This is a genomic window from Streptomyces sp. NPDC003456 (genome assembly GCF_042878735.1).
Taxonomy (GTDB): domain Bacteria; phylum Actinomycetota; class Actinomycetes; order Streptomycetales; family Streptomycetaceae; genus Streptomyces.
Genome location: NZ_JBIAOK010000001.1, coordinates 173,015 through 228,538 on the forward strand (window position 1 = coordinate 173,015; position 55,524 = coordinate 228,538).

Annotated in this window: 53 protein-coding genes (2 of these 53 only partly in view); 23 read left to right on the forward strand and 30 right to left on the reverse strand. The window is 73.4% G+C overall.

The window, feature by feature from the left end:
• The 9 genes in view from ACFYWG_RS00420 to ACFYWG_RS00460 are tightly spaced (at most 34 nt apart) and all read left to right on the forward strand, a layout consistent with a single transcriptional unit that may run on beyond the window.
• Positions 1–642, forward strand: partial view of an AMP-binding protein gene (locus ACFYWG_RS00420; protein ID WP_389198239.1) — the end only. 876 nt of this gene lie to the left of the window's left edge; only the last 642 of its 1,518 coding nucleotides appear in the window; its start codon lies beyond the left edge, outside the window; its stop codon occupies positions 640–642.
• Position 643: 1 nt separating this feature from the next.
• Positions 644–907 (forward strand): acyl carrier protein, encoded by a 264-nt coding sequence (locus ACFYWG_RS00425; protein WP_389198241.1) that lies wholly within the window; start codon positions 644–646, stop codon positions 905–907.
• Positions 908–909: 2 nt separating this feature from the next.
• On the forward strand, positions 910–1,953 hold the full coding sequence (locus tag ACFYWG_RS00430; RefSeq protein WP_389198243.1) for an anthranilate phosphoribosyltransferase: 1,044 nt from the start codon (positions 910–912) through the stop codon (positions 1,951–1,953).
• Complete coding sequence (gene trpA, locus ACFYWG_RS00435; RefSeq protein WP_389198245.1) at positions 1,946–2,938, forward strand: tryptophan synthase subunit alpha; 993 nt, start codon at positions 1,946–1,948, stop codon at positions 2,936–2,938. The genes ACFYWG_RS00430 and trpA overlap by 8 nt, the downstream gene beginning before the upstream one ends.
• A complete protein-coding gene (locus ACFYWG_RS00440) occupies positions 2,935–3,309 on the forward strand; it encodes an ectoine synthase (RefSeq protein WP_389198247.1) in 375 nt (124 codons plus the stop codon). The genes trpA and ACFYWG_RS00440 overlap by 4 nt, the downstream gene beginning before the upstream one ends.
• On the forward strand, positions 3,309–4,448 hold the full coding sequence (locus ACFYWG_RS00445) for an acyl-CoA dehydrogenase family protein (protein ID WP_389198249.1): 1,140 nt from the start codon (positions 3,309–3,311) through the stop codon (positions 4,446–4,448). Before ACFYWG_RS00440 ends, ACFYWG_RS00445 begins: the two co-directional genes overlap by 1 nt.
• Positions 4,449–4,482: 34 nt before the next feature.
• Entirely contained in the window at positions 4,483–5,142 is a 660-nt protein-coding gene (locus tag ACFYWG_RS00450; protein ID WP_389198251.1) for a transglutaminase family protein, read from the forward strand.
• Complete coding sequence (locus ACFYWG_RS00455) at positions 5,142–5,879, forward strand: N-(5'-phosphoribosyl)anthranilate isomerase (protein WP_389198253.1); 738 nt, start codon at positions 5,142–5,144, stop codon at positions 5,877–5,879. The genes ACFYWG_RS00450 and ACFYWG_RS00455 overlap by 1 nt, the downstream gene beginning before the upstream one ends.
• Positions 5,876–6,601, forward strand: a complete 726-nt coding sequence (locus ACFYWG_RS00460; protein WP_389198255.1) for an indole-3-glycerol-phosphate synthase — start codon at positions 5,876–5,878, stop codon at positions 6,599–6,601. The genes ACFYWG_RS00455 and ACFYWG_RS00460 overlap by 4 nt, the downstream gene beginning before the upstream one ends.
• Positions 6,602–6,662: 61 nt before the next feature.
• Here the strand turns inward: ACFYWG_RS00460 and ACFYWG_RS00465 are convergent, their stop codons facing one another.
• Entirely contained in the window at positions 6,663–7,289 is a 627-nt protein-coding gene (locus ACFYWG_RS00465) for a DUF2269 domain-containing protein (RefSeq protein WP_389198257.1), read from the reverse strand.
• Between the two features lie 161 nt (positions 7,290–7,450).
• Here ACFYWG_RS00465 and ACFYWG_RS00470 point away from each other — a divergent pair, with 161 nt between their 5' ends.
• The 4 genes from ACFYWG_RS00470 to ACFYWG_RS00485 all read left to right on the forward strand — a co-directional run bounded on the left by ACFYWG_RS00470 (position 7,451) and on the right by ACFYWG_RS00485 (position 10,779).
• Positions 7,451–8,311 (forward strand): NAD(P)H-binding protein, encoded by an 861-nt coding sequence (locus tag ACFYWG_RS00470; RefSeq protein ID WP_389198259.1) that lies wholly within the window; start codon positions 7,451–7,453, stop codon positions 8,309–8,311.
• Positions 8,308–9,345, forward strand: a complete 1,038-nt coding sequence (locus ACFYWG_RS00475) for an alcohol dehydrogenase catalytic domain-containing protein (RefSeq protein WP_389198261.1) — start codon at positions 8,308–8,310, stop codon at positions 9,343–9,345. The genes ACFYWG_RS00470 and ACFYWG_RS00475 overlap by 4 nt, the downstream gene beginning before the upstream one ends.
• 76 nt (positions 9,346–9,421) lie before the next feature.
• Positions 9,422–9,865 carry an ester cyclase gene (locus ACFYWG_RS00480; RefSeq protein ID WP_389198263.1) on the forward strand — a complete coding sequence of 148 codons (444 nt, stop codon included), beginning with the start codon at positions 9,422–9,424 and terminating at the stop codon, positions 9,863–9,865.
• Entirely contained in the window at positions 9,862–10,779 is a 918-nt protein-coding gene (locus tag ACFYWG_RS00485) for an MBL fold metallo-hydrolase (protein ID WP_389198266.1), read from the forward strand. The genes ACFYWG_RS00480 and ACFYWG_RS00485 overlap by 4 nt, the downstream gene beginning before the upstream one ends.
• Before the next feature lie 72 nt (positions 10,780–10,851).
• On the opposite strand, the gene ACFYWG_RS00490 is transcribed toward ACFYWG_RS00485, so the two are convergent.
• From ACFYWG_RS00490 to ACFYWG_RS00500, 3 genes are read right to left on the reverse strand one after another with little or no spacing between them, the layout of a single operon-like run.
• Entirely contained in the window at positions 10,852–11,730 is an 879-nt protein-coding gene (locus ACFYWG_RS00490; protein ID WP_389198268.1) for an NmrA/HSCARG family protein, read from the reverse strand.
• A 14-nt stretch (positions 11,731–11,744) separates the two neighbouring features.
• Positions 11,745–12,584, reverse strand: coding sequence for an SDR family oxidoreductase (locus tag ACFYWG_RS00495; RefSeq protein ID WP_389198270.1), 840 nt, complete (start codon positions 12,582–12,584; stop codon positions 11,745–11,747).
• 3 nt (positions 12,585–12,587) lie between these two features.
• On the reverse strand, positions 12,588–13,022 hold the full coding sequence (locus ACFYWG_RS00500; RefSeq protein ID WP_389198272.1) for a SnoaL/DnrD family polyketide biosynthesis methyl ester cyclase: 435 nt from the start codon (positions 13,020–13,022) through the stop codon (positions 12,588–12,590).
• A gap of 185 nt (positions 13,023–13,207) precedes the next feature.
• Between ACFYWG_RS00500 and ACFYWG_RS00505 the strand changes: the two genes are divergently transcribed.
• Positions 13,208–14,074: a class I SAM-dependent methyltransferase gene (locus ACFYWG_RS00505; RefSeq protein WP_389198274.1), complete on the forward strand. Its 867-nt coding sequence runs from the start codon at positions 13,208–13,210 to the stop codon at positions 14,072–14,074.
• A gap of 189 nt (positions 14,075–14,263) precedes the next feature.
• Here the strand turns inward: ACFYWG_RS00505 and ACFYWG_RS00510 are convergent, their stop codons facing one another.
• The 3 genes from ACFYWG_RS00510 to ACFYWG_RS00520 form a co-directional block, all read right to left on the reverse strand.
• Complete coding sequence (locus ACFYWG_RS00510) at positions 14,264–15,019, reverse strand: SDR family NAD(P)-dependent oxidoreductase (RefSeq protein WP_389198276.1); 756 nt, start codon at positions 15,017–15,019, stop codon at positions 14,264–14,266.
• 7 nt (positions 15,020–15,026) lie between these two features.
• On the reverse strand, positions 15,027–16,103 hold the full coding sequence (locus ACFYWG_RS00515; protein ID WP_389198278.1) for a serine hydrolase domain-containing protein: 1,077 nt from the start codon (positions 16,101–16,103) through the stop codon (positions 15,027–15,029).
• 144 nt (positions 16,104–16,247) lie between these two features.
• A complete protein-coding gene (locus ACFYWG_RS00520) occupies positions 16,248–16,697 on the reverse strand; it encodes a nuclear transport factor 2 family protein (protein ID WP_389198280.1) in 450 nt (149 codons plus the stop codon).
• Between the two features lie 190 nt (positions 16,698–16,887).
• Here ACFYWG_RS00520 and fabG point away from each other — a divergent pair, with 190 nt between their 5' ends.
• Positions 16,888–17,673 carry a 3-oxoacyl-ACP reductase FabG gene (gene fabG / locus ACFYWG_RS00525; protein ID WP_389198282.1) on the forward strand — a complete coding sequence of 262 codons (786 nt, stop codon included), beginning with the start codon at positions 16,888–16,890 and terminating at the stop codon, positions 17,671–17,673.
• 53 nt (positions 17,674–17,726) lie between these two features.
• A complete protein-coding gene (locus ACFYWG_RS00530) occupies positions 17,727–18,683 on the forward strand; it encodes an aromatase/cyclase (RefSeq protein WP_389198284.1) in 957 nt (318 codons plus the stop codon).
• A gap of 48 nt (positions 18,684–18,731) precedes the next feature.
• Here ACFYWG_RS00530 and ACFYWG_RS00535 read toward each other — a convergent pair whose 3' ends face one another.
• The 7 genes from ACFYWG_RS00535 to ACFYWG_RS00565 all read right to left on the reverse strand — a co-directional run bounded on the left by ACFYWG_RS00535 (position 18,732) and on the right by ACFYWG_RS00565 (position 25,911).
• Positions 18,732–19,610, reverse strand: coding sequence for a 4'-phosphopantetheinyl transferase family protein (locus ACFYWG_RS00535; RefSeq protein WP_389198286.1), 879 nt, complete (start codon positions 19,608–19,610; stop codon positions 18,732–18,734).
• Complete coding sequence (locus ACFYWG_RS00540) at positions 19,607–21,442, reverse strand: beta-ketoacyl synthase N-terminal-like domain-containing protein (protein ID WP_389198288.1); 1,836 nt, start codon at positions 21,440–21,442, stop codon at positions 19,607–19,609. The genes ACFYWG_RS00535 and ACFYWG_RS00540 overlap by 4 nt, the downstream gene beginning before the upstream one ends.
• A 13-nt stretch (positions 21,443–21,455) precedes the next feature.
• Positions 21,456–22,196: a phosphopantetheine-binding protein gene (locus tag ACFYWG_RS00545; RefSeq protein WP_389198290.1), complete on the reverse strand. Its 741-nt coding sequence runs from the start codon at positions 22,194–22,196 to the stop codon at positions 21,456–21,458.
• A gap of 103 nt (positions 22,197–22,299) precedes the next feature.
• Complete coding sequence (locus ACFYWG_RS00550) at positions 22,300–23,127, reverse strand: BTAD domain-containing putative transcriptional regulator (protein WP_389198292.1); 828 nt, start codon at positions 23,125–23,127, stop codon at positions 22,300–22,302.
• A gap of 204 nt (positions 23,128–23,331) precedes the next feature.
• Positions 23,332–23,949, reverse strand: a complete 618-nt coding sequence (locus ACFYWG_RS00555) for a ScbR family autoregulator-binding transcription factor (protein WP_389198293.1) — start codon at positions 23,947–23,949, stop codon at positions 23,332–23,334.
• Positions 23,950–24,024: 75 nt separating this feature from the next.
• Positions 24,025–25,611: an acyl-CoA carboxylase subunit beta gene (locus tag ACFYWG_RS00560; protein WP_389198295.1), complete on the reverse strand. Its 1,587-nt coding sequence runs from the start codon at positions 25,609–25,611 to the stop codon at positions 24,025–24,027.
• A 111-nt stretch (positions 25,612–25,722) separates the two neighbouring features.
• On the reverse strand, positions 25,723–25,911 hold the full coding sequence (locus ACFYWG_RS00565) for an acyl-CoA carboxylase epsilon subunit (protein ID WP_389198297.1): 189 nt from the start codon (positions 25,909–25,911) through the stop codon (positions 25,723–25,725).
• Between the two features lie 358 nt (positions 25,912–26,269).
• Here ACFYWG_RS00565 and ACFYWG_RS00570 point away from each other — a divergent pair, with 358 nt between their 5' ends.
• The gene (locus tag ACFYWG_RS00570; RefSeq protein WP_389198299.1) at positions 26,270–27,265 is read left to right on the forward strand and encodes a ScbA/BarX family gamma-butyrolactone biosynthesis protein; all 996 of its coding nucleotides are present in this window, start codon (positions 26,270–26,272) and stop codon (positions 27,263–27,265) included.
• Between the two features lie 60 nt (positions 27,266–27,325).
• Here the strand turns inward: ACFYWG_RS00570 and ACFYWG_RS00575 are convergent, their stop codons facing one another.
• Entirely contained in the window at positions 27,326–28,180 is an 855-nt protein-coding gene (locus ACFYWG_RS00575; RefSeq protein WP_389198301.1) for an NAD(P)H-binding protein, read from the reverse strand.
• A 150-nt stretch (positions 28,181–28,330) separates the two neighbouring features.
• On the opposite strand from ACFYWG_RS00575, the gene ACFYWG_RS00580 reads away from it, so the two are divergent.
• Entirely contained in the window at positions 28,331–28,999 is a 669-nt protein-coding gene (locus ACFYWG_RS00580; protein WP_389198303.1) for a ScbR family autoregulator-binding transcription factor, read from the forward strand.
• On the opposite strand, the gene ACFYWG_RS00585 is transcribed toward ACFYWG_RS00580, so the two are convergent.
• From ACFYWG_RS00585 to ACFYWG_RS00595, 3 genes are all read right to left on the reverse strand, one after another.
• Positions 28,992–30,530, reverse strand: coding sequence for an FAD-dependent monooxygenase (locus ACFYWG_RS00585; RefSeq protein ID WP_389198306.1), 1,539 nt, complete (start codon positions 30,528–30,530; stop codon positions 28,992–28,994). The two genes, ACFYWG_RS00580 and ACFYWG_RS00585, sit on opposite strands and share 8 nt — an antisense overlap.
• 292 nt (positions 30,531–30,822) lie before the next feature.
• Positions 30,823–31,581 (reverse strand): HAD family hydrolase, encoded by a 759-nt coding sequence (locus ACFYWG_RS00590; protein WP_389198308.1) that lies wholly within the window; start codon positions 31,579–31,581, stop codon positions 30,823–30,825.
• Positions 31,571–32,851, reverse strand: a complete 1,281-nt coding sequence (locus ACFYWG_RS00595) for an acyl-CoA dehydrogenase family protein (protein ID WP_385415555.1) — start codon at positions 32,849–32,851, stop codon at positions 31,571–31,573. The genes ACFYWG_RS00590 and ACFYWG_RS00595 overlap by 11 nt, the downstream gene beginning before the upstream one ends.
• Positions 32,852–32,949: 98 nt before the next feature.
• Between ACFYWG_RS00595 and ACFYWG_RS00600 the strand changes: the two genes are divergently transcribed.
• Positions 32,950–33,543 carry a TetR family transcriptional regulator gene (locus ACFYWG_RS00600; RefSeq protein ID WP_385415558.1) on the forward strand — a complete coding sequence of 198 codons (594 nt, stop codon included), beginning with the start codon at positions 32,950–32,952 and terminating at the stop codon, positions 33,541–33,543.
• 40 nt (positions 33,544–33,583) lie between these two features.
• On the opposite strand, the gene ACFYWG_RS00605 is transcribed toward ACFYWG_RS00600, so the two are convergent.
• Positions 33,584–34,549 (reverse strand): ScbA/BarX family gamma-butyrolactone biosynthesis protein, encoded by a 966-nt coding sequence (locus ACFYWG_RS00605; protein ID WP_389198311.1) that lies wholly within the window; start codon positions 34,547–34,549, stop codon positions 33,584–33,586.
• Positions 34,550–34,884: 335 nt separating this feature from the next.
• Here ACFYWG_RS00605 and ACFYWG_RS00610 point away from each other — a divergent pair, with 335 nt between their 5' ends.
• Positions 34,885–35,544 (forward strand): ScbR family autoregulator-binding transcription factor, encoded by a 660-nt coding sequence (locus ACFYWG_RS00610; RefSeq protein WP_376328320.1) that lies wholly within the window; start codon positions 34,885–34,887, stop codon positions 35,542–35,544.
• A gap of 39 nt (positions 35,545–35,583) precedes the next feature.
• Here ACFYWG_RS00610 and ACFYWG_RS00615 read toward each other — a convergent pair whose 3' ends face one another.
• The 11 genes from ACFYWG_RS00615 to ACFYWG_RS00665 form a co-directional block, all read right to left on the reverse strand.
• A complete protein-coding gene (locus ACFYWG_RS00615) occupies positions 35,584–37,137 on the reverse strand; it encodes an MmgE/PrpD family protein (RefSeq protein WP_385415563.1) in 1,554 nt (517 codons plus the stop codon).
• Positions 37,138–37,267: 130 nt separating this feature from the next.
• Entirely contained in the window at positions 37,268–37,636 is a 369-nt protein-coding gene (locus ACFYWG_RS00620) for a nuclear transport factor 2 family protein (RefSeq protein ID WP_030854128.1), read from the reverse strand.
• A 92-nt stretch (positions 37,637–37,728) separates the two neighbouring features.
• Positions 37,729–38,682 (reverse strand): diacylglycerol/lipid kinase family protein, encoded by a 954-nt coding sequence (locus tag ACFYWG_RS00625; protein ID WP_383508558.1) that lies wholly within the window; start codon positions 38,680–38,682, stop codon positions 37,729–37,731.
• Positions 38,683–38,828: 146 nt separating this feature from the next.
• Complete coding sequence (locus tag ACFYWG_RS00630; protein ID WP_383508561.1) at positions 38,829–39,659, reverse strand: alpha/beta fold hydrolase; 831 nt, start codon at positions 39,657–39,659, stop codon at positions 38,829–38,831.
• Between the two features lie 29 nt (positions 39,660–39,688).
• Entirely contained in the window at positions 39,689–41,161 is a 1,473-nt protein-coding gene (locus tag ACFYWG_RS00635) for an MFS transporter (RefSeq protein WP_383508564.1), read from the reverse strand.
• A gap of 60 nt (positions 41,162–41,221) precedes the next feature.
• Positions 41,222–42,475 carry a cytochrome P450 gene (locus tag ACFYWG_RS00640; RefSeq protein ID WP_385415568.1) on the reverse strand — a complete coding sequence of 418 codons (1,254 nt, stop codon included), beginning with the start codon at positions 42,473–42,475 and terminating at the stop codon, positions 41,222–41,224.
• Positions 42,476–42,775: 300 nt separating this feature from the next.
• Positions 42,776–43,543 carry a thioesterase II family protein gene (locus ACFYWG_RS00645; RefSeq protein ID WP_376328484.1) on the reverse strand — a complete coding sequence of 256 codons (768 nt, stop codon included), beginning with the start codon at positions 43,541–43,543 and terminating at the stop codon, positions 42,776–42,778.
• A gap of 53 nt (positions 43,544–43,596) precedes the next feature.
• Positions 43,597–44,601, reverse strand: a complete 1,005-nt coding sequence (locus ACFYWG_RS00650; protein WP_383508570.1) for an LLM class flavin-dependent oxidoreductase — start codon at positions 44,599–44,601, stop codon at positions 43,597–43,599.
• 38 nt (positions 44,602–44,639) lie between these two features.
• The gene (locus tag ACFYWG_RS00655; RefSeq protein ID WP_389198316.1) at positions 44,640–46,256 is read right to left on the reverse strand and encodes a fatty acid--CoA ligase; all 1,617 of its coding nucleotides are present in this window, start codon (positions 46,254–46,256) and stop codon (positions 44,640–44,642) included.
• Positions 46,257–46,274: 18 nt separating this feature from the next.
• The gene (locus tag ACFYWG_RS00660; protein WP_389198318.1) at positions 46,275–51,986 is read right to left on the reverse strand and encodes an SDR family NAD(P)-dependent oxidoreductase; all 5,712 of its coding nucleotides are present in this window, start codon (positions 51,984–51,986) and stop codon (positions 46,275–46,277) included.
• Between the two features lie 11 nt (positions 51,987–51,997).
• A complete protein-coding gene (locus tag ACFYWG_RS00665; RefSeq protein WP_376328343.1) occupies positions 51,998–52,312 on the reverse strand; it encodes an acyl carrier protein in 315 nt (104 codons plus the stop codon).
• Positions 52,313–52,462: 150 nt separating this feature from the next.
• On the opposite strand from ACFYWG_RS00665, the gene ACFYWG_RS00670 reads away from it, so the two are divergent.
• The 3 genes from ACFYWG_RS00670 to ACFYWG_RS00680 form a co-directional block, all read left to right on the forward strand.
• The gene (locus ACFYWG_RS00670; protein WP_376328346.1) at positions 52,463–54,094 is read left to right on the forward strand and encodes an aldehyde dehydrogenase family protein; all 1,632 of its coding nucleotides are present in this window, start codon (positions 52,463–52,465) and stop codon (positions 54,092–54,094) included.
• A 45-nt stretch (positions 54,095–54,139) separates the two neighbouring features.
• Positions 54,140–55,279, forward strand: coding sequence for an acyl-CoA dehydrogenase family protein (locus ACFYWG_RS00675; protein WP_383508578.1), 1,140 nt, complete (start codon positions 54,140–54,142; stop codon positions 55,277–55,279).
• A gap of 103 nt (positions 55,280–55,382) precedes the next feature.
• Positions 55,383–55,524 carry the start of an aspartate aminotransferase family protein gene (locus ACFYWG_RS00680; RefSeq protein ID WP_383508581.1) on the forward strand. The gene runs 1,160 nt beyond the window's last position, so 142 of the gene's 1,302 nt are visible here — the first part of the coding sequence; the start codon lies at positions 55,383–55,385; the stop codon falls past the right edge of the window.

The following is a 55,524-nucleotide window of genomic DNA, read 5'->3' on the forward strand; positions in this document are numbered from 1 at the left end:
GGGTGCACCGAGACCAACGACAGCTTCGTGCACGAGGTGTCCGCCGAGGAGGCCGCGGGCGGCGGCCCGTTGCCGCTGGGCCGGCCGCTGCCGGGCGTCGACGCGCTCGTCGTCACGGCCGGCGGGGTCCCGCTGGACGGCCCCGGCACCGGTGAACTGCTCGTCTCCACACCGTTCCAGACGCCCGGCTACCTGGGAGCCGCGGCCGCCGCGCAGGTCTTCGTGCCGCATCCCGCGCACGACGACGGCCGGCGCTACTTCCGCACCGGCGACCTGGTCCGCCGGCGGGCGGACGGCTCCCTCTTCCTCGAGGGACGCACGGACTTCCAGGTCAAGACACGCGGGGTGCGGGTCAACGCCCAGGAGGTGGAGCAGGTCCTGCTCGGCCACGGCGAGGTCACCGAGGCCGCCGTCCTGGCCCTGCCCGACCCGGTGGCCGGACGGCTGCTCCACGCGGTCGTCCGGCGTGCGCCGGGGTCGGCCCTCAACAGCCTGACGCTGCGCGGGCACCTCGCCCGCCGGCTGCCCCGGGCGGCCGTCCCCTCCAGCCTGCGGATCGTCGACGCTCCGCTGCCCAGGACCTCCACCGGCAAGGTCGACCGCGACCGGGTCGCTTCTGCCCACTTCACCAAGGAGAACTGACATGCAGTACACCCAGGCCGTCAAGGAGTTCATCGTCGGGGAGTTCCTGCCGGACGTGCGCGCGGACGAGCTGGCCGACGACCTCGACCTCATGGCGGGCGGTGTCATCGACAGTCTCGGGCTGCTCAAGGTGATCGCCTGGCTGGAGGACCGCCACGGGGTCGACACGGACGCGGTCGACCTCGACCCGGAGGCCTTCACCTCCGTCGCGGCGATCGCCGCGTTCCTCGCGGACGCGCCGCGCGAGCACGCGGGGGCCGCGTAGCCATGCACGAGGCCGTCGTCTCGCTCATCGGCCGGGACCGTCCCGTGGAGCTCCCGGTGTGGCGGTCCTTCTGGGACGACCTGCACACCGGTGACCTGCGCCGCGGCGAGGCCACGGCACTGCTCGCCTCCCTGTCCACCCGGATGCCCGAGCGGGCCACGCTGGTCGCGCTCCTGGACTCGCTGGCCGAGCGCCGGCCGGCCCGCCCGGCGGACGCGTTCGCCGGCGCGGTCAACATCGTCGGCACCGGTGGAGGGCCGCGTACGTTCAACATCTCCACGGCGGCCGCCTTCGTGGCCGCGGCGATGGGCGTCAGGGTCGTCAAGACCGGCTCCCGGGCCTGGACCAGCGGCTGCGGCTCCCTCGACCTGCTCCAGGAACTCGGCATCGAGCCGGCCACGTCGTACGAGCACGCCCAAGAGGCCCTCCGGCGCCACGGCATCGCCTTCGCCGGGACCTTCGTGTACCCGGCGGAGATCGCGCTGCTCGCCCGGGCCGTCGTACCGCTGGACCTGCGCCGGCTGGGGCCGGTCGTCAACACGCTCGGCCCGTTCCTGGCCGACGTGCCGGTGCGCGCCCAGGTGACCGGGGTGTCCCGCCCCGAGGCGCTGCGGATGCTGCGGCACGCGGCCGAGCACGTCTCCCGCGCCACGGGCCGTACGGTGTGGCTGGCCGACAACGACGCCGGCGCCGACGAACTGCTCGCCTTCACCGTCAACCGGGTGCTGGCGTACGAGTCGGGCGGCGAGGAGGAGTTCACGCTCTCTCCCGGGGCGCTGGGACTGGGTGCCGGCCGCATGGCGGACCTGGCCCCGGCAAAGGCCGGGGTGCGGGGTGCCGCGGACCTCTTCACGGACGTGCTGTCGGGGCGCGGCGGCCCGGCGGCGACGCAGACCGTCTGCCTCAACGCCGCCGGGCTCGCCGTCGCGGGCCGGCTCACCGGCGACTGGCACGAGGCGCTGCGCGCCGCGCACGCCACGCTGCACGACGGCTCGGCGCTCGCGCTGGTCGACCGGCTGCGCACGCGGGAGGCGGCCCATGCCTGAAGGTCCCCTGACCGTCTCCCCCGGACCGGCGCACGTGCCCACTCCCCCGCCCCTGTCGGGACTGGCCCCGGCCGCGGTGCCGGGCGTGGCGGCGCTGTGCCTGGCCTCCTGCCGCGACGGGGCCGACGCGTCCCCGCCGTCCGCCGCGCCGGCCCCGCGTTCGGGGTTCTTCGCCCGACGGCGGCCCGGGCGGCCGGGGCTGGCGGTGTTCGTCAACGCCGGCGACCCGCCGCTCGCACGGCTGCCGGAACTCGCCGCGATGCTCGACGACAGCGACGTCGACTGCCTCGAACTGGCCGTGCCGTTCCCCGACTCGGTCACCGACGGTCCGGTGATCCGCCGCTCCGCGGACCGGGCGCTGGCCGGCGGGGTGACCTGCGAGGCCGTGCTCGCCGCGGTGGCGGCCGTCCGGCCCGGGCTGCGCCGGCTGCGGATCGCCCTCCTCGCGGACTGGAGCCACACCGTCCGGGACCGTGACCTGGGCGACTTCGCGCGCGCCGTCGCCGGCGCCGGCTGTGACGGACTGCTGCTGCACGGACTGCCGCCCCGGCTGCGGACCGCCCACCACGAGGCCGCCCGCCTGGCCGGGCTGCCGCTGGTCACCACCTGCTACGCCGTGTCCGGCCCGGCCACCGTGGCCGAAGCCGCCGCACGCGCCTCCGCCTACCTGTACCTGGTCGCCCACTACGGCCGCAGCGGCACCACCGCCGCACCGGACCGCGACCGGCTCGCCAGGACCCTCGCCACGCTGCGCGCCACCACCCGCGCGCCGGTCGCCGTCGGCTTCGGCATCCGTACCCGGGCCGACATCGCCGCGCTGGAGGAGCTGGGCGCGGACGCCGCCGTCGTCGGCAGTGCCGGCGTGGCCCGCATCGAACAGGCCCTGACCCGACGGCGTGACCCCGTGGAGGAGTTCGCCTCCTTCGTGGCGGAACTGCGCCGCCCGATCGCCCCGAACCGCACCGACGAAGGATGGGACAGATGATCGTTCGCAGGCTCGACAGCGTCCGTTGCGTCGACTGGGGCAACGGCCTCAGCCGCCGTTTCCTCACCGAGTCGGACGGCCTGGGCTACACCGTCACCGACACCATCGTGCGGGCCGGCACCAAGTCACGGCTGGAGTACCGCCGTCACCTGGAGGCCTGCTACTGCATCGAGGGGAGCGGAGAGATCGTCGACATGAGCGGCAACTCCCACCCCATCACCCCGGGCACCCTCTACGCCCTCGACCAGCACGACGCGCACTGGCTGGTCGCCGACCCGGACCAGGACCTGCGCCTGGTGTGCATGTTCACCCCGGCGCTGCGCGGCGACGAGAGCCACAACCTCGACGCGTCCGGCTTCTCCCAGTACTGATGATCACCTGGACCGACGACCAGCGGCGTCTGCGCGAGGCTCTGGCTCCGCTGCTGGACAAGCTCAACGACGGGCACCTCGAGCGTGACGCCGACGCCGCCTTCCCCCGTGCGCAGTGGGACCTGCTGCGCACGACGGGGATCCTCGGCCTGCCCTTCGAGGAGCAGTGGGGCGGCCTCGGTCAGGACCTGCTGACCACGATGTACGTCCTGGAAGGCCTGGGCCGGGGCTGCCGCGACGCGGGGCTGAACTTCTCCGTCTGCAGCCACCTGGTCAGCACCGGGGTGCCCCTGCACCGTTTCGGCTCGCGGGAGCTGAAGGAGCGCTACCTGCCCGGGCTGTGCTCCGGCGACCTGATCGGGGCCCACGCCATCAGCGAACCCGACAGCGGTTCGGACGCGCTGGCGATGCGGACCCGGGCCGAACGGGACGGTGACCACTTCGTCCTCACCGGGGGCAAGGCCTTCGTCAGCAACGGCCCCGTCGCCGACGTGATCACCGTCTACGCCCGCACCAGCGACCGTCCCGGACCGCTGAGCGTCACCGCGTTCCTCGTGGACCGCGACACGCCGGGCCTGTCCGTGGGACGGCCGGTCGCGAAGATGGGGCTGCGCACCTCTCCGCTGTGCGAGCTGTACCTCGACCAGTGCCGGGTCCCGGCCGCGCAGGTCGTCGGCCGGCCCGGCGGCGGCTTCCTGGTCCTGGACCATGTGATGCGCTGGGAGATCCTGTGCTCCTTCGTCATCAACGCCGGGGAGATGCGCGACCGCGTCGAGCGGTGCGCGGAGTACGCCCGCACCCGTACCCAGTTCGGGCAGCCCATCGGCTCCTACCAGGCGGTGTCCCACAAGATCGTGGACATGGAGATCGGGGTGGAGAGCGCCCGGCACTGGCTGTACGCGGCCGCCCGCAAGATGGCCGCCGGGGAGAACGTCACCCGCGACATCGCGATCGCCAAACTCGTCACCAGCGAGGCCAACGTCGCCTCCGCGCTCGCCGCCGTGCAGATCTTCGGCGGCAACGGCTACATGGCCGAGTACGGCATCGAGAAGGAGCTGCGCAACGCGGTGGCCGGGACCATCTACTCGGGCACCTCCGAGATCCAGCGCAACCGCCTCGCCTCGCTGCTCGGCCTCTGAGCCCCGACACCCGACGGAAGCGGAACACACCATCATGACCGCCCTGGCAGCAACCGAGTTCATCGACCATCACAGCCCCGAGGTGCGGGAGTTCGTCCACCGGGCCCTGCCGGCCACCGCGGCCACCCCGACCGAGCGGGCGGTGGCCCTCTACTACGCCGTACGGGACGGCATCCGCTACGAGGTCTACGGCGCCGACCTCTCCCGCGAGGGCCTGCGCGCCGGCAGCGTCGTGCGCGCCGGCTCCGGGATGTGCCTGCACAAGTCGGTGCTGTACACGGCCGCGCTGCGCTCCCTCGGCATCCCGGCCCGCCTGGTCCTGACCGACGTGCGCAACCATCTCGCGTCCGATCGGCTCAAGCGGCTGCTGGGCGGGGACGTGTTCCACCAGCACGGCCTGACCGCGCTCCGGCTGGACGGCCGGTGGGTGAGGGCCACCCCGGTCTTCAACAAGACCCTGTGCCGTCTGTACCGGATGGCACCCCTCGACTTCGACGGCACCGCCGACAGTCTCCACCACCCCTTCGACCTGAAGGGCCGGCGCCAGATGGAGTTCCTGCGCGAGCACGGCGAGTTCGACGACTTCCCCTACGACTTCGTGATCGCCGGCCTGCGGGCCGCGCATCCCCGGCTGTTCGCGGGCGAGGCGGCACGGTTCGCGGAAGGCTCGCTCGAGCGCGAGGCGGCGGCCTAGTGCTGGTCAAGTTCTGCGGGGCCACGACCGGCGCCGAGGTGCGGGGCGTCGCCGCGGCGGGCGCGGACCTCGTCGGACTGTGGCACGGCGTCCCGGGCGGGCCTGCCGACCTGTCCGCGCGGCGGCTGGCGGAGCTGGCGGCCGAGGCGCGGGCCACGGGACGGCTGGAGGCCGTACTGGTCACCTTCGGCTCCGACGCCGGGGCGCTGGCCCCGCTCACCGGCGGTGCCGGGCCGTCGTGGGTCCAGCTGCACGGGTACCAGCCGCCGGCCACGGTGCGTGCGCTGCGCGCGCTCGTCCCGGACGACGTACGCATCGTCAAGGTCCTGCACGTGCGGGGCGGGCGCTGTGTGGAGGCGCCGTTGATCGGCGCGTACGAACGGGCCGGCACGGACTGCTTCCTCCTCGACGCGGTCACCGCCGGCGGACGGGTCGGCAGCACCGCGGTGAGCCTGGACGCCGACACGGTGACGGCGCTGGCCGACCGCATGGCGCGTCCCTTCCTGCTCGCGGGCGGCCTGCGCGCGGACAACCGGGACCGGTTCGCCGCAGCCGTCGCCCATCCCCGTTTCCTCGGCATCGACGTGGACTCCGCCGCGCGGGGCGGGGACGGGCTGCTCGACCCGGCCGGTGCGGCGGCCGTCACCCGTGCCTGGAGGCCGTGCGTGACACACGGCGGAGCGCCGGACGCACCGTCCGGGACGGTGCCGGCGACAGTGCCGGGAGGGACGCCGTGAGCGCAGACTTCGCCGGGGCGCTGCGATCTGCGGCGCGTCCTGTGGTCATGGAGGTCAAGCGGCGGTCCGCGGACGGCACCGACCTGCTGGGCCCGCGCACGGTGGCCGAGGTCGTCGCCCGGTACGAGGAGGCCGGGGCGCCGTGCGTCTCGGTGGTCACGGGCCGCTGGTTCGGCGGGAGCGAGGAGCTGCTGGGCGAGGTCGCCGCGCTCACCTCCCTGCCGCTGCTGCGCAAGGACTTCATCACCAGCCGGCGGCAGCTGGAGCGCAGCCGTCGACTCGGCGCCCACGCGGTCCTGCTGACCGTGAAGCTGTTGCCCGCCGACGTCCTGGCACGGCTGGTGGACCATGCGCTCGGCCTGGGGCTGACCCCGTTCGTGGAGATCGCCGACGCGGCGGAGGCGGCCTGCGTCCCGCGGGCGCAGGAGTGCGTGGTCGCCGTCAACAACAAGGACATCGCCACCCGTGAGCGGTCGCCCGGCGACCTCGGCCGCAGCAGCGCTCTGCTGGCCCCCGTCCTGGGCACCGGCACCCGCTGCGCGGTCAGCGCCAGCGGTATCGCCGACCCCGCCGACGCGGCACGGCTGCTCGACTGCGGATTCCAGGGCCTGCTCATCGGTACCGGGCTGCTGCGCGCGCCGAGCCCGGAGCAGTGGTGTGCGGCCCTGGACGCCGCACGCGGGTGTCCCCCGTCCGGCCCGGGTGTCACGCGGTCCGCGTGAGCGGACCCCGACGGGCCCGGCCCCCTGTCGGGGCCGGGCCCGTCGGGGTCCGGGCGGGCGGTCAGGCGCGGCGGGTGCGCGCCGTGGCACGGCGGCCTCGCGCCGTGCGGCCCCACGGCTTGTACACGGAGATCACCGCCGCGGCCGTGAGCAGGGCGAACAGCAGCGGCACACTCCACACCAGGAAGTCCGCCGGCCAGCCGGGGCGCGGCGGGGCGCCGCCCGCCTCCGCGGTGTTCTCGGTGGCCTCCATGACGATCGGGTGGATGACGAACCACGCGAAGATCGTCATGAAGAGGGTGATGACCCACTTGGCGACGATCCACCAGTGCAGCAGCAGTCCCCACGCCGTGCCGCAGGACAGCAGGATGCCGGAGAGGGCCGCGGTGATGCTGAACACCGTGACGGCGGTGTCGTCGAACACGTACATCGCGTAGTACACGCCCTTGGCGACCGCCGCGTCGTCCGTGGTGTACCCCATGAGGGCCAGGACGGCCATGGACAGCGACAGGCCGACCCAGCCGACGGAGGTGACGACGTGGATCGCCAGGGTGAGTCTGCGCGCGCGGCGGCTGAGTTCGAATCGCTTGTTCTTCTTCCGGTCCTTCCCGGCCGTCTGCTTGCTGGTGTTCCCGGGCGCGGTCGTGCCCTCGGTGTGCCGGCGCTCGGCGCTCTGGGGAGCGGACAAAACGCAGCCTCGCCTTCGTCCTCGGAGGAGTTGGTCGAACCGATGCTTCCGTGTGCCGCTCGAGGCGGGCTGGAGGCGGTCCACCGCCTCTCCGGGCATCCTCCAGCGCTGTTCCCGACGCTGGGCAGCATGCAACCGGCCAACGAACTCGTGGAGCAGGCGTGACAGTTCTGGTGACAGGCGCAACAGGATCGGTCGGCCGTCATGTGGTCGAGGGGCTCGTGGCCGCGGGTGTTCCGGTGCGCGCGCTGACGCGCACTCCGGCCACCGCCGGCCTGCCGAAGGCCGTCGAGGTCTTCGAGGGTGACCTCACCCGCCCCGAGACGCTGCGCGCGGCGCTGCACGGCGTGGACGGTCTCTATCTCTTCCCGGTCCCGGAGACGGCCCGCGAGGTCGTCGCCGCGGCCAAGGACGCCGGCGTGCGCCGTGTCGTCGTCCTGTCGTCCTCCTCCGTGCTGGACGAGTCCGGCGACAACCACAGCGGTGAGTACCACCGTGCCGTGGAGCGGGCCGTGGAGGAGTCCGGTCTCGCCTGGACGTTCGTCCGTCCCGACGAGTTCGCCACGAACGTCCTGTGGAAGTGGGGGCACGCGATCCGCACCGAGGGTGTGGTGCGCGCCCCCTACGGCGACGCCCCGCGCGTCCTCGTGCACGAGGCGGACGTGGCCGCCGTGGCGGTGGCCGCGCTGCTGGAGGACGGTCACACGGGCCAGGCGTACGTGCTGACCGGCCCCGAGGCGATCACCCAGGCCGACCAGGTTCGGGCGATCGCCCGGGCGCTGGGGCAGGAGATCGGGTTCGAGGAGATCACCGCCGACGAGGCACGGGTGCTGATGGGCCGGGCGATGCCGGCGCCGGTCGTGGAGATGGTGCTCGGCTATCTGGCCGACGCCCTCGTCCACCCGCCCGCGGTCGTGGACACCGTCGAGCGCGTCACGGGCGTGCCCGCCCGGACCTTCGCCCGGTGGGCCGTCGACCACGCCGGCGACTTCGCGGCCGCACCCGAGGAGCGGGCCGCGTGAGCGCCGAAGCGGGCACCGCGCTGGACAGTGCCACGGTCAGCATGACGGGCAGCGGCGAGCCCGAGGAGCGGTTGGTCACCGTCCGCGAGGCGGTCCCCTCCGCGGGCCGCGGCAAGGTCGTGGTGCGTGTCGAGGCGGCGGGCGTGTCCTTCGCCGAGGTGCAGATGCTCCGGCACCTGCACCCCTTCCCGCCGCGCTTCCCGTTCGTGCCCGGCTACGACCTGGTGGGACGGATCACCGAGATCGGCGAGGGCGTCACCGGCTGGCGGGTGGGCGACCGCATCGCCGCCATGCCCCGCTACGGGGCCTGGGCCCAGTACGTGGAGACACCGGCCGCGCACCTGGCACCGGTGCCCGAGGAACTGGACGCCGCCGAGGCCGTCGCGCTGGTCACCAACGGGGTGACCGCCTGTCAGATGCTGGACCGGCTGACCGCCCTGGCGCCGGGCGACACCGTCCTGGTGCACGGGGCGAGCGGTGGCGTGGGCTCGCTGCTCACCCAGCTCGCGGTGCACCGGGGGCTGCGGGTCATCGGCACGGCGTCGCCGGCCAAGCACGCGGCGGTGCGCGCGCTGGGCGCCGAGCCCCTCGACTACCGCGCCCCCGACCTGCGGTCGGCGGTGCTCCGGCTGGCGCCGGGGGGCGTGCGCGCGGTCTTCGACCACATCGGCGGCCGTGGCCTGGACGACGGCTGGGCGATGCTCGCCGAGGGAGGCACGCTGGTGTCCTTCGACTCGTCCGTCGCCGGATACCGCCCGGGGCAGTGGTTCCGCCCGCACGTCCCGGCGCTGCTGCGTACGGGCCGGCGCTTCGTGGCCCGCCTGCTGGGGCTGACCGGCGGTCGCCGGATGACGATGTACTACGTCAAGCCGGGCCCCGCCTTCAACGCCGCCCTGGACACGCTGTACGGGCTGCTGGCCGAGGGCGTGCTGAAACCGGGCATCGCGCAGCGGCACCCGCTGGACGGGGCGGCCGTCGCCCTGCGGCAGCTGCTCGACGGGAGCTCCGTCGGCAAGCACGTCCTCGTCCCCTGACCCCTGCCCCCGTGGAACCCGCCGATCGCCTCCTGCCCGGGCGGATCCTCTCCCGACCACCAAGAAGGAAGTCATCATGTCCACCACGCTGACCGAGCGGTCCGTCCAGGAGCGCAACAAGGAGATCGCACTCGACTGCGCCGCCGCCTGGAACCGCTGGGAGCTGGACGGCATCATCAGGCACTGGTCCCCGGACATCCGGCACTTCTCCGAGGACCGCGAGGTCGACACCCAGCAGATGATCGGCGCGATGCGGGGCGGCCTGGCCGCCTTCCCCGACCTCCACCTGGACGTGCGCAGTGCCGTCTCCGAGGGCGACCGCGTGATCCTGCGCATCACCGTGACGGCCACCCACCTGGGCGAGTTCCTCGGCAAGGCCCCGACGGGCCGGAAGGTCACCTGGTTCATGCTGGAGGAGCTGCGCTTCGACGACGCGGGCCGGATCATCGAGCACTACGACGTCTTCAACTACCTGCCCATGCTCAAGGAGCTGGAGTTCGTCCCCGCGGACGTGCTGTGAGCACCGGCACGTCCACGACCGGAGCGGCCGAGGTCGCCGACGGGGTGTACGCCTTCGTGCAGCCTGACGGCGGCTGGTGCCTGAACAACGCGGGCCTGGTCGTCGGTGACGCGGGCGCCGGCGTGCTCGTCGACACCGCGGCGACCGAGGCGCGGGCGCGGCGGCTGCGCGCCGAGGTGCTGCGCCGTACGCCGACGCCGCCGCGCACACTGGTCAACACGCACTTCCACGGCGACCACACGTTCGGCAACCACCTCTTCCCGGAGGCCGTGGTCGTCGCGCACGAACGCACGCGTTCCGACATGGCCGCCGCGGGGCTGCACCTGACGTCGCTGTGGCCGGACGTGTGCTGGGGCGACATCGAACTGGCGCTTCCCGAGGTCACCTTCCGCGACTCCCTGACCCTGCACGCCGACGGTGTGCGGGTGGAGCTGCTGCATCTCGGCCCGGCCGCGCACACCACCAGCGACACTGTGGTGTGGCTGCCCGAGCAGCGGGTGCTGTTCACCGGTGACCTGGTGATGTCCGGGGTCACGCCGTTCTGCGTGATGGGGTCGGTCAGCGGCTCCCTGGCCGCCCTGGAGCGCATGCGCCGGCTGGAGCCGCTGGTGGTCGTGCCCGGTCACGGCCCGGTCGGCGGCCCCGAGGCGCTCGACGCCGACGCGGCCTACTTCCGCTGGCTGCGGGAGCTGGCACGGCAGGGCGTGGCCGAGGGGATGACCCCGCTGGAGCTGGCCCGCGCCACCGGCCCCGGCCCCTTCGCGGACCTGCTGGACGCCGAGCGGCTGGTGCCGAACCTGCACCGGGCCTACGCGGAGGAGCAGGGGGCCACCCCGGGGCAGGCGCTGGACGTTCCGGCGCTGTTCCGGGAGATGACCGCGTACCACGGCGGACTGCCGGTCTGCCGGGCCTAGGAGACGCACGGGTGAGGGGCGGAAACCGCTGTCGCAGCGGTTTCCGCCCCTCACCCGTGGGGGGTCGGACGGTCACACGTCGATGCTCTTCAGGAACGTCGCGAACGTCTGCAGCCCCGGGTGCTCGGCACGCAGCGCGGCGATGTCCGCGCGGTAGCCGTGCTCCTGGAACCACTCGAACATCAGGGCGATCTCGGGGGCGTTGGGGATGTACGGGTCGGCCGCCACCGCGTCGAGCGGCAGCTCCTCGAACCTGGCCGGCAGCCCGCTGCGGGCCGCGAACGCCCCGGCGACCTCCGCGGCCGTCAGCTCGTCGCCCGCCAGCTCGACCGCCCGGCCCAGGTACTCCTGCGGCCGGTCGAAAGCCTGTGCCGCGAAGTAGCCGATGTCGTCCACGGCGATGAACTGCACCCGCGTGTCCGGCTTCAGGGCCAGCCGCACCACCAGCGTCCCCTCGACGTTCTGCGGGCCGTGGGCGGCGAAGTTGTCCATGAAGAACGCCGGGCGCAGCACCGTCGTCGGCACGCCCAGTTCCTTCAGGTACCGCTCGATGTGCCGCTTGGAGTCGAAGTGCGGGACGCCGCTGTGCCGTTCGGCCCCGCCCACCGAGCTGTACACGACGTGGGCGACCCCGGCGGCCTTCGCCGCCCGGGCCACCGCCCGGCCCTGCCGGACCTCGCCGCCCAGGCCGAGCGGCGTCATGAAGTTCTGCACGGAGAAGACCCCGTGCACCCCCTGCATGGCCGCCCGCAGCGACGCCTCGTCGTTCAAGTCCCCGGTGATCAGCCGCGCGCCGAGCGCGGCGAGCGCACGGGCCCCCTGCGACTGCGGGTCGCGCACCAGCGCGGCCGTGTCCCGGCCGCGCCGCAGCAGTTCCCGCGCGGTGGCGCCGCCCTGCAGACCGGTCGCCCCGATCACCAGGATCGGGCCGTTCCCGTCGGTCGTCGTCATGTCGTACGCCTTTCTCAGCCGAACAGCGCGGCGTTGGCAGCCGCCCAGGCCCGGTAGGGACGGGGGTCGCGGCCGGTGAGGTCCTTCACGGCCGTGGTGGGCGTGGCCCAGGGCACCTCGGGGCTGTGCAGCGCGGCCACGTTGGTGACGGCCGCCGGGCGGTCGCCGGTGATGCCCGCGAAGACGTTCACGACCTCCTCCTGCGGCGCGACGGAGAAGCTCAGTTCCCGGCCGAGGACGTCACCGAGGATGCGGGCCTGCTCCTCGGAGGTGAGGACCTCGCCGCCGGTCAGGAGGTAGGCCTTGCCGCGGTGGCCGTCCCGCGTGAGGGCGGCGACGGCGCAGGAGGCGATGTCGTACTCGTCGATGGGCGCGCCGGGGTTGTTGCCGATCCAGCAGCGCACCGAGTCGCTCTCGCGGACGGTCCTGATCCACCACGAGGTGTTGGCGTGGAAGGGGCCGGGTCGCAGGAAGGTGGTGGCGGCACCGGACGCGGTGATCGCCTCCTCCCCCGCCCGGTGTTCCTCGGCGATGCCGTGGGGCAGCGGGTGCAGGACACCGGCCGACGACAGGAACACGATGTGCTCGACCTGCGCTTCGGCGGCGGCCTCGGCGACGTTGCGGGCCTCCCCCGCGACGTCGCCGGAGAGCACCACCAGCGCCGCGGTGACGCCGGCGAAGGCGCTCTTCAGGGACCAGGGGTCGGCCGGGCTGCCGGCCACCACCTCGACCCCCTCGGGCAGCCCGGCCTCCTCGGGCTTGCGGCTCAGGGCCCTGACCTCGAGGCCGAGGCCGACGAGTTGCTCGATGGCCTCGCGGCCGACCTTCCCGGTCGCTCCGGTGACGAGGATCATGGGTCAGGCCCTCCACCCCTGCGGCTCGGGCCACGGCGAGCCGAGCTGGCGGTAGGTGCCCTGGTAGTCGGGCCAGTCCCGGTGATCGCGGATCTTGCCGTCGACGAAGCGGATGAGGTGGATCTGCTCGCCGGAGAAGCGGCGACCGGTCGGCGCCATGCCGACCAGGTCCCCCACGTGGCGCCCGTACAGGACGAGATTCGCCCGCACCCAGTCCCCGCGCTCCTCCAACTGCACCTCCTCCAGATGCGCCTCCTCGGAGAACGTCATACGCAGCCATTTGACGGCCATCGCGAAGGAATCGGGACCGCGCAGGTCCATGTGTTCCATCGTCGCCGGGTTGAGGTATTCCGGATGAATGTACTCCGCGACGTCCTCGGTATTTCCGGTGTTGTATGCCTCGATCATCCGGCGTACGGAATCAATCTGACTACTCATCGAATCCCCTCCACGGCGGCCCCCAAGGGCGGCGGCTACTGTCATGATTCTGAATGCCGCACGCGGGCCGGGCAAGGGAAGTATTTCCGGCTCCCTTTTCCCTCCAGGCGGACGAGCGGTCACCGTCCACCGATTCTCGATGAATTCTCCAGCTGCGTGCGTGGCGGGAACCTCAGCATGGGCGCATGGACACGGACACAGCGACCTACAAGACCGAAGTCACCGCCGCCTTCAACGGGGCCGCGGCGACCTACGACCGGCTGGGGGTGGAGTTCTTCACACCGATGGGCGGGCGGCTGGTGGAGTTCGCCGCCCCGCGCCCCGGCCAGCGGCTTCTGGACGTCGGCTGCGGCCTGGGCGCCACCCTGCTGCCGGCGGCGCGGCTGGTGGGCCCGGAGGGCAGTGCGCTCGGCATCGACATCGCCGAGGCGATGATCGAGGAGGCCGCCGGCGAGGCGGCGCGGCAGGACATCGGCAACGTCGAACTGCGGGTGATGGACGGCGAGCACCCGGATCTGCCCGTCCGCTCCTTCGACCTGGTGCTCGGCAGCTACAGCGTGATCTTCCTGCCGGACGCGCGGGCCGCGCTCGCCCGCTATGCGGGACTGCTGCGCGACGGCGGCCGCATCGCCTTCACCAGCCCGGTGTTCACCCGGGACACCTTCCCCTTCCTGCCGCCGCTGTTCACCGACCTGATCCCGATGTCCCTGCTGCGTCACCTGCCGCCCGCCTGGCACCCGGAGCAGCTGCACCGGCAGCTGCACTCCTGGCTGGAGGACCCGGCGGACCTGACGGCCGCGCTGCGCACGGCCGGTTTCGAGAACGTCCGTGTCGTGGACGAGCCGGTGGACATGACGGCCCGCTCCGGGCAGGCGTGGGTCGACTGGTCGCACACGCAGGGCATGCGCCTGCTGTGGCAGCATCTGCCGGCCGACGAGGCGGCCTCCTTGCGGGCCCGCCTCGTCCCGGCGCTGGACGCCCTGCGTGGCGACGACGGCCTGGTGCACATCGACGTCCCGGTCCGTTACGTCACCGCCGAGGTCGCCCGCTAGTCGAGGACGCCGAGGCCGGCACGCACCTCGCCGGCTCCGGCGCCCGGCGCCGGGACCGGGCCGGCCGCACGCGTCGGGCGCGCCCCTCGCCGGGCCGTGCCCCACGCGGACGACGGGGGCACCACCGCGTTGCGCGGTGGTGCCCCCGTCGTCCGTCGGGGCCGTTCGTCCCCGCCGACGGCCTCGGTGTCACGTCACGGACAGCGCCCCGTCGACGGCGAGGACCGTCCCGTTGGCGTAGGCGGCCTCCGGCCGTGTCAGCTGCACGATCCACCAGGCGATGTCCTCCGGCCGGCCGACCCTGCCTGCCGGAATCCGCTGCGCCATCTGCCCGAGGAACGCCTCGTACGCCTCCGGCGGCATGCCCGCGCGCACCCCGACGCCGGTGTCGACGACGCCCGGCGCGATCCCGACGGACCGGATGCCGCGCGGGGCGAGTTCCACGGCCCAGGTGCGGGTGAGGAAGTCGAGGGCGACCTTGGCCATGCCGTACACGGAGTTCTCCGGCCACGCCCTGCGGCCGAGCGAGCCCGCCGAGCTGACGTTGACCACGACTCCGCCGGTGGCCTCCAGCGCGTCCAGCGCCCGCTGCGTCAGGAACACCGGGGCGATCAGGTTGGTGCCGAGCTGGGCGCGGACCGACGCACGGTCGAGGCCGTCCAGCGAGGCGAATCCGGTGACGGCCGCGTTGTTCACCAGGACATCGAGGCGACCAAATTCCCGCAGCGCCGTCGTGACGATCAGCTCCGGCGCCTCCTGGTCGTGAATGTCCGCCGCCAGGACACGAATGCGCTCATGTCCGTCCGCGCTTTCCTTGAGTGTCGACTCGCTGCGCCCGACGACGAGAACATGCGCTCCGCTCTCGGCGAATGCCCGGGCGGTCGCCGCACCGATTCCCGTGCCACCGCCCGTGACGATGACGGCCTTTTCCACCGCGTTCGTCATCGCGGCCTCACGAGCACAGCGCGATGTTGACACCGCGGATGACGGCCTGCTCGGCCTCCGGACCGAAGTCCTTGTCGCCGATCGTGAACGACAGCTGCACCCGGGCGCTCAGGTCGCGGGTGGTGGCCGCGAAGGTGGCGTAGCCGGGGATGCCGGCACCGTGGCCCCACAGGTCGAGGTCGTCGTCGTTCTCGAGCTTCATGATGCCCAGGCCGTAGCCGATGCCCATCGGCAGGTTCTCGATCATCTCGGGCGGCAGCGGGGTGGTCATCTCGGTGAACTCCGGCTCGTTCAGCAGCTTGCCGCTGAACAGCGCGGTGAAGAAGGTGTCCAGGTCGGCGGTGGTGGAGATGATCTCGCCCGCGCAGCCGGCCTCGGAGGGGTTCATGAGCGTCACGTCGACGGGCTCGCCGCCGATCTGCATGTAACCGCGGGCGTGCGGCCCCGGGATGTTCGGGTCGTCGCCCGGCAGCACGGTCTCCGTGAGCCCCAGCGGCTCCAGGACGCGCTCGGTGATCTCCTCGCGGTACGAGCGGCCGGTCACCTTCTTGATGAGCAGGCCGATGACGAAGTAGTTGGAGTTGCAGTACGCGAACTTGGTGCCGGGCTCGAACTCCAGCGGCTTGGCGGCCGCGATGGCGATCAGGTCCTCGGGCTCGTAGTGCTTGTAGCGGTCACGCAGGAAGCGGTCGCCCGGCTTCTGGAACGAGTCCATGTAGTTGTACAGCCCGCTGGTGTGCTGCATCAGGTTGCGGATGGTGATCTTCTCGCCGTCGGGCAGCAGGCCCGGCAGGTAGCTCTCGACACTGCGGTCGAGGTCGATCCTGCCCTCGGCGGCCAGCTGCAGCACCACGACGGCCACGAACGGCTTGGTGATGCAGGAGATACGGAAACGGCCGTCGGGCGGGACGGGGCGGTCGGTGCCCAGTTCCGCGATGCCGGACGTCACCACGAAGGACTCCTCCCCCCGGGCGACCCGGAACTGGACGCCTGCGGCCCCGGCCGCGACGAGCCGGTCAGCGGCGCCCTGGACGGCCTGCTGGAGAGCCGAGACCCCCGGTCGGGCGATCGTCGTCTGCGTCATGTCGGGAAACCCCCATGGGATGGCAGTCGGTTGGTGCGGCGGTGTGCGGGGAGGTGCGGCGGTGTCGCGCCCGTCCCCGCGTACGGATGGGCAGAGGCTGACCCGCCCGGGTGGAGAGGCGGCCGGGCGGCGGTGGAGTCGCGCTCAGGCGAGGTCGTCGCGCGTGACCGTGCGGGCGGACACCCGCAGCTCACCGTCCTGGCGCAGCAGGACGTCGTCGCACACGCACACGCGGTGCACCCGGGACTCGCCCCCGACCTGCGAGGCGTACACGATCGCGTAGGAGCGGACGGCGACGGCCCCGTCGCTTCGCGGCCGGACGTCGAGCATGCCGATGAAGTGGCGGTGGCGCTGCCCGGCCGCGGCGAGCTCGGCCGCGGCCCGGGTGGTCGCCGCGACGAGCCCGGCCCGGCCGCGCACCGGCTCGGGCAGGGTGGGCACCGCGAACGTCGCGTCCTCGGTGAACGTGTGCGCCCACTGCTCGGCCTCGCCGAGATCGAGCAGCTGCATCTGGTGCGCGTAGAACTGCTGGACCTCCGCGTGCAACAGGGCGGACCACGTGGTGGTCTGCCCGAGCTCGGGTGCGATCGTCATGGCGTCTCCGTTCGGTCGATGCGGCCGCCCGTCACCCTGCACGGACCTGGTCGCACGCGATTGGAGAACGCCTCGAACCGCCGTCGGCGCGGCCCGCGGCGGCGTCCGGAGCGGGATCGAGCGGCCTTCCGTCCGACCTCTAGCGGCACGGGACACGGTCGAAGTCACCACGGCGACTGGAAGGAAACCGATGACGACAACGACGAAGCCCGTCGCCCTCGTTACGGGCGGGACGAGCGGGATCGGCCTGGAGGTGGTCCGGGAGCTGGGCCGGCGCGGCCACCGTGTCTTCCTGTGCTCCAGGAACGAGCAGCAGGTCAAGCAGACGGTCCAGGACCTGCGCGAGGAGGGTCTGGAGGTCGACGGCATCGCCGCGGACGTCCGCTCCCGCGACTCGGTCGCCCAGCTGGTCGCCGCCGCCGTCGAGACCTACGGCCCCATCAGCGTCCTGGTCAACAACGCCGGCCGCAGCGGCGGCGGCCCGACCGCCGGCCTCACGGACGAGCTGTGGCACGACGTCATCGACACCAACCTCACCAGCGTCTTCCTCGTCACCCGCGAGGTCCTCAACAACGGCGGCCTGACCGGTGCCCCGCACGGCCGCGTCATCAGCATCGCCTCCACCGCCGGCAAGCAGGGAGTCCTGCTCGGCGCCCCCTACAGCGCCTCCAAGCACGGCGTCGTCGGCTTCACCAAGGCCCTCGGCAAGGAGCTGGCCCCGGCCGGGATCACCGTCAACGCCGTCTGCCCCGGCTACGTCGAGACGCCCATGGCCCAGCGGGTGCGCCAGGGCTACGCCGCCGCCTGGGAGACCACCGAGGAGCAGGTCCAGGAGCAGTTCGAGGCGAAGATCCCCCTCGGCCGCTACTCCACCCCCCAGGAGGTCGCCGGACTCGTCGGCTACCTCGCCTCCGAGACCGCCGCCTCCATCACCGCGCAGGCCCTCAACGTCTGCGGCGGACTCGGCAACTTCTGACCGCGGGTCCATCGTCCCGGGTACGGGCCACCACCAGAGAAGGGACACTTGAGGTGTCGGCTGAACAGGTGCACCGCACATCGCACGACGTGGAGATCGCCGCGCCCGCGGCGGTCGTCCACGGGTTGATCTCGGACACGGTGCAGTGGCCGCTGTTCTTCCCGCCGAACGTGCATGTGGAACGGCTGGAGTTCGACGGCACGAACGAGCGGCTGCGCATGTGGGCGACCGCCAACGGCCAGGTCAAGTCCTGGACCTCGCGCCGCCGGCTGGACCCGGCCGGGCGGCGTATCGACTTCCGCCAGGAGGTCCCGGCCGCCCCGCTGACGGGTATGGGCGGCGCGTGGATCGTCGAACAGCGGGCGGAGAACGCGTGCCGGCTGGTTCTGCTGCACGACTTCACGGTGGACGGCAACCGCAGCGAGCACGTCGAGTGGGCCACTCGGGCGACGGACACCAACAGCCGGGCCGAGCTGGGCCGCATCAAGGACCTGGCGGAGCAGTGGGCCCGGCTCGATCAGCTCGTGCTGTCCTTCGAGGACAGTGTGCGGGTCGAGGCCCCGGCCGAACCGGTCTACGACTTCCTCTACCGGGTCGCGGACTGGCCCCGGCTCGTCCCGCACGTCGTCCGGCTGGACCTGACCGAGGACACTCCCGGCGTGCAGGTCATGGCCATGGACACCCGCACCGCGGACGGGGCCACCCACACCACCGAGTCCATTCGCGTCTGCTTCCCCGAGGAGGGCCGCATCGTCTACAAGCAGACCGCCACGCCGGCGCTGATGCAGGCCCACACGGGCCGCTGGACCGTCGTGCCGGACGGGTCGGGTGTCACGGTCACCTCCCAGCACAGCGTCATCCTGCGGGAAGAGGCGATCAAGCCCGTCCTGGGCGAGGACGCCACCGTGGAGCAGGCCCGCCGCTACGTACGCCAGGCGCTCGGCCGCAACTCCACCGCCACCCTCAACCTGGCCAAGCAGCACGCGGAATCGGCTCTGCCGGTCGTGTGACCGGGCGGTGTCCACCCGGGGGGCCCGCTCGGTGCGCCGGTCACCCCGTCACCCCGGTGAGGCCTGCGGCAGACGCGGTCGCCCGGCCGGCGCGTCGTCGAACCGCCGGGCGGGCACCGGCAGGGGCAGCAGCCTCGGAGCGGCCCGGCCCCAGGGGAACCCGTGGTGCAGGTGCAGCACGGGCGAGGCGTCGGTGTCGGGGTCGGAGTCGGCCAGCACGGCCACCGCGGCCAGGACATCGGGCACCGGTTCCAGTTCCAGGAAGCGCCACCGCAGCTCACCGTCGTCCCCGGGCGGCCGGAAGGCGGTCACGCCGCGGTCGTCGGCCAGGCTGAAGGAGAACGAGTCGAAGGGCAGGCCGAGGCCCAGCCCCCGCGCCTTGGAGTAGGCCTCCTTCAGCGTCCACAGCCGCAGCACCCGGCGGTCCCGGGCCCGGCCCGGCGCGGCCCGGGCCACCCACCGCTGCTCGTCCTCGGCGAAGGACGCCACGATGGCGTCGAAGCCCTGGTCGCCGCGGTCGAGTCGCTCCACGTCCACCCCGATCCGGTGCCGGCGCACCACGCCGAGAAGGTTGTGGCCGTTGGAGTGCGAGAGGTTGAAGTCCAGTTCCCGACCGCCGCGTGGCAGCCCCAGGGGCGGTTTCTGCAGGAACGGCCTGCCGCGCGAGGAACGCCAGATCACCGCCTCCGCCTCCGGCACCCCGCTCTCCAGTGCCAGCACCCGCCGCACGAGTGCGTGCGCGACGAGGTACTGGCGCCGGTCGCGCTCGAAGAGGAACCGGCCCGCGATCTCCCGCTCGTGCTCGTCCAGCCAGTGCGCGGCCAGGGTCGCGGCGATGCCCGGGGCGAGCTCGTCGTTGGGGCAGAACCACAGCTTCACCGGCTCCGGCAGGTCCCGGGGGTACCGCGGCGGGGCCTGACCGGTCATCCGGCCCGTCCCGGTTCGCCCGGGGCGCTCACGGGGGGCACCGGGTCCAGCCACAGCGGCCGGCGCAGGAACGCGGACGGCGGCAAGGACGCCACCGCTCCCCCGGCCGGCCGGGGCTCCAGCGCGGCCCAGTCGACGTCGAGCCCGGACAGCCACAGCCGGGTGAGCTGTTGGAGACGTCCACCGCGCCACAGCGCGGCCAGGTAGTCGCGGGTCTCCGGCACGGCGCCCAGGGCCAGCGGATCGGCACCGCGCCCGCGCAGGTCGGCGTACCGCACGTCACCGCCGCCGGCCCGCGTTGCCGAGAACCGGCGCAACGCGGCCTCCAGCCGGGGCAGGTCGGTGACGAGCAGCGCGATCCTGCAAGGCAGGACGGCTCGGCCGGTGCGCAGGGCCCGGGCCACGTCGGCGAGCACCGGCTCGCTCCCGTCGCCGGCCCGGCCGGTTCCCGCGCCGCGGGAGAGCCGGTCGGCCAGCCGAGTGGCGGTGGCGGCGAGGTGGTCGGGGGTGGGGGCCGACAGCAGGACCAGTTCCTCGCGGTCGCTCGCGGGATCGCGCTCGAGGGCGTCGCCGCCCGCTGCCGCGAGTGGCGGGCGGGGCGCGACGTCCTCCTCGACGACGGCGCGAGCGGTGAAGCCGCCGCCGGACACCTCGACCGTCGCGGTACGGGGCCGTTCGCACCCCTGTGCGTCGCGCGGGCGGGGCCACGGCTCGGCGACCGCCCCGTCGCGCGCGGGCGCGAGGCAGCCCTGCCCGAGCTGGAGCACGGCGGCGGTGAGCGCCGCGACCCCGGTGGCCGCCCCGGCGTCGCCGATGCGGCGCACGGTCGCCTCCCGGGTCTCGTGCAGGCCCGCGGCGGGTGCGTCCGCGACCGGGCGCCGCGGGGTGAAGCCGGCCGAGGTGGCCCGGATGACGGCGTGCACCCGGTCCCCGTCCGCGCGGGCCCGGCGCAGCGGTTTGACGATCAGTACGCCCGCCCCTTCCCCGGCCGCGGGGCGCGCCCGGGAGGGGTGCAGCAGCAGCTCGACGCCGCCGACGACGGCGGCGGCGCACTCGCCGCGGCGCAGTGCCTCGACGGCGAGGTGCAGCGCGGTGAGGGCCGAGCACTCGGCGGTGTCGACGGCCTGGCCGGGGCCGCTCAGGTCGAGGATCGCGGCCAGTCTGCCGGGCAGGCTCCAGTGCCCGCTCCTCGGCATCGCGGGCCCGCCCCGGCCGAACGTCTCGGCGGCGAGCAGGGCGTAGTCGCAGGCGCCGGCGCCGACGAAGACGCCGACCGCACGGGGTGTGCCGTCCGGGCCGGCCAGGGCGTCGAGCCGGGTCCCGGTGCAGCCGGCGTCCTCCAGCGCTTCCCAGGCGGTCTCGAGGAACAGCCGCTCCTGCGGGTCCATCAGGGCGCCCTCGGCGGGGGCGAGTCCGAAGAACTCCGCGTCGAACTCGGCGACACCGTCCAGGAAGTGCCCGCGCTGCCCCGGGGCGAGCGGCGAGGCGCCGGGCCGGTCGGCGGGCGGTTCCGAGGAGGAGGTGTCGCGGCCCTCGCGGAGGTTGTCCCAGTGGGCGTCCAGGTCGGGTGCCAGGGGGTAGCGCCCGGCGAGGCCGATGACGGCGTAGCCGTCGTCCCCCTCGGGGGTGCCGACGCAGTCCGCGGGTGCGGGCCCAAAGGCAGGCTCGGACGCGGGCCCGGAGGCGGCCCGGGCGGTGGGCAGGGGCGCGGGGTCCGGTGCGGTGGGCGCCGCGGCCTGCGGGGGCCGCACCTGCCGTGTCAACAGGCGGGTGGCCGTCTCGCGATCGAGGCTTCCGGCCTTGAACCGGGTGAGTATCTCGCGTTCGTCCATCGTCTCCGGCCGTTCAGCTGTGCGGGGGCAGCAGGCCGAGCGCCTCGTCGACGGAGATCCGGTCGTCGCGCAGCGCGTCGAGGAGGGCACCGAGGTCGGCCGGCCGGGCCGGCGGGCCGGGAGGCGGGGCCTGCACCGGGGCGGCGGGGGGTGCGGTCGGTACGGCGGTGGCCGCGATGTGGGCTGCCATCGCCTCGAGGCTGGCGTGGTCGTGGAGCGCGGCGGGCCGCTCGCGCAGGCCGTAGACGCCGTTGATCGCGGCCACGAACTCCGCGCCCAGGATGGAGTCCACTCCGAGGAGGTGGAAGGCGGCCGTGGTGTCGATGTCCCACGGGTCGCAGCACACGATGCGGGCGAGTTCCTCGCACAGCACGTCGAGAACGGCGGGCGCGGTGAGCGCGCGGGCGGACACCGGTGCGCGCGGGGACTCCGGCGCACGGGGTGCCCACAGGCCGACCGGTGTCCCGCTGCGCGGGCCCCGCTCCCGCGCCACGTGCCGGGCGAAAGCCAGGGGCGTGGGGTGGTCGAAGAGGGCGTCGGCCCGGACCGCCGTCGCGTGGCGGGCGTTGACGGTGGCGACGAACTCGACGGTCAGCAGGGAGTCGAGCCCCAGCGAGCGGAACGTCCGCTCGGGGTCGATCTTCTCCGGCTTCAGCCGCAGCACGGCGGCGAGCACGGCCACGAGATCGGTCAGCAGGTCGGCGGGCGGCGCGGTGGATGCCGCCGTGGTGAGCGAGGGGCGGTCGGGAAGCATGAGGGGACTCCGGTGAGGGTCCGTCCCTGCCGTCCGGCGACGGACGCAGAGACGTGCGGAAGGGGGCGGGCGGACGGCACGCACCCCCGTGGCTGATGGTTCGTCAGCCGATGCGGGTGAGACGCTCGTTGTTCCCGGCGGGCGCGCCGAGGGCCTCGGGCCCGGAGACCAGGATGGACCGCTGCATCCGGCGCAGCCCGGCGGAGGGCTCCAGGCCCAGTTCCCGGACGAGGGCGGTGCGCAGCCGCTGGTAGACGTCGAGGGCCTCACTGCGGCGGCCGGAGCGGTGCAGCGCCAGCATGAACTGGCCGTGCAGGGTCTCGTGGGTGCGGTAGCGGCTGACCAGGACGGTCAGTTCACCGAGCAGCTCGCGGTGCCGGCCGAGCCGCAGGTCGGCCTCGATGCGCTGGTCGAGCGCGCACAGTCGGGTCTCCTCCAGCCTCCGGGTCTCCATGTCGAGCTGCGCGCCGGTGTGCACGTCGGCGAGGGCGGAGCCGGTCCACAGGGAGAGGGCGTCCCGCAGCTGCCGGGCCGCGCCCGCGAAGTCGCCGGCGTCCATGGCGCGGTACCCCGTACCGGCCAGCCGCTCGAACTCCCGTACGTCGCTGGCGCCGTGCGAGGTGTTGAGCAGGTAGCCGCCCGGCGAGGTGACGAGCACGTCCTTGGCGGTGCGCGCCGGGGCGTCCTGCGGATCGCGCTCGATGGCCGCCGAGATGAGCTCCCGGAGCTGGAGCACGTAGGTCTGGAGGGTGGTGCGCGCGCTGCGTGGCGGCTTCTGCCCCCAGAGCTCCTCGGTCAGCGTGGCGACGGGAACCATCTGGTCCGCGTGCAGGGCGAGCAGTGCCAGCACCTGACGCGGCTTCGGTGCCGTCGGGGTCACCGAAACCCCGTTCTCCCTGACGTCCAGTGCGCCCAGTACGGCGATGTCCATGGCGTCTCCCCCTGCCCTCGCTACCGGCTTGGCCTCAAGTAAAAAACAGGACGGGCGGTTTGTCAATACCAAACCATCCGCGCTGTTTTTTCCCCACAGTCTCACTCAAGAGCCCCTGGTACCGGCACTTCTGCGCGTCAGGACAGGGAGAACCGCGCATCGAAGCAGGGTGATCGAGAGCCGTCACCCCGCAAGGAGAGCCTGCTAAAGAACCGCACGGTCTGTTTCGGGGGGTCTTCGCGGACCGCCCCCCGTGAGCCGGGGCAGCAGCAGGCCCCAGAACCGCGTGACCCGCTCTTCCGACAGCCACGCCTTGTCCGTGCTGCCGAGCACCTCGAAGCCGACCGTGGCGGCCACGACGGCGGTCGCGGCGTCCTGCGCCGACACCTCGTCGGCGAGCCAGCCGCCTTCGTCGGCCCGCAGCAGCACCTCCTCGACCCAGTGCTGCCACTCCCGCCGGATCGCGGGCCCCTCGCCCCGTCCCGGACCGTCGGGCAGCTCGAAGGCCGCCCGTACGACGGCGTCCTCACCGATCCTGGTCATCAGCCGGTGCGTGGCGTCCACCAGGGACCCCAGCGGATCCCCCGCACGCTCCCCGGCGTCCCGCACGATCCGGCGCACGATCTCCAGCGCTTCCGCCACGATGGCCTGCGTCAGCGCCTGCTTGTTCTCGAAGTGGAAGTGCAACGCGCCGTTGCTCACCCCGGCCCGCCGGCTGATCGTCGTGAGCGAGGCGCGGGCGAAGCCCTCCTGCGCGAACACTTCGGCTCCGGCACGGATCAGAGCCCGGCGCGTCAGGGCCGCGCGCTCCTGCTTGACCATCAGTCGTCTCCTGGTCCGGGCAGCGGTCCCGGCGCTCCCGGGCGGAGACGCCTGCCGTGTCCCGTCGTTCGTCGGTTACATCGGCGGGTTGCCGTGCTTGCGGGAGGGCAGGTCGGCGTGCTTGGTCCGCAGCATCGCCAGGGCGCGGACGAGGACCTCCCGGGTGTCCGCGGGGTCGATGACGTCGTCGACCAGGCCGCGTTCGGCCGCGTAGTAGGGGTGCATCAGCTCGGCCTTGTACTCCTTGACCAGGCGCGCCCGCACCGCCTCGGGGTCGTCCGCCTCGGCGATCTGCCGGCGGAAGACGACGTTGGCCGCGCCCTCGGCGCCCATCACCGCGATCTCGTTGGTCGGCCAGGCGTACGTCAGGTCGGCGCCGATGGACTGGCTGTCCATGACGATGTACGCGCCTCCGTACGCCTTGCGCAGGATCAGCGAGACACGGGGCACGGTCGCGGTGCAGTACGCGTACAGCAACTTGGCGCCGTGCCGGATGATGCCGCCGTGCTCCTGGCCGACACCGGGCAGGAAGCCCGGCACGTCCACCAGCGTCACCAGCGGGACGTTGAAGCTGTCGCACCACTGCACGAACCGCGCGGCCTTCTCGGACGCCTCGATGTCCAGCACCCCGGCCAGCGCCTGCGGCTGGTTGGCCACGATGCCGACGACCTGCCCGTCCAGCCGCGCCAGCGCGCAGACGACGTTCCGCGCCCAGCGCTCGTGGACCTCCAGGTACTCGCCGTCGTCGACGATCTCCTCGATCACCCTCGCCATGTCGTACGGCCGGCTGCCGTCGGCCGGCACCAGGTCAAGCAGCGCCTCGCAACGCCGGTCGGCGGGGTCGGGGCAGCTCGCCCGCGGCGGGGTCTCCCGGTTGTTCTGCGGCAGCATCGACAGCAGGTACCGCACCTCGGCGAGGCAGGTCTCCTCGTCGTCGTACGCGAAGTGCGCCACCCCGGACGTCTCGGCGTGCACGGCCGCACCGCCCAGACCGTTCTGGGTGATCTCCTCCCCCGTCACCGCCTTCACCACGTCCGGACCCGTGATGAACATCTGCGAGGTGTCCCGCACCATGAACACGAAGTCCGTCAGGGCGGGCGAGTACGCCGCGCCACCCGCACACGGGCCCAGCATCACGCTGATCTGCGGAATCACCCCGGACGCCGTGGAGTTGCGCCGGAAGATCCCGCCGTAGCCGGCCAGCGCCGACACGCCCTCCTGGATACGGGCGCCCGCCCCGTCGTTCAGCGACACCAGCGGCGCGCCGGCCGCGATGGCCATGTCCATGATCTTGTGGATCTTCGTCGCGTGCGCCTCCCCCAGGGCCCCGCCGAAGATCCGGAAGTCATGGGCGTAGACGAACACGGTCCGGCCCTCCACCGTCCCCCAGCCGGTGATCACACCGTCGGTGTACGGCTTCTTCGCCTCCAGCCCGAACCCGGTCGCCCGGTGCCGCCGCAGCTGCTCCACCTCCCGGAACGAGCCCGGGTCCAGGATCAGCCCGATCCGCTCCCGCGCCGTCAGCTTGCCCCTGGCGTGCTGCGCCGCCGTCGCCTTCTCGCCCGGCCCGGCCAGCGCCCGCTCACGGATCTCCCGCAGCTCGGCCGCGCACCCGCGGGCGCCGGCCGCCCCGCTCGGCACGGGGGCAGTCGTCATCGCCATGTCTGGTCCCTCCTGGGACAGGCCGAAGCGACCCCGCCCGGTCCCTGGCAATAGTAACAAACCGAATGTGCGGTTTCTTAGAGGCCGTGAGAATTCTCCGGCCGGCGCGACTCAGTGCCAGCTGCCAGGTGCCACATAGCCCGCCGGCCCGTCCCACCAGGCAGGGGGGCCGGCCGGGCGCTCGCCGCCCGCCTTCGGGCCGCTCCCGCGCAGCGCGATCAACACCGCCGCCAGGGCCGCCAGTTCTTCCTCGCTCGCATGACCGCGCTCCACCCGAAGCAGCGCCTCCGCCCGCTCCATCCGATCGCCCCCTTCCAGGGTCCGAGGAAAGGGTGGGCCGGGCCGCTCAAGAACGGCTCCGGACCCGCTTGAGGCCGGCCCCTTCGGCCGTCCGCGCGCAGCCCGTCCGGCCGGAAAACACACGGTGCAGAGCGGCGAAGGCACGGCACGTCCCGCCACCCCGGATGAAAGCCGCAGGCCGCAGGTCTTTCCCGTCGGCGGGAGGGCGGACGCGCGCCCGGAAGGACGGGCCGATCGGGAGGGGCGGGCAGCCGGAATGCCTCCTACCGCTAGAAACTAAACCGGATGGTATGTATCTTCACTGGCCTGAGCGGCCCTGCACATCTCTGACACACACTGCGGCCCAGGGGGAACAGATATGTCTGCCAGCACGTTCCGCGTGGCACAACCGATGTCCGGCATGCGGCCCGCCGAGGAGCACGACACGGCGCCGGCGCGCTTCTTCGTCGTCCCGCGCTTCCCGTCTCTGACCACGACCGTTCCCAAGGAACTGGTGCACCGCGCCAGCGTCTCCGAGGTCATGCTCACCGACTGGGCGCGCGTCGACGACGAGCACTACACGATCGCCGCCCAGTGGCCGCGCGGACACAGCTTCTTCACCACCGTGGACGGCTGCCACGACCCGCTGATCGCCGCCGAGACCATCCGGCAGGCCGGAATCCTGCTGGCACACGCGGAGTTCGGCGTCCCTCTGGGTCACCACTTCCTGGTGAGCGACCTCAGCGTCCACGTCGAGCCGCAGCACGTCCGCGTCGACTGGACCCCCGCCGTGCTCGAACTCCAGGTGACCTGTTCGGAGGTGAAGCTGCGCGGCAAGGAACTGCTGGGGTTCCGCATCTCGGTGGAGATCCACCGCGACGGCGTGCTCGCCGCGACCGGTGGCGGCTCGCTCACCTGCATCACACCCCGGGTCTACCGGCGGCTGCGCGCCGGCCGCCTTGCCGCGGACGGCATGCCGCAGGTCATCCCGCTCAGCGCGCCGGAGGCCCCGCAGATCGTCGGGCGCACCTCGCCCACCGACGTCGTCCTGTCCCCGATCGGCGAACCCGACCGCTGGCAGCTGCGCGTGGACACCCGCCACCCCGTGCTGTTCGACCACATGGTCGACCACGTGCCCGGCATGGTGCTGATGGAGGCGGCCCGCCAGGCCACGAACGCGACCCTCGGCCACGCCTCCCTGCCCCTGGACGTCGTCAGCGAGTTCAAGCGGTACGTCGAACTGGACGCCCCCTGTCTCGTCGAGGCGCGGCGCCTGCCCGCGTCGGCGGGCAAGGAGTCCGTGCTGGTGAGCGCTCATCAGGACGACGCGCTCGTGTTCCGCTGCACGGTCTCCCTGCCCTCGGCCACGGACTGACCGCAGACGGACGAGCACGGCCCGGCGGCACCCGGACGGCATCGGCCCCCGATCACCCGATCACCCGGTGACCGGGGCGAAGGCCTCCAGGTGGTCCCGGGCCCACTGGCGGAACACACCCGCCGGACGCCCGGTCAGTGCGGGCACCGCCGTGTCCACCCGGACCTTGGCGCCCGCGCGCTGCCGCTCCGCGCTGGCCAGCAGCGCCTCGACGACCGGCTCCGGATAGCGCCGGCCCAGGCCGGCCCGCGCCTCCTCCCGGCTCAGTTCCTCGAACCCGAGCGGAACGCCGAGGAGCCGGCCCAGCTGCCGGGTCTGCTCCACCGGGGTGATCGCCTCGGGGCCGGTCAGGGTGTAGGCGCGTCCGCCGTGCCCCTCCTCGGTCAGCACCCGCACGGCGGCCCGGGCGATGTCCCGGGGATCCACCACGGCGTTGGCGGCCGTCCCGTTCAGCGCGCGCACGACACCCTCGGAGCGGACGGACGCCGCCCAGGACAGCGAGTTGGACATGAACGCCCGCGGCCGCAGCAGGGTCCACTCCAGACCGGAGCCCCGCAGCGCCTCCTCGCTGGCCCGCTGCCACCGGGTGATCAGGTCGTCGGCCCGGTCGTCGAGCACGGCCGCCGCGGACAGCTTGACCACACGCTGCACGCCGGCGCCGCCCGCCGCCCGCAGGAAACGCTCGTCGTCCCGGCCCCCGACCGCGGTGGTGACGAGGAACGCCGTGCGCACCCCGGCCAGCGCCCGGTCCAGTGACCCGGCGTCCTCGAAGTCCCCGGCGACCGCCTCCACGCCGGGCCGGGCCCCGGTGACGCGCCCCGGGTCGCGCGCCATCACCCGCACCTTCACCCCGTCGGGGAGCTGCCGCAGCAGCGCCCGCCCCACCATCCCCGTGCCCCCCGTCACCAGAATCACCGCTGGCCCCCTCGTCGTGACGTCTGCTGCCCCGGATTCTGTCCAATCTCATGGCGCCCAGGGGCTGCACGAAGCCGCACCATCTGTAATATACATACTGCGCGGTTTTTTATTGGGGGTCTCCGGGCTCATCGAATGAAGGAGGCCGAAGTGGCTAAGCAGGACCGGGCGATCCGCACGCGGCAGACCATCCTGTCGGCGGCGGCGAGGGTCTTCGAGGAACGCGGCTACCAGGCGGCGACGATCAGCGAGATCATCTCCCTGGCCGGGGTCACCAAGGGAGCGCTGTACTTCCACTTCCCCTCCAAGGAGCACCTGGCCGAGGGAGTGCTGACCGAGCAGGACCACAACCTGCCCATCCCCGACCGTGCCTCCAAGGTGCAGCAGCTCGTGGACACGGTGGTGCTGCACGCCCACCGCCTCCAGACCGACCCCATGGTGCGCGCCGGCGTCCGCCTCACCCTCGATCAGCAGGCCCAGGGCCTGGACCGCAGCGGCCCCTTCGTGCGCTGGAGCGAGATCGGCAGCGAGCTGCTGGGCAAGGCTCAGGCCCAGGGCGAGTTGCTGGACCATGTCGCGACCGCCGAGACCGCCGACGTCCTGGTGGGGTCCTTCGCCGGCATACAGGCCATGTCCCAGGCGATGTGCGAGTACCAGGACCTGCCCGGGCGGGTCAGTTCCCTGCTGCGGCACATCCTGCCCAGCATCGTCGTCCCCTCCGTCCTGGCCTCGGTGGACATCACCGAGGACCGGGGCGCGAGGGTCCATGCCGAGCTGCTGGAGCGTGCCGCCCGGTACGAAGCGGCAGCCGTCAGCTGAGAGCCGGTGCGAGCACGTCTCCTCCCGCTCCGCGGGCGGTCGTGGTCCCGCCCGCACCGAAGTACGCCGTGAGGGCGGCGTCCAGCGCACCGCCGCCGGCCGCCCAGGCGATGTAGCCGTCGGGCCGCACCAGCAGCGCCTCGCAGGGCAGTCCGGCAGCCGGCTCGGCGTGCACCACCCGCAGCAGCCCGGCCCAGCCGCGGGCCTGTCCGGCGTAGGCACGGTCGCCCGAGGCGCCCAGGAGCAGCAGGAGCGGCCGGCCCGGCACCAGCAGGTCGATCACGTCCGTCCGGCCCTGCCGGGTGGTCAGAGCGACGTTGTGCAGAAACCTTCCTTCCCACGGTGAGGCGTCCGCGGCCCGCTTGGGCAGCACCGTGTCCTGGGCACTGACCATGGACGCCAGTACGCCGCCCTCCCCCTCCCCGCCCAGCAGTTCGCCGAACAAGGCGCGCAGCGGGTCGAGTTCGGGAGTGGGACGCATCAGCGCGAGTTGGGCCCTCGTATGGTCGATGACGCGCTGCCCGGCGGGCCGGCGTTCCCGGTCGTAGCTGTCCAGCAGCCCCTCCCCCGCCCGTCCCCGCACCGCGAACGCCAGCTTCCAGCCGAGGTCGACGGCGTCCAGCAACCCCGTGCTCAGGCCCTGCCCGCCGATCGGGAAGTGCACGTGCGCCGCGTCACCCGCCAGCAGGACGCGTCCCCGGCGGTAGGACCGGGCCAGCCGGGCGAAGTCGCTGAATCTGCTGAGCCACGTCGGAGCCCGCATCGGCACGTCCCGCCCGACGATCCGCGACACCTCGTCGCGCAGCTCGTGCAAGGTCGGCGGCCGGTGCCGTGCGCCGTGCGCAGCCGCGCAGTTCAGCGTCCGCAGACGGGTACCGCCACCGGGGAGGTGCTTGGCGACGACCCAGCCGCGCGGAGTACGGCACCACCCCTGCTCCAGTGCCCCCTCCTCCTCCAGCAGGACGTCACCCGCCAGCGCCGACACCGTCGCCGGGTACGTCCGGGAGTCGAACCCGGCCTGCTCGCGCACGACGCTGCGGGCACCGTCCGCCCCCACCAGGTACTGGGCCGAGCACGTCACCGGACCGTCCGGGCCGTCGGCCCTGACCCGCACCCCGTCCGGCCCCTGCCACACCTCGGTCACCCGGTGGCCGCGCACGATCAGCGCCCCCGCCGCCCGGGCACGCTCCTCGAAGTGGCGCTCCAGCTCCTCCTGCGTCCGCTTGAGGACGGGCTCCGGTTCGGCCGCGGGCGCCGAGATGCCGAGTCCCGCAATTCCCGCGAAGTGGAACGGACTGGTCGCCCGCCCCGCCTCACCCCCGGAGCGCGACAGCCCGCCCAGAAAGCCGCGCCGGACCAGGCACTGGACCGTCCGGGCGTGCAGGGTGGTCGCCTTGGGCCGCCGGGACACGGCGCTCTCCGCTTCCACGACCACGGTGGCCACCCCGTATCCGGCCAGCTCGCAGGCGAGCACCATCCCCACCGGCCCGCCGCCGGCGATCACCACCTGTGCCTGTATGCCGTCCGCCATCTCGGATCCCCCCCTGTCGCACCCCGGACCGGCGCCCGGGAGTGACGCATCGGAACTCGCTCAGCTGTACGGGTGCCGGGAAATATACCGGGTGTCCGGTTCTTTGCAATGCCTGTGAAGCGCCGAGAGGGTGCTTCCGCGTCCGGCGGCCCGCACTACCGAGCGAGTCCTGGTCCGCACACAAGGTCACCGACCTGGCCGGTCCGGGAAGCGTACGTGGAATGTGCGTGCCGCGTACGCGTTGTGGACGGTTGTGGCGGTCGGGGCGATCACGGTCGGCCCGGTGCTGCGGTCATCGGCCTCCGGCGGTGCCGGCCGTGTGCGGGTGGACGGTGGCGTGGGTGCCGTCCGGGGCCACCATCACCGCGTGGCCCACGCTGTGCAGCATGGGCAGATCGGTGGGGTGGTCGCCGTAGGCCCAGCAGTCGGCGGGGTCGATGTCGGGGTGGCGGGCCAGGAGGCGGCGTACCAGGGTGCGCTTGCCCTCGCCGATGGCCGGGGGGCCGATCAGCTCGCCGGTGAGCCGTGGACCGCAGCGCTGGAGTGCCGCGCCGAGGGTGAACTGTGCGCCGACCGCCTCGGCGATGGCAGCCAGCACGGGTGGGAAGGTGCCGGAGACCAGGGCGACCGACGCGCCCTCGGCCCGGTGCCGGCGCAGCGCGGCCAGGGTGGTGGGGAGGTAGAAGCCGTCGGCCCGGCTGCGCTCCTCGTACCACTGGCGGGCCGCGGTCTCGGCCTGCGCGGCCGGGCAGCCCCGGAAGGCCCGGTGGAAACGGCGGTTGGCCTCCGCCCGGGGCAGGCCGGCCAGTGCGCCGAGCAGTTCGTCCGCCCGGTGTGCTCCGGCGGCGCCGTGCACCTGCGTGAAGTGGTGGCGCAGGAAGTCGGGGCCGCTCTTTATGCCGATCAGTGTTTCGTCCACGTCGAAGAAGACCAGGCGGCGAGGGCTCTGCTCGGGGCGTACCCGGGCGGGAGGCCGGGAGGGTGCGGGGAGGGAGGGCGGCGTCGCGGGGCGCGGGGAGCGGGTGCGTGCGCTTCGGGTGTCAGTGGGCACCGGCGGCCACCTCTGCCGGTGCGGAGCGCGTGGTGAAGCGGGGCGCGGCGGTCGCCGGCAGTGCGACGGTGGTGAGGGCCGCGCCTGCCGGTTCGGGCGTCTGTGCGGGGCGGTCGGCGAAGTCGGCGAACACCGAGTCGGCGTACAGGGCCGCGGCGGTGTCCCGGCGCACGGCCTGGTGCGCGGCCAGGGCGTGGACGTCGCGCCAGGTGCGCTCCAGCGGCCCGGGGCCGCACGCGTGGTGTCCGGCCGCGCGGAAGAGCCGTTCGACGGCGGTGAGCAGGTGCTGTGCGGCGGCTGCCGCGATGCGGCGGTTGCGGGCCACGTCCCGTTCCGCGCGGGTGCCGGAGTCGGCCCGCAGCGCCGCGTCGGCGAGCAGGAGTCCGGCGGCCTCGATGTCGTCGGCAGACTGCGCCAGCGTCAACTGGAGCGTGGCGCGTTCGGAGGGCCGGCCGGCTCCTCTGCGTGCGGCCCACGCGGTCCATTCCCGCAGGGCGTGGCGGGCTGCTCCGAGGGCGGGTGCGCACAGCAGCAGTCCGGTGCCCAGGTGTGCCGGGGCGGTGTGGCAGCGTGACCGTCCGGGCCCGGGGGTGCCGGCCAGCACGTCCGCCAGGGAGCAGGTGCGGTGGTCGGGGACCGTCACCGGGCTGTCGAGGACGGCGGTGTGGCTGGCGGTGCCGCGCATTCCGGTGCTGCGCCACGTCTGTTGTACGTGGATGTCGGCGGCAGGGACGGCGAAGAGCCGGGCCCGGCCGCCGGGTAAGCCCGGTCGGTCCGGTTCGGGGGCGGCGAGCAGCAGCCAGTCCGCGTCCAGGACCCCGCTGACGCAGTCCCAGGCGCCGTGGAGCAGCCAGCCTCCGGTGCAGCGGGTGGCGGAGCCGGAAGGGCGCAGGGCGGCGGCGATGCGCACGTCGGGCGATCGGCCCCACAGGTCGAGCTGTCCGTCCAGGGGCAGGTGGGCGGCGTATCTGCCGTGACTCGCCCACAGGGCGGCGCACCACGCGGCGGACGCACAGCCCTCGCCGACGGCCGCGATCTGGGTGAGGAGGTCGCTGAAGGTCCCTTCGGTGCCGTGCCAGACCTCGGGTACGAAGTGCCGGGCGAAGCCGGCGCGGGTCATCAACGCGATGGTCTGCGCGGACAGCCGGCCGGTGGTGTCCGCGCTCGAGGCGTGTGCGGCGGCGGAGGCCACGGCGCCCGCCAGCTGTACGCGCGCCTGCGGCGTGCCACCCTGTGCCCCCTGGCCTGTGCAGATTTGACGCCGGTTCATCTATCGCTCTCCTTTGCTCCACGACTACGATTCATTCGGGAACGAATCTTTCTCGGCCGGTCCTTCACCACCGGGCCGGGGTGAAGGAGGTGATCAGCGTGGTCAAGCAGGCGCGTGCCCTTCGGACGCACGATCGCGTCCTCGACGCCGCCGCGTACGAATTCGCACGCTACGGCTACATGAACGCGAACCTGCAGCGCATCGCCGACCGGATCGGGTTGACCAAGGGTGCCCTGTACGGGCACTTCTCCAGCAAGGAGAAGCTGGCGGCCGCGCTGAGGGAGCATCTGTCCCTGAACGTGCGGGCGCTGCTGGACGAGGCCCGGACCTCGCCCGAGCCGGCCACGAGCCGGCTGGAGTCCCTGGTGCTCGGACTCGGCAAGCTCTTCGACACCGACCCCAGGGCGCAGGCGGCCCTGCGGCTGGAGGTGGAGGCGGCTCGGGCGGCCGACACGGTGGCTCCTCTCCTGAGCGACACCCATGGCATCGCGCTCGAACTCGTGGCCGAGGTGCAGCGGGGGCGGCACTGGGACGAGGTGCCGCCGGCCGATGCCCTGGCCGATCTGATCGTCGCGGCGTTCTGCACCGCGTTGTGGACCGGCGCCTGTGCGGGCCCGGACCGGCCCGGGCCCGGCATCGCCGCGATGTGGGGCGTGCTGATGCGCGTGATAGGGACCCGCGCGTGCGGCTGAGCGCTCGGGCTGCCGCCCCGCTGCCGGGCCCGGGCGGCTGCTACCAGGAGGCCGGGACGGCCGCCGCCGGGCGGCTGCCCACACAGGCCCAGGCGGTCCGCGCGCGGGCCAGTACGGTCTCGCCCTGGACCGCGGAGACGGACAGCTGAAACGTTTCTTGCGGGCGGGCGCCCGAGGCGCACTCCTCGACCACCAGCCGGGTGGGCCGGTCGAACTCGCCGAAGGCCAGGCACTGCACCGAGATCCGGGCCAGCGCGAAGGACAGGTCGGCGAACGGCCCGTCGCACGCCTTGTGCACCTTGAGGTGGCCGAGCTGGCGGAAGCCCTCCAGCATCACCATCAGCGGGATGTGGTCCGTGGGATGGTCGAAGAGCACCGCGTGGCCGCGGTCGACACGCAGCCGCCACTCGTCGGGCCCCGCGCCCTCCTCCAGGACGCAGTCCCGCCAGCGCAGCCGCCCCACCCGGTGCGGGGGCGTGCGCAGCACCCCGGGGGCGGCCGTGTGCACCGGTGCGGTGCCCGGCGCGTCCGCGGCACCGCCGCCGAGCCGGCGCAGCAGGCGGTAGCGCCGCTCGTCCACCATCAGCATGCTGATGGAGCCCCGGCCGCACGCGCGGCCGCCGACGACGAGCCGGAAGTCCGTCCGGGCCCCGCTCCTGCCCCGCGCGTCGTCGCCGTCCCAGGTCCACTCGCCCACCAGGAGCACCGACAGCGGTGTGCCCTCGACCCGCAGGGCGGCGGGGTCGGTGATCTCGAAGTCGATGTCGCGACCGATGAAGCGCCGGCCGAGCGGCACCCCGCAGTGCCGGTGGCCGATGTAGACCATCCCCTGGCGCAGGGTCTCCGCGAACAGCAGGGGATCGCTCAGGCCGTTCTCGTCCGGGTGGTAGAGCGCGTGGTCGCGCGGCCACTGGGCGGCGACGACGAACTCGCGGTCACCGACACGGGCGCCGTCGGTGATGAAGACCTCCGCGACGGAGCTGCGGTGCACCAGCTCACGCGTCACGGGACGTGCGAAGCTCAACGAATCGCAGGCGTGGGCCATTGCTGACGCCTGAGGATTGGTGGGATGATTGAGCACGACTGACATCTGGGATTCGCCTCCCCCGTACTGGAAGAACCAGGACCATGCGAACTAACAGACGTGCGGCGCCCTTCGGCATGAATTTAATATACCTTCGGGAAGGTATATAGCAAGGCTCGAGCGGAGCAGGTCGGATGATCGGCCATCCCTGCGGCCAGGGGGGCGGCACCCGCGACGCATACGCACGTGCCCGGGCCCGTTCCCCCGCGAACCGGCCATCGGAAGGCAGCGGACGGCACGGCACGGAATTGGACGTCATGAGCAAACACAGCGAAGCCATACGGACCCCGCACATCCCCGGCAGCACCTCGGCCGACGACACCTCGCACCTGAAGCAGGAGCGCGCCATCCGCACCCGGCGCACCATCCTCGACGCGGCCGCGGAGGTCTTCGCCCGGGACGGTTACCCGCACGTCACCATCAAGGACGTCGCCGACGGCGCCGAGATGACCAAGGGCGCGGTCTACTTCCACTTCTCCAACAAGGAGGCCCTCGCGGTCGCCGTGGCGGAGGAGTTCTACCGCAGGCTCAACGAGATCGTCTCCCCCGCGCTCGAAGGCGACCACTCCTCGCCCTCGACGGTGGTGGACGTGCTGCTGCGCACCGCGCGCGGGTTCCGCGACGACGTCTACATCAAGGCGGGGGCGCGCCTGCAGATCGAACGCCCCTACATCAAGGCGGAGATGCCGGTCCCCTACGTCGGTTTCACGTCACTGATCGTCGACCTCCTGAAGGAGTGCCAGGCCGCCGGCCGGCTGCCGCAGAGCGCGGTGCCCGAGGCCCTGGCCAGGGTCCTGATCTCGGCCCTGTTCGGCGCCCAGCACATCTCCTGGGTGCAGAACGACCGGGCCGACATCGTGGCGCGGGTCGAGGAGATCGTCGACGCCTTCGGCCTGCTGTCGGTGCCCGCGCAGTAGGGCCGGTGGCCGGGGCAGGTGCGCCGGGGCGGGGCGGGTTCAGTCCAGGAAGGCGGCCTCTATCCAGCGGCGCAGGGCGCCCGGACGCATGCGGTGCAGCCGGTCCACGCTGTCGGACACCTCGTGCGGGCCGCCGACCGACAGGAACTTCTCCCGCACCAGGTCCGCGTGGTGGACCCGGGTCTCCGGGCCGGCCGCGCCGACCGGGATCAGCCGGCTGCGCGAGAGCGTGCGGCCGTCGGTCAGCCGGACGGTGACCCGCGCGCCGGTGGCCTTCTGCGCGCGGGAGAAGTCCCGGTCGTCGGCGCTCAACGGGCCCAGCAGGTCGACCAGTTCGTCCCCGCCGAAGCCGCGCAGCCACGGCACGGCACGTGCTCCCGCCTCCCGTACCGCCTCGCCGAACGGGGCGTCGGACAGGAACAGTTCGCGCGTCATCTCGGTGTCGTGCTCCAGGCGCACCCGCCGGGCCAGCCCCCAGCGGGCCGGGTCGTCCAGGTGCGGGGAGGAGAAGTCGTCCACCGTGAACTCTCCGGTGAGCAGGGTGGTCGCGACGGGGTAGGGCACGTCCAGGACCAGGGCGCCGAGCGGGGAGCCGGGGCCGGTGACGTACCGGGCGGCGCGCTCACCGGCGAAGAGGGTGTACAGGGACGCCTCCACGACCACCTCGGCCACGTCCTCGGGCCGCAGGCCGCCCAGTTCGCGGTGGATCTCGGCGGCGCAGTCCACGGCCGCGTCGATGCCGGGCCCGCCGGGGTGCATCTTGAAGGAGAGCGTCTCGGTGTGCCAGCGCCGGCCCAGCCCCTTGGCCACCGCCTGCGGCAGCGGCACGGTGGCGAACCGGGCGAGGAAGCCGTCCTCGTGCTCGACGATGTCGGGGGCGCCGCGCAGTCCCGCGTACGCCGCGTCGCAGGCGTCCATGGCGGTGCGCACCGGGGTGAAGGTGTTGAACAGGCGGGCGTCGCTGGCCAGGAAGGCCCGCATCAACGGCCAGTTGGGCATGGCGAAGGCCAGCCCGAAGGCGTTCTCCCACAGCGCGGCCGGGGCCCGGTCGCAGTGCAGCCGGCCGGCCACCGCGCCCGCCAGGTGGGTGTGCACGGCGCTCTGGCCGCGCAGCGGGCCCAGCGTGGCCGAGGCGGTGATGCGGGCCGCGCACTCGTTGGCCGCGACGACGGCGGTCAGCAGGGACAGCCCGTCGAGCCGGCGGGAGTAGGCGAAGGCGAGCGGGACCGCGACGGTGGAGTTCGACAGGTGTCCGGCGTAGGCGGTGTCGTCGAGGTTGAGCCAGGACCCCAGGGCGGCGAAGACGCCCGCGGCGACGCGCGGGTCGCGCTGCATGGGATGCCCGAAGGCCGCCACCAGCCGCCGTCCCAGCGGGTGGCGGAGCCCGGCTCTGATGGAGGCGGCCTGTGAGAGCACCTGACTGGCCGCGAGCTTGAGCACCCGGCACGGGATGTGCTCGGGGCGCAGCGTGGCCGCCCACTGGGACAGTTCACGCAGCGGGGTGTCGGTGGGCCGGCGAGGACGCCTGGGTGCCGTGCTGCCCCAGTCGTCGCACAGCGCCCTGGCCACGCTCTCACCGAGTACTGCCGTCATGGCGGGAGGCACCTTCCTTACCCGTGGGCCGGCCGGGGCGTGCCGTGGCCGGCGGCGGGTCGCTGGCGAGCGGGTGAAAAGCGGCGGCGGGAGCACCGTCGGCCGGTGCTCCCGCCGCCGCGGGCGGGGTTCAGGCGGCCGGCACCTTGTCCAGGAAGCCGTAGACGGCCTTGATGCGGCCCGCCTCGTCGGCGACCAGGACGTCGAAGCCGATCGCGATCGGCTCGGTGCCGGGCTCGGTGACCAGGCCCCACTGGAACCGGGCCTGGTTGTGGTGGGCGTCGACCGTGCCGTGCAGTTCGAAGGTCAGGCCCTTGAACTGCTCGCGGGCGCCCGCCACCACCGCGCCGAAGCCCTCGTGGCCCTCGACGGCGGCGAGCGGGTCGATGTACGGAGCGTCGGCGGTGAACAGCTCGGCGATGGCCGCCGCGCGCTTGTCGGCGTCCGCCTCGTTCCAGATGGCCAGGTAGCGGTCGACGGTGGTGGTCAGGTCGCTCATGCGTGTTCTCCTCGTGTGCGGTGGTGGGACTGACCCGGCGTACCGTCGCCGGGTGCGCGGTACGACGGGGGTTGGGGGTGTCTTGAGGGGCTTCAGGCCTCCGGGGCCGGGGCCCACACGGGCAGGGCGCCGGGCAGGACCTCGAAGGTGGCCGTGGAGCCGATGCCGTGCTGGTACTCGCCGTCGTGCTCCAGCGGCAGCCGGCGGCCGTCGGTGCGCTCCACGGTGATGGTGCGCCCGCGCGCGTACCGCGTGGCGGGGTGGCCGATGTGGGCGGCGGTCAGGGTCAGCCGCGGCACGTCGGCCGCGGCGATCCCCTCGCCGATGACGCAGACGTCGAGCAGGCCGTCGTCGAGCAGCGAGTCGGGCAGGACGTGGAACCGGCCGCCGCGGTAGGGGCCGCCGCCGACGTTGGCGAGGACGGTCGGGCCCTCGTGCACGACCTGCCCGTCGACGGTGACCCGGCCCGGGTAGGGCGCGTAGCCGGCGGCGGTGTCGGCGAAGGCGCGGGCATAGCGCTCGCGGCCGGTCAGCGGCAGGTCGCGGGCGGTGATCAGCGCGTCGGCGATCACACCGGAGCAGGCGCCCAGGTAGACGTACTGGCGGGTCTCGGCCAGACGGGCCAGGTCCAGGCGGCGCGGGCGGGCGCTGCCGCCGATGCCGGAGTCGGTGAGGATCGCCTTGAGGGACTCCGTCCAGGCTCGCTCGCCCCACAGCATCTTGTAGCCGGAGTTGCCGGTGCCGCCGGGCACCACCGCGAGCGCGGCGCGCCCGGAGGCGGGCACCAGGCCCTGGACGGCCTCCCGGACGGTGCCGTCGCCGCCGACGACGACGACCAGGTCGGGGGCGCCGGTGCGCCGTTCCAGGGCCCTGCGCACCGCGACGGTGGCATCCCCCGGCCCGGTGGTCGGGTGCAGCTCGGTGTGCTCCACGTACGAGTCGCACAACTGCCGTACCTGTTCCACCAGTTCGGGGCTGTGGCTGCCGGAGGCCGGGTTGGCCAGGACCAGTGCCCGGGTGGGGACCGGGGCTGCTGCATCTGCCATGGCGGGCGTACTCCTTCGTCGGACGGCGCCGGCGGGTCCGGGGCCGGGGCGGCGCCTGCGGCCGGTGGACCCACGAGGTCGACTCTGCCGCCGACCGCTGTCACGGTGCTGACGTGCGGCTGACGCCTGCCCGGGCGCCCGGGCGGTCACTGCTTGGCGAAGGCCAGCAGGTCCGCGTTCAGACGGTCGGCGTGGGTGGCGAACAGGCCGTGGGCGGCGCCCTCGTAGGTCAGCAGGGTGCTGCCGGGGACGAGCTCGGCGGTGCGGGGAGCGCACAGCGGGTACGGCGCCGCCAGGTCGGCGGTGCCGTGGACGATCAGGGTGGGCACCCGGACGGCCGCCGTCTCCGCCCGCAGGTCGGTGGTGAACAGGGTGCGGTAGATCTCCGTGGCGGCCCGCGGCGAGGTGTCCATGGCCAGGTCCATCAGCCACTGGGCCAGTCGGGGCGAGAGCGGCGTGCTCGCCGGGTCCGCCTCGGGGCCGGCGAAGAACGGCCAGGTCAGTGATCTCAGCCAGGCGGCACGGTCGGTCCGGATGGCCTTCTCGACCTCCTCCAGCAGCGCCCCCTCCAGCCCGTCGGGGTTGTCCGGGGTGCGCAGCAGGAACGGTGTGGTGGAGGAGACCAGCGCCAGCTTCCCCACCCGCCCGGTGCCGTACCGGGACAGGTAGCGCACGGCCTCGCCGCCGCCCGCCGCGCAGCCGACCAGCAGGACGTCCCGCAGGTCGAGGTGGTCGAGCAGGTCGGCGAGGTCGGCGGCGAGGGTGTCGTAGTCGTAGCCGCTCCAGGGGATGTCGGAGCGTCCGGTGCCGCGCCGGTCGTAGGTGACGCAGCGCAGCCCCTGGCCGGCCAGGAAGGGCGCCTGGAACTCCCACATCCGCGCATCCGCCATGGCGGCGTTGAGCAGCACCACGGGGCGTCCTTCGCCCCAGTCGGTGCAGTGCAGCCGGGTCCCGTCGCGGGTGGTGACGTACGGCATGGCGTCTGCCTTCCTTGGTGGTGGGGGCCTCAGCGCCGTGCGGTGCGGCCCGGGGCCGCCAGCACCAGGGCGGAGGCCACGAGTGCCAGGGCGAGGAGCGGGACGAGCGTGATCGCGAACGCGTGCGGGTAGGCGCCGGCCGAACCGCCGGCGTCGGCCAGGGCGGGGAAGAAGACCGCGCCGGCGATCGCCACGCCGACGGCCGCGCCGCCCTCCTGGGCGGTGTTGAGCAGCCCGGACGCGGAGGCGGCGTGCTCGGGCACGGCCGCGCCCAGCACCAGGTTGGTCAGCGGGCCGGTGGTCAGGCCCATGCCGAGCCCGGCGACGAGCAGGGCGGGCAGCAGCCACAGCACGTGCCCCGTGGTGTCCAGGCGGTCGGCGGTCAGGGCGACCGCCGCGTAGCCGATCGCGAGGGTCAGCGGGCCGACGGCCACCCTGCGGGCGGTGACGGAGGCGGCCTTGCGCGAGGACACCACCGAGGCGCCGAAGTAGCCCGCGCCCAGGGCCAGGAAGAGCGACCCGGACTCCAGGGGCGACAGGCCCCGGCCCAGTTGCAGGTAGAGGGCCAGCACGAAGAAGAAGGAGCCCATCGCGAGGAAGTAGACCACCGTGGCGGTCAGCCCCACCGAGAACACCCGGCCCTTGAACAGGGCGGGTTCGATCAGCGGGCCCCGGCCGGCCGCCGCCCGCCGGCGCAGGTGCCACACGGTCACCGCCAGCAGCACGGCCGCGCCGGCCAGCGCCTCCCACACCCACAGCGGCCAGCCGCGCTCCTGGCCCTCCAGCAGCGCGAAGACGATGATGCCCAGGGAGGCGGTGACCAGCAGGGCGCCCACGAGGTCGAGCCGGGTGCCGCCCTCGCCGCGCGACTCGGGGATGGTGCGGCCGACGAAGGCCAGGGAGACCAGGCACAGCGGGACGTTGATCAGGAAGATGGTCCGCCAGCTCAGTCCCGCGATGTCGACCGTGATCAGGGCGCCGCCGATGAACTGGCCGAAGACGCCGGCCAGTCCGATGACCAGGCCGTAGGCGTTGAAGGCGCGGTCGCGGGCGGCGCCGGTGTACACGGTGCCGATGATGCCGAGCACCTGGGGCACCATCAGCGCGGCGGCGGCGCCCTGGGCGATGCGGGCGACGATCAGGACGGTCGCCGTGGGGGCCAGGCTGCACGCGGCCGAGGCCAGCATGAACAGCACCATGCCGAGTGTGAACATCCGCCGGCGGCCGAAGAGGTCGCCGAGCCTGCCGCCGGTGATCAGTCCGGCGGTGAAGGCGACGCCGTAGCCCACGACGAACAGCTGGGCCTGGGCGGCGCCGGCGCCCAGGTCGGCCTTGATGGCGGGGACGGCCACGTTGGCGATGAAGAAGTCCAGCACCGTGATGAACGTGCCCACGAGCACCACCAGGAGGGCACCGGCCGAGGGGGCGGCGGCCGGTGCGGCGCCGGGGGGCGTCGGCGCACGCCCCTCGACGACGGCTTCGGTGCTTGTCTCAGAAGTCATGACGACTCCGTTTCTCGATCTTTTCGGGTGGTTGGCCGGTGGTGCCGGTACCGTGGCCGGTCACCAGGTCACGGGAAGGTGTGTCACCCCGTGGAAGACGGTGCCGCGGCGGAAGACCGTGCGCGGGTCGGCCGCCAGCCGCAGGTTCGGAAAGCGCCGCAGCAGGGAGCGCAGCGACAGCTCCATCTCCAGCCGCGCCAGCGGGGCCCCCTGGCAGTAGTGCGGGCCGAAGCCCCACTGCAGGTGGCCGCTGGTGTCCCGCTCGGGGTCGATGCGGTGCGGGCAGGCGAAGACCGACTCGTCGTGGTTGCCGGCGGGCACGGAGATGACGACGGCGTCGCCCTTGGAGATGCGCACACCGCCGAGTTCGAGGTCCTGGACCGCCAGCCGGACCATCGCGTCCTGGGAGATCGACCAGTAGCGCATCGACTCCTCGATGAAATTCGGGATGAGCGCGCCGTCGTCGGCGCTCACCCGCGCCCGCAGGTCGTCGTCGCGCAGCAGCGCCAGGATGTTCAGGGCGATCTGGTTGGTGGTGGTCTCGTGTCCGGCCACCAGCACCAGCCGGGCGATGCCGACCAGTTCCTCCAGGGTGAGGGCGCCCTTGGCGTGGTGGTGGACGGCCAGGCGGCTGATCAGGTCGTCGCCGGGGCTCTCCAGCTTGCGCAGCGCCAGTTTGGCCAGGTACTCGGACATCTCCTCGAAGGCGGCCAGGGAGACCGCCGGGTCCTCCTGGGAGATGGTGAGGCGGGTCTTTTCGATGAAGAACGCGGAGTCCTGCTCCGGAACGCCCAGCAGCCGTGCGATGACCAGGGTCGGCAGCGCCCGGGAGAACACCGCGTGCAGGTCGGCCGGTCGGGGCAGTGCCTCCAGGTCGTCCAGCAGCTCGTCCACCAGCCGCTGGACCGGTTCGCGCAGCCGCTTGACCCGGCGCGCGGTGAACTCGGTCTGGATCATGGAGCGGAGCCGGGCGTGCTCGGGGTCGTCCAGGCGCAGGAAGGAGCTGGGGTTGCCGCCGGGCGGGACCTGGATGCGCACCGGCGCGCCGGGCAGCCGCTCGTCGGCGCTGAGGCGGGGATCGCCCAGCGCCTGCCTGACGTCGGCGTAGCGGGTCACCAGCCAGGCCAGGCGGGACTCGGCGGCTCCCGCCGGCAGGCGCACCACGCACGGGGGCGCGGTGCGCAGTTGCGCCAGGACGGGCGGCGGGTCTCCGTCCTCGGTGCGGGCGAAGGGCCAGTTGAGGACATCGGTGTGGTCCGCGAGCGACACGTCGGCCTCCAGGGGTGAGGGGGCAGGCAGGTGGATCCCGGACACCGGCTCTCTTCCGTGGTCGGACTCGAAACGCGCTGACGCCGCCGGGGCCGGGGAGGACATGGGTGGTCCCTTCCGCGGCCGCGGACGCTCGTGCGCCACTGTCGCGCAGTCCGCTGACACGGCACTGACACGGGTGCCGGCCGGGCTGTGGGCCCGGGGCACCCGTGTGGGGGCCGGTGCTGGGAGGTGTGGTGCGCACCCGGGAAAAGGCGCCCGAGCGGGGCGCCCTTTTCCCGGTGCCGCGCTGGTGCGCCGGCCGGGAGGGCGGGCCGGTCGGCCCCTGCCGTCCCGGTCGCGGCGCTAGCGCGCGTGGTGGGCGGCGATCCGCTGCAGGCGGTGCGCGAAGTGGGCGGTGACGGCCTGGGCGTGGGTGTCGATGTAGAAGTGGCCGCCGGAGTACTCGTTGTGGCCGAGGTAGGCGGGGGTGCGTGCTGCCCAGTGGGTCATGGCGTCCGGTTCTTCCTGCAGGGGGTCGGAGCGCCCGCCGTAGGAGGCGAGCGGGCAGGTGACCTTGGCGCCGTCGTCGACGTACTGGGCGGCGACCCTGAGGTCGGCGCGGAGGGCGGGGACCACGAGGGCGAGCATCTCGGGGTTGTCGTAGATCTCGGCCGGGAAGGAGCCCAGCTTTTTGATCCACTCGACGAGCTCGGGCTCGGGCATCCGGCTCTGCTCCTCGGTGGGCTGGAAGAAGCCCTCGGGCGACCAGCCGGACATGCCGACCATGACGGGCGCCGGGCCGCCCTCCTGCTCCATGCGGATGGCCAGCCGGAAGGCCAGCTGGGCGCCGAGGCAGTGCCCGAAGAACGCGAACGGCCGGTCGTCGAGGTCGTCGAGCACGGCCTCGTGCAGCGCTTCGAGCAGCGGCCAGAACTCCTCGTAGGTCGGCTCCTCGCGGCGGTTGTGACGGCCCGGCAGGGTCACCGCCTGGGCGGCGATGTCGGGCGGCAGCAGGCTCTCCCAGTCGCGGTAGATGATGGCGCCGCTGCCCGCGTGCGGGAGGAGGAACAACCGGATCGAGGCGTCGGGCGAGGGCTCCACCGGGTGGAACCACTGGCCCGCGCGGGACATCCGGCTGCCGGCGGCGACGGTGGCGCCGGTGTCGGTTGCGTCGGTGGTACTGGTCACGACTGTGTACTCCCCACGGTGGTGGACGGGCCGAGGGCGCGTACCGCGGGCAGCAGCACCTCGGCGATCTCCTTCAACTGCGGTTCCGGGTCGAGCGATCCGATCCTCAGCACCAGGTGGCGGGCGCCGGCCCGGACGTAGCGGCCGAGCCATTCGGCGCACTTCTCGGCGCTGCCCCAGCCGTAGGCCTGGATGGTGCGCATCTGGTCCAGGGAACGGCCGTAGTAGTGGCTGATGTAGTGCTCCAGTTCGGCCTGGGCCGCCCGCTCGTCGCGGTTGACGGTGACCGTCGCGTACAGGGCGGGGGTGACGGCGCCGGCGGGGCGGCCGGCCTCCTGGGCGAGTTCGGCGATCCGGCGGCGGGCCCGGCCGTAGGCGTCGGGGTCGGGCAGGAACGGCAGCCAGCCGTCGTAGCGGGTGGCGGCGCGGGCGAGGACCTTGGGGGTGTCGCTGCCGGCCAGCCACAGCGGCGGGCCGCCGGCGGTGGCCGGGCAGGGCAGCCGGTCGAGGTGGTCGGCCTGCCAGTACCTGCCCTGGAAGTCGGCCGGTTCGCCCTGCTGTCCGGCGTGCCAGGCGGTGCGCCACAGGGCGGTGATCTCGTCCAGGCGTCCGACGCGGCCGGTGAAGCTGGCGCCGACGGAGGCGAACTCCTCCTGCGTCTCGGGCATGGGGAAGCCGGAGCCGAGTCCGAGGACCAGCCGGCCCGCGGCCACGTGGCTGAGGCTGGCGACCATGTTGGCGCCGATCAGGGGGTGGCGCAGGGCCGGGGTCAGGGCGGCGGTGCCGACGGTGATCCGCTCGGTGGCGGCGGCCGCGGCGGCCAGGACGACGAGGGGGTCCAGGCGGGGGCGGGCGGTGAGCGAGTCGCCCGCCCACAGGGAGTCGAAGCCCAGGGCCTCGGCGTGGCGGGCGAAGTCCAGCAGCGGGGCCGCGGCGTAGGTGCCGTTGATGGCCTGTTCCCGGGTGGGCAGCAGGATGCCGACGTGCAGGGGCCCGTTCATGGGCGAGGACCTTTCCGTTCGGGGCGGCTGAGGCGGTGTCATGCGACCGTGTCGGCGAGCGGGTGGCGGGCCGGTGCCGTCAGCCGCTCCCGCACCGCGCGGCGCAGGATCTTGCCGGAGGGGTTGCGGGGCAGGGAGTCGGTGAAGTGGTAGGCGGTGGGGATCTTGTAGTCGGCGAGCCGGCCGCGCAGGGACAGCAGCAGTTCGCGCGGGTTGGCCTGGGCGCCGGGGCGCAGGACGACGACCGCGTGCACGCTCTCGCCCCAGTGCCCGTCGGGCAGGCCGACGACGGCGGCGTCCGCGACGGCCGGGTGCGCGGCGAGTGCCTTTTCGACCTCGGCCGGGTAGATGTTCTGCCCGGCGACGATGATCGTGTCGTTGATGCGGTCGCACAGGTGGAGGTAGCCGTCCTCGTCGAGGTAGCCGGCGTCCCCCATGTGCAGCCACTCCCCCACCAGGGTGCGGGCGGTGGCCTCGGGCAGGTTCCAGTAGCCGAGCATCCGGGAGGGGGCGCGCACGCAGATCTGGCCGATCTCGCCGGGCGGGAGGGTGTCGCCGTCGGGGCCGATCACCTTGACCTCGTTGCCGGGGCAGGGCCTGCCGACCGAGTCCAGCACCGCGCTGCCCGGGTGGTGCGCGTCGGGCGGCAGGCACACCGCCACGCTGCCGGTCTCGGTGCTGGCGTAGATCTGCGCGAACTCGCAGTCGAAGGTCTCCAGGCACTGCTTGAGGAGGGTCTCGGACATGGGCGCCGCGCCGTAGGCGATCTTGCGCAGGGAGGTGAACGCCTCTGGTCCCGCGCCGCGTTCGGCGGCCATCATCTGCAGCATGGCGGGGGCGGCGAAGGTGGTGGTGACCTGGTGGGTGCCAATCAGCCGGACCGCTTCCTGCGGGTCGAACTGCGGCATGATCACGTTGGTGCCGCCGGCGTTGAAGGTGTGCAGGAACCAGCCGATGCCCGCGACGCCGAAACCGGGCAGCGAGATGAGGCTGACGTCGTCGGGCAGCCAGTCGATCCAGGCCACGCCGTGCTCGCGCATGGCGTGCGGCAGGGTGAAGAAGCTGCGGTGGGCCAGGACGGCGCCCTTGGGCAGTCCGGTGGTGCCGCTGGTGTAGATCTGCACCACCGCGTCGTCGGGGCCGGTGCCGGGCACCGGGTCGCAGTCGGGCTGGTCGGCGGCCCAGGCGGGCAGGCCCGCGCCGCGGGCGGGTTCGCCGTCGGTGTCGGTGCCGTCGACGCGGATCACCCGCCGCAGACCGGGCAGGTGGTGGCGTACCGCGGCGACGGTGTCCCAGAACTCGTCGTCGACGAAGATCAGGGCGGCGCCGGAGTCGCGCAGGATGTGGTCCACCTCGGTCGGGGTGAGCCGCCAGTTGACCGGCACCAGGACCGCGCCCGCCTTGGCGCAGGCGAGCATGACGGTGTAGTAGTTCTCCGACTCGCGTCCCAGGTAGGCGACCCGGTCGCCGCGCCGCACGCCGCCGGCGCGCAGGGCGTGCGCGGCGCGGTTGCTGTCGCGGTGCAGCTTGTCGTAGGTGGTGACGCGGCCCTCGCAGATGATCGCCGCGTGGTCCGGCCGGCCGCCGGCGTGGGCGCGTGAGGAGTGGGTGAGCGTCCAGCGCTGCCCGGGTGCGCCGCTGGGGGTGTCAGTCATGATGCGTCCTTGGGTGCGTCAGGCGGCCGGCACCGGCTCGAGCTGGCCGTCGAGGAACTGGGCCAGTTGCCGCACGGTCGGGTGGTCGTGGGTGAGGGAGGCCGGCAGGGGCAGCCGGAACGCCTGCTCCAGGGCGGCCTTGACCTGCTGGGCCATCAGCGAGTCCAGGCCCAGGGAGACGAACTCGGTGTTCGCATCCAGTTCGTCGCCCTCCTCCAGGTGCAGGACGGCGGCGACCTTCTCGCGGACGACCCCGGTCACGGCGGCGCTCCGCTCGGCCGGCGGGAGGGCGGCGAGCGCGGTGAGGTCGAGGCCGGTGTCGTCGTCGGAGGCGTTGCGGGCGAGCCGGTCGTAGAACAGGTCGCCGGTGACGCTGCCCGCGACGTAGCGGTCCCAGTCGAACTCGCCGACCACCCGCTGGGTGCGGGGGCGTCCCCAGAGCCTGGCCAGGGTGTCCAGGGCGCGGGTCGGGGAGAAGAAGCGCACGCCGCTGCGTTCGATCTCCTGGCTGAGGTGCTCCTCCAGGCGGGCCGACATGCCGACGCGTGCCCAGGCGCCCCAGTTCACCGACAGGCCGGGCACGCCCTGCCGGCCGCGCCACTCGGCGAGAGCGTCGAGGGCGGCGCTGGCCGCGGCGTAGTGGCCCTGGGTGGCGCCGCCGAGGACCGAGGCGATCGAGGAGTAGGTGACGAAGAAGTGAAGTTCCGGGAAGGAGGACTGGGCGGCCTCGTGCAGCAGCCAGCCGCCGTAGGCCTTGGCCTCCAGCTGGGCGTCGATGGCCTCCCAGGTCAGTTCGGCGAGGAGTTTCTTGTCGTAGGCGCCTGCGGCGTGCACGATCCCGCCCACCGGGTGGGGGCCTGACTTGAGGTGCCGCACCAGCCGCCGTACGTCCTCGGCGCGGCCGATGTCGGCCCGCACCAGGTCCAGTTCGGCGTGCTGGGCGAGGTCGGCCAGGACGGGGGCGGCCTCTTCGGTGGGCCGTCCGCTGCGGCTGACCAGCGTCAGGTGGCGGGCGCCCAGGGCGATCAGCTTGCGGGCGGTGACCAGGCCGAGGCCGCCCAGACCGCCGGTGACGAGGTAGGTGCACTCCGGGCGCAGGGCGGCCGGGACCTCCTCGGCGGGGGCGGCGGGCTCCGTCTCGGGGCCGCCCGGGAGGGTCACCCAGGACTGTCCCGAGGGGTGCGACAGGGCCGTGCGCAGCGCCTCGCCGGTCTCGTCGAGGCGGAAGTGCCGGGCGGCGTCGTCCTCTTCGGCGGGCGGGGCGTGCACCACGGCCGCGGCGGGGACGGTGAGCGTGGAGCGGAACGTGCCGTCGTGGCGTACCAGGACGTCGTCGCCCGGTGCGAAGCCGGTGCCCTCGGCCGCGGCGAGGACGGTGCCGGTGGCCGCGGTGCCGAGCAGCGGCGGGGGCTCCTCCTGCGCGCCGAGCAGTTCCTCCTCGCGCTCCGCGCGGCCGGTGTCCAGGGCGGTGCGGGCGTCGTCGGCGCTCAGGCCGACCTTGCGCACGCGGATGTGGACCTCGCCGGTCCCGGGGGGCACGTCCGCGGCGGCGACCAGCGCGAGGTCGGACAGGTCGCCCGAGTCGGGGGCGCGCAGTTCGAAGCCGCCGGACCAGGTGAGCGGGGCGTCGCCGGACAGGAGCCGGCGGACGTAGCGGCGGCCCGGGCGGTGGGCGACCTGGTACTCGCCGGGCGGTTCGGTGTGCCACTCCGTCAGCAGCGGGGCCAGGCCGCTGCCGGGGGCGACGTCGACCAGGGTGGCCCGGTACTGGGGGTATTCGGTGAGCAGCACCCGGCCGAAGCCCCACAGGGTGGCGGCGGCCAGGTGCCCGCCGTCGCCGGCCGGGTCGCCGGGCAGCCACTGGGCTCCCTCGGTCACCAGCCACAGGCGGGGCGGGCGGGGGGTGCCGGCGGCGTCCAGCGCGTGGATGAGGGCGAGCAGTTCGCGGTAGTTCTCCTCGCACTCGGCGCGCAGCCGGTCGGCGGACATGGCCTGCGGGAGCTGCCGCCAGACGCGGCAGACGTCGGTGACGGTGGGGTCCTCCAGGGCCGCCTTGAGTTCGGTGAGGCCGTCGCCGCGGGTGATCTTCAGGCCGGGCCGTCCGGCGAGGTCGGCGGCGCGGGCGGGCGAGGGGTCGAGCAGCACCACGTGCCGGGGGCCGGCGGTGGTGCGCGGTGCGGGCAGGGCGCGGCGCACCCACTCGGGGCGGTGCAGGAAGCGGCGGCGGCCGGTGCTGTCCTGGGGGCGGGCCAGTTGCACGCCGAGCAGTTCGGCGACCGGTTCGCCGTTGTCCAGGAGCAGCACGTCGGCGGTGCGGCGGTCCTGCTCGCCGTGCACCCGGGCCAGGACGCGCAGCTGCTGGCCGCGGGGCTTGCGGAAGTGGCGGACCGAGGCGACGGCGCGGGGCACGAACACCGGGCCCTCGGGGTCGAGGACGACGCACGCCTGGACGGCGGCCTCCACCAGTTCGGCGGGCACGTGTTCGACGGCGGAGGCGCTGCGGCCGGTCAGCTCCCCGGTGACCAGGCCGTCGGCGTGCCGGGCGGCGCGCAGCAGCAGCCGCATCCGGGGGCCGTGCGGGCGGCCGACGGAGGCGAGGTCGGTGTAGATGTCCTCGTCGTCGATCTGCGTGGCGGCGGGGGTGAGGCCCGCGTCCAGTTCGGCCAGTTCGCAGACGGGGACCACCGGTTCGGGTTCGGCGGCGATCACCGCGGTGGCGTGCACGTTCTCCTCGCCGCCGACGACCGTGAACACCGCCACCTCGGCGCCCCCGCCCGGCTGCGGCCGCCAGCGGGTGGTCAGGGCGATCGGGGTCTCGGCGGGAACGTCGAGCGGGGCGAGCAGCCGCAGGTCGCGCACGGCGGAGCGGGCGTGGCCGCGGACCGCGTCCTGGGCCGCGAACAGCAGGTCGACGTAGGCGCCGGCGGGCAGGGTGGTGCGGGTGCCGTCGGCGAGGTCGGCGAGGGGGCCGAGGTCCTCGGCGGTGAACTCCGCGGTGAACTCCCGTACGCCTGAGGCGAAGCGCTCCTCGGTGCCCAGCAGCCGGTGGTGGGCGGTGCCGCCCGCGGCGGCGCGGCGGGGTGTGGCGGCCGGCAGCCAGTAGCGCTTGCGCTGGAAGGCGTAGGTGGGCAGGTCCGCCTTGGCGGGCAGGGCGTGCCCGGCGTGGTAGCCGGGCCAGGAGACGGTGAGTCCGGCGGCGTAGTACTCGGCGAGTGCGGTCAGGGTGGTGGTGGCCGTCCGGTCGCGGCGGCGCAGGCTGGCCAGCCACAGGTGGTCGTCGGCGTCGACGCCGCGCCGGGCGAGCGCGGTCAGCGCGGCCTGCGGGCCGATCTCGATCATGGCGTGGCGGCCGCGCCGGGCCACCGCGCGGATGCCGTCCAGGAAGCGCACGGGTTCGCCGATGTGCCGCACCCAGTAGTCGGGGGTGGCGATGTCGCGGAACCGGGCGAGCCGTCCGGTGACGTTGGATATCAGGCTGATGGCCGGCTCGTGGAAGTCGATGCCCTCCAGTGCGGCGCGGAAGTCGTCGTAGACCTCGGCCATCTGCGGGGAGTGGAAGGCGTGCGAGACCGCGAGCCGGTCGACGCGCACGCCGCGCTCCTTGAGGATGGCGCAGACCTCCTCAAGGGCGGGCAGGGCGCCGGAGACGACGCACTGGTCGGGGGCGTTGACCGCGGCCAGGGCGAGGTCGGGGCGGTGCTCCAGCAGCGGCCTGACGTCCTCGGCCGGGGCGGTGAGCGCGGCCATGCCGCCCTCGGCGCGCACCGCCTGCATCAGCCGGGCCCGCGCGGCGACCAGCCGGACGGCGTCGGGGAGGCTGAACAGGCCGGCGACCGCGGCGGCGACGACCTCGCCGATGCTGTGCCCGAGGAGCACGTTGGGGCGCACGCCCCAGGCCATCCACTGCTGGGCGAGGGCGTATTCGAGGGTGAACAGGGCGGGCTGGGTGTACTCGGTGCGGTCGATCGCCGCGGGGTCGTCGGCGGTGCCCAGCAGCAGCTCGCGCACGGAGCGGTCCAGGTGCTCGGCGAACAGCCGGTCGCAGGCGTCGACGTGGGAGCGGAAGTGCGGGAGGGCCTCGTAGAGGGCGGCGCCCATGCCGGCGTACTGGGAGCCCTGGCCGGTGAACAGGAAGGCGGTCTTGCGGATGCCGGTGGGGCCCTGGTGGTCCTGGCCGGCCGCCCGGTCCAGGAGGCGGGCCAGGGCCGCGCGGTCGGCGACGGGGGCGGCGACGCGGTAGGGGTGGTGGGTGCGGGCGACGTTGGCGGTGTGGCAGAGGGCGTCGAGGGGGAGGTCGGGCCGCTCGTCGAGCAGCCGCCGGTGGTTCGCGGCCTGCTCGCGCAGGGCGGCGGAGCTCTTGGCGGAGAGGGTGAACAGCGGGGCGGCCGGTGTGCCGGGGGGCTGGGGTGCGGGGCTGGTTTGCGGTGCCTGTTCCAGGACCACCGCGCCGATGGTGCCGGCGAAGCCGAAGCTGTTGACGACCGCGCGGCGCACCTCGGCCCGCCACGGCTCGCAGGCGGTCGGCACGCGCAGCGGGTAGAGGTCCCAGGGGATGCGCCCGGAGGGGGTGGTGAGGTTCAGGTGCGGGTAGATGGTGCCCGAGCGCAGCTGCAGCACCGTCTTGATGACGCCGACGATGCCGGAGGCCGGCTCCATGTGGCCCAGGTTGGTCTTCACCGACGCGGTGAGCACGGGGTGGTCGGCGGTGTGCGACTCGGCGAACACGTCCCCGATGGCGCCGAACTCGATCGGGTCGCCGAGCGGGGTGCCGGTGCCGTGCGCCTCCACGTACTGGATGTCCTCGGGGGCGAGGCGGGCCGCGGCCAGGGCGGCGCGGATCACCTTCTCCTGGGCGGGGCCGTTGGGCACGGTCAGTCCGGCGCTGTCGCCGTCCTGGCCGACGGCGGTGCCGCGCACCAGGGCGAGCACCCGGTCGCCGTCGCGCTCGGCGTCGCAGAGGAGTTTGAGGACCAGCACGCCGCAGCCCTCGGCGCGTGCGTAGCCGTCGGCCGACTCGTCGAAGGTCTTGCACTGCCCGTCCGGGGCGAGCATCTGCGCGTTGGAGAACATCACCGGGATGCGCGGGTGGTGCAGGGCGTTGACGCCGCCGCACAGCGCGATGTCGGTCTCGCCGGAGCGCAGGGCCTGCACCGCCAGGTGCAGGGCGACCAGCGAGGAGGAGCAGGCGGTGTCCACGCTCATGCTGGGTCCGCGCCATCCCAGGAAGTACGACAGCCGGCCCGACAGCGGGAACATGGTGATGCCGGAGGCCAGGTGGCCGTCCATCTCCTCGTAGGGCAGGGACTCCAGCTCCAGGGCGTAGTCGATGGAGCTGGCGCCGACGTAGACGCCGCCGTTGCCGCGGCGCAGCGGTGCCGGGTCGATGTTGGCGTGCTCCAGGGCCTGCCAGGCGGTCTCCAGCAGCAGCCGCTGCTGGGGGTCCATGTAGCGGGCCTCTTTGGGGGAGATGTTGAAGAAGGCGGCGTCGAAGAGGTCCACGCGGTCGAGGAAGCCCCCCGAGGTGGTGTGGATCTTCCCCTTGTCCTGGGGGCTGTGGGGGGTGAACGCGGCCACGTCCCACCGGTCCTGCGGGATCGGGCCGATGCCGCTGCGCCCTTCGCGCAGGAAGGCGTCGAACTCGTCGGGCGTCGTGCTGCCGCCGGGGAATCGCAGACCGATTCCGACAATCGCGACCGGCTCGGGCGGCTGCTGGGATTCCGCACGCGGCATGGAGGGGCTCCTTAGCTTTCCTGGGAGGAACTGTCCTGGACGGCCTGGGTCAGGTGGTCCACCAGATGGGCGACCGTCGGCTCGTTGAAGAGCACGTTGACGTTGATGGAGAGATCAAGGAGCCGCTCCAGGCTCTGCCGTATCTCGGTCAGCCGCAGTGAGGTGAGGCCGAGATCGAAATAGCTGATGTCGAGCGGGAGGTCCTCGGATTCGTCCATGAGGAGGACCGCCTTGAATTTCCTCACGACGATCGACTCGATTTCTTCGGCGAGTTCGGCGCGCGGCAGGTCACGCAGGCGCTGAACAGTGCTGTCGACGGGTGGCATGCGGTCATGCAAGCAGCGCAGGCTGACGCCCCACTGACGGACGGCGGGGCCGGCGTGGCTGAATCAGCACCCTGTCAGCGCCGGGTCAGATTCCGCTGCCACGCTCGCACTGCTTCGAAGAAACCACTCGCCAAAAGTGAAAGGCTGAAGATGCTTCGCGAAGCCGCGCAGGAGGAGAGTGCCGAGGCACCTTCCGCTATCAAGAGCTACGACCTCTACATCGCGGGCAAGGACGTCGCGGGTGACGGGTGGGTGTACACCGTCAGCGGCCGGTCCCTGCTGGAAGACGTGTTCACCAGCGTGAGCCTGAAGCGCGCCCTGGAGCAGGACCCGGAGTCGGAGGCGGCCAGGCACCCCTACGTCGTGGGGCGCTGCGCGGTCGCGGACGACGCGTCCATCGACCTGGCCACGCAGGCCGCGGCCGCCGCCGCGCCCGACTGGGCGGCGGTGCCGCTGGAGCGGCGGATGCAGCTGGGCACCCGCTTCCGTGAGGAACTGATCAAGCACCAGGACGAGTTCCTGCGGATGCTGGTCGCCGAGTCCCACCCGGTCAAGCTGGCCCGCTGGGAGCTGAGCTGCCTGCTGCAGATCTACTCCCCGGGCTCCCTGCGCTGGTACGCCAAGCAGATGCGAGTGGAGAAGGAGTACGCCGGGCGCACGCTGGTGCTGCACCGCCAGCCCGACGGGGTGGTGGCCTTCAACCCGCCGCAGAACGCGCCCCTGCCGAGCGCGGCGCTGTGCGTGCTGGCGCTGATGGCCGGCAACGCGGTGGTGGTGCGGGCGCCGCGCAGCATCGCGCTGAGCACCATGTGGCTGCTGCGGGAGGTGGTGGCGCCGCTGCTGGAGGAGATGGACGCGCCGGCCGGGGTGCTCAACGCGGTGTGCAGCAACCCCAAGCAGACCATGGACCGCTGGATCGCGGACCCGCTGATCAACGACATCTTCTACATCGGCGGCAGCCAGGAGGGCCTGCGCTTCGAGCAGCAGTGCGTGGCGCACGGCAAGAAGCCGATCCTGGAACTGGCGGGCAACGACGGCATCGTGGTGTGGAAGGACGCCGACGTGAAGTGGGCGGCCGAGGCCATCACCGAGGCCTTCTACGGCTCCGGCCAGATCTGCATGGTGCCCAACTACGTGCTGGTGCACCCGGACGTCGCGGACAGTCTGATCGCCGAGGTGAAGGAGCAGGTCAAGGGTATCCGGCCGGGCCTGCCGGAGGAGGAGGACGTGCTGCTGTCGCCGGTGCGGCGCAGTGAGCGGTTCTTCCGGCTGCTGCGGCAGGCGCTGGACAACGGCGCGGAGCTGGTCACCGGCGGCCACCGCACCGAACTGGACGGCACGCCCTCGGAGACGGGGGTCTTCCTGCAGCCGACGGTGGTGCGCGTGGACGGCCTGGACCGGGCGCGCACCTACGACGTGGTGCGCGAGGAGACGTTCTTCCCGCTGGTGCCGATCGTGGTCCCCGAGCGGGAGGACGACGACGCCCTTTTGGAGGCGTTCTTGCGCTTCGTCAACAGCAACGACTACGGGCTGCGCAACTCGCTGTGGTCGCGTTCGGACCACGTCATCGACACCTTCGTGCGGCGGGTCGTCAACGGCGGGCTGCTGAAGGTCAACGACTCCCACATCGGCTTCCTGCCCTACCTGCCCAGCCACGGCGGCACCGGCCGCACCGGCGGCGCCTTCGGCGAGGCCAACTACCCGATGCTCAAGACCTCCCATGTGCAGGGCGTCAGCATCGCCCGCGACGTCAGCCCCTACGACGCGGTGTTCGGCGCCTGAGCGCCCCACGCCCTTGAGCCCGCCGTTCCACTGGAGGTTTTTCCGTTGCGTTCCCTCGACCTCGCCCGCTCCGTCTGCGAGCGCTTCCACCCCGGTCTGCTCAAGGAGCTGGAGCAGATCGCGTACACCGACCGCGAGCAGCCCGGCAGCCCGGTGATCGACCTGTTCCGCATCCACGGCGGGGTCGGTCTGCTCATCCCCCAGGAGTACGGCGGCCACGGCGCCGACGCCCTGGACGCGCTGCGGGTGCAGCTGGCCCTGGGCGCGGTGTCGCCGTCGCTGGCGGCGGCCGTGTCGATGCACCACTTCACCGTCGCGATGCTGTACTCGCTGGCCGTCAAGGCGGGCCGGCTGACCGACGAGCAGACCGCCCTGCTGGGCCGCGTCGTGCCCGACCAGCAGGTGATGGCGTCGGGCTGGGCCGAGGGCCGCACGGCGCAGAACATCCTCAAGCCGGCCGTGACCGCCCGCCCGGTGCGCGGGGGGTTCCTGCTCACCGGCGCCAAGAAGCCGTGCAGCCTGTCGCGTTCGATGAGCCTGCTCACCGCGAGCGTCGCCATCCACGGCGACGACGGCGAACCGGAGCTGGCGCTCGCCCTGGTGCCGGCCGACGCGCCCGGCCTGAGCGTGCACCCGTACTGGGGCAACGACCTGCTGGCGGGCGCGGAGAGCGACGAGGTGCGGCTGGAGGACGTGTTCGTGCCGGCCGGCATGGTCGTGCGGGCCGGCGCCGACGACCCGCACCGCCTGGACGATCTGCAGTCGGCCGGGTTCGTCTGGTTCGAGATGCTGATCTGCGCCGGGTACGCGGGCGCTGCGATGGCGCTGGTGGAGCAGGTGCTGGAGCGCGAGCGCGGCAGCGTGGCGGAGCGGGCCGCCCTGGCCGTGGACATGGACGCCGCGGTGGCGCTGCTGGAGGGCGTCGCGCGGGCGACCGGCCCGGAGCCCGGTGACGAGGAGTCGGTGGCCCGCGTGCTGGTGGCCCGCTACGCCGTGCAGAACGCGCTGCCCGACATCGCCTCGCGCGCCCTGGAGCTGCTGGGCGGCCTGGACTTCATCAGCGGATCCGGTCCGGCGCAGGCCGCGGCGGCGCTGCGGGCCCTGGCCTTCCACCCGCCCTCGCGCGCCGCCGCCGCCGAGCCGCTGCTGCGCTGGTTCGACGGCGGCGAGCTCGTCCTCGCCTAGGGCCGCGGCCGGGACGGTCCGCCGGCCGGCTGGTCCCTGCGGCCGCGGCACATCGTCCCGGTCCCCTCCGCACGCCCCCACGACCCCATGGAGTGAGCCACACGTGAGCGTCATCCAGGAATCCCCGGCGGCTTCGTCCGCCGACGCCGAGGCGGAGATCCTCGGTTTGTACCGCGCGCATCTGAGCAAGGGCCGGGCCACGCTCGCCGAGCTGTTCGGCAGCCACATGGAGGTGGCGTCCCAGG

Coding starts and splice junctions, on each gene's coding strand:
- ACFYWG_RS00425 (WP_389198241.1), top strand. CDS start 644: ATGCAGTACACCCAGGCCGTCAAGGAGTTCATCGTCGGGGAGTTCCTG.
- ACFYWG_RS00430 (WP_389198243.1), top strand. CDS start 910: ATGCACGAGGCCGTCGTCTCGCTCATCGGCCGGGACCGTCCCGTGGAG.
- trpA (WP_389198245.1), top strand. CDS start 1,946: ATGCCTGAAGGTCCCCTGACCGTCTCCCCCGGACCGGCGCACGTGCCC.
- ACFYWG_RS00440 (WP_389198247.1), top strand. CDS start 2,935: ATGATCGTTCGCAGGCTCGACAGCGTCCGTTGCGTCGACTGGGGCAAC.
- ACFYWG_RS00445 (WP_389198249.1), top strand. CDS start 3,309: ATGATCACCTGGACCGACGACCAGCGGCGTCTGCGCGAGGCTCTGGCT.
- ACFYWG_RS00450 (WP_389198251.1), top strand. CDS start 4,483: ATGACCGCCCTGGCAGCAACCGAGTTCATCGACCATCACAGCCCCGAG.
- ACFYWG_RS00480 (WP_389198263.1), top strand. CDS start 9,422: ATGTCCACCACGCTGACCGAGCGGTCCGTCCAGGAGCGCAACAAGGAG.
- ACFYWG_RS00490 (WP_389198268.1), bottom strand. CDS start 11,730: ATGACGACGACCGACGGGAACGGCCCGATCCTGGTGATCGGGGCGACC.
- ACFYWG_RS00495 (WP_389198270.1), bottom strand. CDS start 12,584: ATGATCCTCGTCACCGGAGCGACCGGGAAGGTCGGCCGCGAGGCCATC.
- ACFYWG_RS00500 (WP_389198272.1), bottom strand. CDS start 13,022: ATGAGTAGTCAGATTGATTCCGTACGCCGGATGATCGAGGCATACAAC.
- ACFYWG_RS00505 (WP_389198274.1), top strand. CDS start 13,208: ATGGACACGGACACAGCGACCTACAAGACCGAAGTCACCGCCGCCTTC.
- ACFYWG_RS00510 (WP_389198276.1), bottom strand. CDS start 15,019: ATGACGAACGCGGTGGAAAAGGCCGTCATCGTCACGGGCGGTGGCACG.
- ACFYWG_RS00515 (WP_389198278.1), bottom strand. CDS start 16,103: ATGACGCAGACGACGATCGCCCGACCGGGGGTCTCGGCTCTCCAGCAG.
- ACFYWG_RS00520 (WP_389198280.1), bottom strand. CDS start 16,697: ATGACGATCGCACCCGAGCTCGGGCAGACCACCACGTGGTCCGCCCTG.
- fabG (WP_389198282.1), top strand. CDS start 16,888: ATGACGACAACGACGAAGCCCGTCGCCCTCGTTACGGGCGGGACGAGC.
- ACFYWG_RS00535 (WP_389198286.1), bottom strand. CDS start 19,610: ATGACCGGTCAGGCCCCGCCGCGGTACCCCCGGGACCTGCCGGAGCCG.
- ACFYWG_RS00540 (WP_389198288.1), bottom strand. CDS start 21,442: ATGGACGAACGCGAGATACTCACCCGGTTCAAGGCCGGAAGCCTCGAT.
- ACFYWG_RS00545 (WP_389198290.1), bottom strand. CDS start 22,196: ATGCTTCCCGACCGCCCCTCGCTCACCACGGCGGCATCCACCGCGCCG.
- ACFYWG_RS00550 (WP_389198292.1), bottom strand. CDS start 23,127: ATGGACATCGCCGTACTGGGCGCACTGGACGTCAGGGAGAACGGGGTT.
- ACFYWG_RS00555 (WP_389198293.1), bottom strand. CDS start 23,949: ATGGTCAAGCAGGAGCGCGCGGCCCTGACGCGCCGGGCTCTGATCCGT.
- ACFYWG_RS00560 (WP_389198295.1), bottom strand. CDS start 25,611: ATGGCGATGACGACTGCCCCCGTGCCGAGCGGGGCGGCCGGCGCCCGC.
- ACFYWG_RS00565 (WP_389198297.1), bottom strand. CDS start 25,911: ATGGAGCGGGCGGAGGCGCTGCTTCGGGTGGAGCGCGGTCATGCGAGC.
- ACFYWG_RS00570 (WP_389198299.1), top strand. CDS start 26,270: ATGTCTGCCAGCACGTTCCGCGTGGCACAACCGATGTCCGGCATGCGG.
- ACFYWG_RS00585 (WP_389198306.1), bottom strand. CDS start 30,530: ATGGCGGACGGCATACAGGCACAGGTGGTGATCGCCGGCGGCGGGCCG.
- ACFYWG_RS00595 (WP_385415555.1), bottom strand. CDS start 32,851: ATGAACCGGCGTCAAATCTGCACAGGCCAGGGGGCACAGGGTGGCACG.
- ACFYWG_RS00610 (WP_376328320.1), top strand. CDS start 34,885: ATGAGCAAACACAGCGAAGCCATACGGACCCCGCACATCCCCGGCAGC.
- ACFYWG_RS00615 (WP_385415563.1), bottom strand. CDS start 37,137: ATGACGGCAGTACTCGGTGAGAGCGTGGCCAGGGCGCTGTGCGACGAC.
- ACFYWG_RS00620 (WP_030854128.1), bottom strand. CDS start 37,636: ATGAGCGACCTGACCACCACCGTCGACCGCTACCTGGCCATCTGGAAC.
- ACFYWG_RS00625 (WP_383508558.1), bottom strand. CDS start 38,682: ATGGCAGATGCAGCAGCCCCGGTCCCCACCCGGGCACTGGTCCTGGCC.
- ACFYWG_RS00630 (WP_383508561.1), bottom strand. CDS start 39,659: ATGCCGTACGTCACCACCCGCGACGGGACCCGGCTGCACTGCACCGAC.
- ACFYWG_RS00635 (WP_383508564.1), bottom strand. CDS start 41,161: ATGACTTCTGAGACAAGCACCGAAGCCGTCGTCGAGGGGCGTGCGCCG.
- ACFYWG_RS00645 (WP_376328484.1), bottom strand. CDS start 43,543: ATGTCCCGCGCGGGCCAGTGGTTCCACCCGGTGGAGCCCTCGCCCGAC.
- ACFYWG_RS00650 (WP_383508570.1), bottom strand. CDS start 44,601: ATGAACGGGCCCCTGCACGTCGGCATCCTGCTGCCCACCCGGGAACAG.
- ACFYWG_RS00655 (WP_389198316.1), bottom strand. CDS start 46,256: ATGACTGACACCCCCAGCGGCGCACCCGGGCAGCGCTGGACGCTCACC.
- ACFYWG_RS00660 (WP_389198318.1), bottom strand. CDS start 51,986: ATGCCGCGTGCGGAATCCCAGCAGCCGCCCGAGCCGGTCGCGATTGTC.
- ACFYWG_RS00665 (WP_376328343.1), bottom strand. CDS start 52,312: ATGCCACCCGTCGACAGCACTGTTCAGCGCCTGCGTGACCTGCCGCGC.
- ACFYWG_RS00670 (WP_376328346.1), top strand. CDS start 52,463: ATGCTTCGCGAAGCCGCGCAGGAGGAGAGTGCCGAGGCACCTTCCGCT.